Source organism: Acinetobacter sp. YH12144, from assembly GCF_013418345.1.
Classification (GTDB): Bacteria; Pseudomonadota; Gammaproteobacteria; order Pseudomonadales; family Moraxellaceae; genus Acinetobacter; species Acinetobacter amyesii.
In genome coordinates this window covers 1-57,671 of record NZ_VPCD01000004.1, presented here as the reverse complement: position 1 = coordinate 57,671, position 57,671 = coordinate 1, and the positions used below count along the sequence as shown (strand labels likewise).

The following is a 57,671-nucleotide window of genomic DNA, read 5'->3' as shown; positions in this document are numbered from 1 at the left end:
GTCAGGTTTCAATACACTAAATTCAGAACCAGCCGCAGGGGAGATTTGCTCAACTTTGCCGTAAAATTTTTGATGTTTCATGCCATCGACGCTGAACCACGCTTTTTGACCAATATGCATATCTGCAATTTGCGTTTCTTTAAAGTTGGCAGTCACCCAGCGCTGCTGTGGAATCAAATACATCAGTTGAGTGCCTGCCGCAACATATTGACCAATACGCGGGCTGACTTCGCCAAGTTGACCATCCATAGGTGCCACAATCGTGCTGTAGTCTTTGGTGGTCACTGCCTGATCAAATTGTGCTTTAGCACTATTCACTTGCGCTTTAAGCCCTGTCGCTGCAACTTGTGCAGTTTTGAATGATTCTTTGGCAACCAGTAAATTGGCTTCTGCTTGATGAAGTTGGGCCAAACTATTTTTAGCGTCTGCAATCGCTTTATCTTGTTCTGATTTCGATGCAGCGCCAGTATTGCCGAGTTGTTGGTAGCGCGTCATTTGTGCAAGAGCTAATTCATAGGCCGCACGTGATTGGTCCACTTTCGCTTCGGCTGCCGTAATATCTGCTCTGCGTTGTTCAATGGCCTGGCTTTGATTGGCAAGTGAGTTCTGTGCTTGTTCCACCCCAGATTCAGCCTGTGTGACTTTTTGATCATAGGTCGTTGCATCGATATGCATAAGCACTTGACCTTTTTTCACATGATCAAAATCCGTCACCAAAACATCTTTCACATAACCATTAATTTGTGATGAAAGCACCGTGGTTTTGCCTTTGACATAGCTATTTTCAGTCGACTCGATACTGTTATGAAATGGACCAATCCGCCACGCCCATAAGATCAGTGCAATCCCCAACAAGAGGATAATCAACATGAAAACCAGGGTACGCTGCGGCGTAGAAATAAGCTTGCTCGATGGCGCAGGCATAGCGGTTGCTGTTTGTGGTTGCTGCGGTGCTGCTTGCTCAGTGGGTTTATGGTCTTCGGTCATGTTGTTCTCAATATCAATTAGGTCATTGGGCGGTTGCTTATGTTGTTTAAGTCGGGAAAATTTTAACTACTATCCGTGCGTTGCTGTTGGCGTAATTGATATTTATTTTTGCCCATCAGCAATAAACCCCAAAGCAACAATAAAACGGCGAATATGCCATTTAAAAAAATCACATCGTTATAGGCTCGAACTTGGGCTTCTCGAGTGATGGTTTGATTAAGGCTACGTATGGCTTGTTGTTGATCTAAATTAGGGTCTAAAGAATATTGATGCGCACTTTGCGCCAATTGTTGTAGGCGCTGTTCGACTATAGGGGAGGTTTGCGATAAATCATTATAAATCTGTGCCTGATAAGTTTGGGTACGCATTTGCTGATAGGTCGAAAAGAACGATGATCCAACCAGTCCCCCAAAGGTCTGTGTCGCAGAAAACAGCACGATAAACGTCACCATGTGCGATGGGCCTTTTTGCAAAGCACTGACAATGCCTGTAAGCAAAAGTGGGCCAATAAACATGCCACTAGCAAAGCCCACCAAAAACTGACTCCAATAAAAATCATGCGGTCGTACATCACTGGTCAGGTGGTAATCCAGTGCACAGGCAAAGAGCACGAGACCTGCTGCACCGAGCAGATGAAGCACAATTTTTTCTTTGGAAAAGGTCAGGGCACTAAACACTGTGCCTAAGACAATTCCGATCAGCACAACGGTATAAAAAGAAACGAATTGGTCGGGTCCCATGCCCATGGTTTTCAAAAAATTCACTGCCGCATAGCTTTGTTCAGACATGAGAAAGCGAATGGCAAAGGCACCAATAATAAAACTCACGGTAGACGATGTTCCGAGCCAGCGTGTGACAATAAGGGGGTTGACCCGAAAATGTTCATAGGTCAGACCAACAACTAAAAGAATCAAAGCGGCGATGAGTAAATAGGCCAACCATTCAGCTTCAAACCACCAAAGAATCGGGCCTTGAGTCAACACGATACATAGCAACGCAAAGCCGGGTGCCAATAATGCAAAGGTGAATAAATCTTGCTTTTCAAACACTTCGATACGTAGACTGCGTGGCAGTTTTAGAGAGACCACCATCGCCAAACAACATAAGGCTAAACCTAATTCAAAGGTATAGAAAATAGACCAATCATTTACATCGACCAGATAGGGCGACATGATCCATGCCAGCGGTATACCCAACTGCTGAAAGCCCAAAGCCAGATAAAGCCCACGACCAAAATGAGCACGTTTAAAGGCTTGCATGATGTAATACATCCCAAGCGAACTGAGTGGAGCTGCAAGTAAGCCACTGATCACCCGTGCAAAAATTGCCATTTCATAGGTATGGACAAATAAATGCAGCACCATCACCGCGATAAATAATACCAAGCCAATTTCTGAAAATAGCCTAAGTCCATATTGTTGGCGGGCTTTAAATAAGATCAGGTTAGAGCTGACATTGGCCATAACAAATGCCGCAGGGATCCATGCCGCTTCTGAAGGCGTTAATCCATATTCACCTTGTAGAAGGGGTAAATTTGCCGTGATAAATCCATTACTTAAACTCCCCGAGATCGCAACAAATAAACCGATAAAGAAGTATAAAAAACGCTTATAGGTGGGATGTGCAATGGCAGCCGGAGAGCCGGGCAAAGTCGGTTTTTCTTCGGGTGTCCAATCCGGAGCAGGTTCCAATAAACGCGGTGATTTGGACATGACGTGTTACCCGCAAATACCATGTAGTAAAAATTCCACGGCACGTTTGGCGAGTTTTTCCTGATCTGCCTCGGTATGGCCTTGCAAAGCTGCACGTAAAATGGAGGTGACCATGGCATAGTCTGCCGGTTTAAAGTCTGCTCGGCAGCGACCATTTTGAATGGCCTGATCAATCATCGGTTGCAAAATGGCATCACGTCGTTGGTATATTTCAACCATGGCAGGATCATCCCGATCGATCACACGCCAATATTCCATTAAAGCCGTGAGATAGGGAATATTATAAATATGGTCTTGAATGAGGCGAATAAATCCATCATCGAACTGTGCATAATTAAGCGCACGCTGTTCAAGTCGGTTCAAGGCAGCTTGCATTAAGGCGAGTACCAACTCACGACGGTCATTAAAATTACGATAAAACGTCGCACGTCCAACTTGAGCCTGATTGATGATGAGTTGTAAAGGCGCATTGATCCCGTGAATACGGAATACCTCAATCGCAGCTTCTAAAAGTACTTCTCGGTTTTGCGCAGCGAGTTGTTGACGTGTGGACATTATTCTTTGACATCATCATTCTAAATTTATCTAGCTATTAAACGGACAAAAGTGTCCGAAATAAAATCGTATTCGATAGCAGTTTTGTAACTTGTCTTCTATGTGGTTATAAGAAAATGAATAAATTATTTATTTTAAAAAGAAAATATTTTTCTATCAGCATCAATCTGCATCCGCATTGGAAAGACCGCCGAGACATAATTCCTGACAATTGACCCTAAATCGGCAGATAAATAAGGTGAATATCTGCACAAAAATGCTATGCTGAATTTATAAGCAAGATAATTATAAAAATGGAGGGCATCCAATGAGCAAATTAAGTCGGGCTGTGCTGCCTATGCTGTGCCTGTGCAGTTTTTGGATGGTGGGTTGTGATACGACTGACGAATTGCATCGTCCTCAAAACGAACATCGCACCATGATCATTGGTGGTGTCCCTGTAAATGACCATGACTATAAATTACCCCGTGAGGATGTTGCACTCAATGAAGCCGCTGCGGATGACGACTAGCAGATAGATCCGTCAAAAATAGGGTGGACATACTGTCAGTACACGGTAGTGAGACGTGACATGTAAAGAGTCACAGATGCAGTGTGCTACGTCACATGTGTGAACATTTTGAAGTAGACGTCTTACTTCTGCAGTTTAGTTTGTTGGATTAAAGCCTTACAAACATTTAAAAAGGCTCTGTACTCGCCCAGTATGCCCGAACTGGAATGAACCGCGGTTCAATTGATTAAATCAGGTCAATCTATTAGGTCTATTTGCCAATTGGATGCCTGAATTTCTAAGTTATTTTGTCTAAGTTGCTGACTAATGCTATCGGCTTGTTTCTGTAAATCTGCCACTGCAATGGTTTTAATCCAACGGATTTCACTTGAGCTATAACGACCATTTTCACGGCGTGAGCTGTCAATCGCTTGTTGCAAGATACGATGCTGTTGGGTCAATAAATCACGTTCATTGAGGACCGAAAGCATGCAGCGTCCTGAACTGGTTTTAGCCTGTGCGTTGGTGGCGTGAATCTTTTCAATTAAGCCATAAAGTTCTGTATTTACAGCAAATGCTTCTTGAATTAAAGCATTTGGTTCTTCGCTGGGTGCATCACCTTCTTGAATGAGCACGTTGTTATTGATTCGTTGTTGCAGCGAGGCCAATTTAGTTTGTAAGTCACTGCGTAAAAGTAGGGCTTCGGCTAATTTCATTGTCTTGATATTAATTTGTACTTTTAGCGATCATGCGATGGATTAATGCGGTATTCAAGTTATTTATAGTGAAAAATTTGGTCAATTAAAATAAACACTGCAAATTATAGGGAGAAATTCAGAGATTCTATCTGTAAAATTGCCACGAATTTAAGTGAAAACGGTGTGACAGTGGAATCATTTTGGATATTAGGCTCGATTGCGGCAGCACTATTACTTGGTGCAATGAGCCCGGGGCCAACGTCAATTTATGTGGCGAAGAATTCCATTGCGATTTCACGTAAACACGGTTTATTTACCGCGCTTGGTACAGGTTTAGGCGCTGCAATATTTGGGCTATTAGCGGTATTGGGTTTGCAGGCATTTTTATTGGCTGTACCTTCTGCTTATTTGGCTTTAAAAATTTGTGGTGGTTTATATCTGCTTTGGATGGCATTTAAAATTATAAAACATGCCAAAGAACCCATCGAAGCAGGCGATGCGAGCAGTTCGGAAATGTCACTCCGTCGTGCATTTACCACTGGTTTAATTACCCAGTTGTCGAATCCGAAAATTGCAATTGTGTTAGCCAGTATTTTTACGGCACTTTTACCGAAAGAGATTCCAACGTATTTTTACTTTGTACTGCCAGTTTTGTGTTTCTTTATCGATGCAGGGTGGTGCTCATTGGTCGCTGTGGCTTTGTCAGCAGAAAAACCACGTAAAGTCTATTTGAAGTTTAAAGCGGGTTTTGATCGGGCAGCAGGGGCAGTGATGACAGTGCTTGGGTTAAAGCTGATTTTTGGGATGAAGTGATTGAACTTAGCTCCCCAAAAAAAGCCTCTACGAATAGAGGCTTTTTTATGCTGAAATTTTTGAGGTCAAATGTATCTTTGCAGGCTGTCGCGTATTAATTCTGCTATATGTGTTGGTAGAGCTGAGTTAAAAACAAGTTAATTAGATCGATATTGTTGCTATTAAACGGGTAAATTTCTTCATTTATCATGTTATTTACTGTTATTATTTGTATGCTTTTTATATAAATATCAGAGGGATGATATGTCTAATAAAATTTTATTAATAGCTGCATTGGGGTGTATGTCTTTAACAGCTTGTTCAACAACAGAGACTTCTAGAACTATACAAGCGCCGCAAGTCACAGCAGCAACCGCAGCGGTTCAATATACTGGTGTAAAAACACCTGTTTCGATTGGTAAATTTGACAATCGCTCAAGCTATATGCGTGGTATTTTTTCGGATAATGTTGATCGTTTAGGTGGTCAAGCAAAAACAATTTTAGAAACGCATCTTCAGCAGTCTGGATATTTCTCTGTACTTAACCGCGATAATTTATCTGAATTACAGCAGGAATCTGGATTCAGTAAATCTGCGCAGTCGATTAAAGGTGCGCGTTTTGTATTAACTGGTGATGTGTCTGAGTTTGGTCGTAAAGAAGTGGGTGATCACCAGCTTTTTGGTGTACTAGGTCGTGGTAAAACTCAAATTGCTTATGCAAAAGTTAATCTAAACATTGTAGATGTAAAAACGGCTGAGATTGTACACTCTGTACAAGGTGCTGGTGAGTACGCACTCAGCGAACGAGAAGTACTTGGCTTTGGCTCTACTGCATCTTACGATTCAACATTAAATGGTAAAGTTTTAGATTTAGCTGTACGTGAAGCAGTGAATAATCTTGTGCTTGATTTACAGACTGGCAAGTGGTCTAACAAGTAATAGGATGTTGCTGTGAGACATATTTTTTTATTGATGAGCGGTCTTATTTCGCTAAGTTTGGTTGGGTGCGCAACTGCGCCAAAGTCATTGTACAGCTGGGGTGAATTTCCACAGCAAACTTATTTATCTTTAAGTTTGCCTGAGAAAGCGATGCCACAAGATCAAGTATTAAAACTTGAAAAAGACGTTGAAAAAGCTAAGGCGAAAAACTTAGCTGTTCCGCCTGGACTGTATGCACATTTGGGACTGCAATACCTAAATATGAATGATGCACCGCGTGCGATTCAATATTTTGAGCTTGAGCGTCAGGTCTATCCTGAGTCGACTGTATTAATGGATCGTTTATTGAAAAAAATGACGGGTCAAACTTCAGCAGGAGCAAAAAAATGAAGCATTTAAAAACTTTATTTACAGTTACTGCCGTTGTTGGCTTATTAACGGGTTGTGCAACTGCACCTAAAAATACACGTGATTTAAGTACCTATACTGCAAATATGCCAAAATCTATTTTGGTGATGCCACCTGTGAATGAATCACCTGATACTCGTGCAACCAATAGTTACTGGTCGACTGTGACGGTGCCAGTAGCTGAAGCTGGCTATTACGTTTTTCCAATCAGTGTTGTTGACACCATGTTTAAAGAAAATGGTGTTTATAACGGCGCAGATGCACAAACGATTAGCCCTAAAAAGCTTCAAGAAATCTTTGGTGCTGATGCTGCGCTTTATGTCAAAGTGAAGGAATACGGTTCTAAGTATCAAGTTATTCAAACTGTTGCAACGGTTGCTGTTGAAGCGAAGTTAGTTGATCTAAAAACAGGTGAGTTACTTTGGGAAGGAACTGAAAAGCAAGTGCTGTCTAACAGCAACAATAATGCTGGTTTAGTCGGTATGCTAGTGGGTGCTTTAGTTGACCAAATCTCGAATCATTTAAGCGATAAAGCTTATGTGTTGTCTGGGACAGTTAGTCATTTACTTTATTCACCTCGTTTAAGTGAGCAGAAGGGCTTGTTGTATGGGCCTCGTTCGCCAAACTTTGCGCAGAATGGATTAAGTCCGCAGAAATAATAAAAAGCCCCTCTAGTTAGGGGCTTTTTAGTTGTTATGTTTATGTGTTGATGAGAATACGTGCAAAGAATAGGGGTTTTATATTTTTCATGGAATTCTTATAGCTTGTAAGATAGTGGATGTTTTTAGCATACATTAGGTTGTTTTTCCTTTTAATAAAAAAATTGATCGTTTCTCGAATATAAATGTGATTATTTTTGGTTAAATTTTTATTTTTTAAGTAGGAATAATCTTATTATTGGAAGTTGCTTAGGGTAATGTGTATCTGCAAGCATAAAATATATGGAGGTGTAAATGGAAACAAGAATTGCTTGTTTGACTTGTAAAGCACTTATTTTATCTGATACGGCAATAAAGAATCAGGGTTTATGTGTTCCTTGTGCTAAAGGCTATAGAAACCAAATAGAAGCAGCTAAGAAATACTACGATGAGGAGAAAAAATATAGAGCATCTGAAGAATATGTATATTGGTTGAATTTATCACAGCAGGTATCTGATTTAGCGGATTTGAAAAAACTAAGTTTTGAGAATCAAGTCTATTTTGTTGTGAAAATATTAATTGCAGAAGTTTTTAATGGTGGATTTGATCAATATTTTCATAATAGCTCAGGCGATTATTATGCTGAAACGATACAAGCTCTAAAAGCGTTACAGGCTTTTGAAAGTTTAGAATTATTAGAAAGTGCGAAAATACTATTATTTGGTGCTTTAGAGGTTCCAGTTGAGCAAGGATTAAGATTTAATATTTTAAAAAACAGCACCGAAGCTGAAAGTATTCAATTGGATCAGTTGGATAAATTTTTTGGGGAGTTTCCAGATCAACTTGATCAAAAGCTACGTCAATTTGTCGAAATGAATCATTTATTTAAAGTATATGAGTAGCTAAAAGTGATTCTTTGCAATACGACAAGGCAAATGCTGAAGTTCTAAAATTTACAGCTGATTTGCTCGATTTCATAAAAAACAGAACTAGTCACAGAGCATTGTTTTAGATGGTAGGCGACATGGATGTCGCCGTTCACTTGTGATACATGGACGCACCATCAAGTAAACAAAAGATTTTTTGTTACCTTGCGAAGCAGTGCTTCTCATCTCCTAAAAGGAGAGGGAACTTTTAGGCATAAAAAAAGCCCCTACAACGTAGAGGCTTTTTCCAATCTTAATCTTAAAAGTTAAGACACTTTATCACCAGCTTTAGCACCAGATTCAGGTGAAATTACCCAAACACCTTCGCCATTACCCGCAGCTAAAACCATACCGTTAGAAATACCAAAACGCATCTTACGTGGTGCAAGGTTAGCCACCATCACCACTAATTTGCCTTTTAAGTCTTCAGGTTGGTAGAACTCACGAATACCGCTAAACACGTTACGTGGCTCAGCTTCGCCGACATTTAAGGTCAATTGAAGCAGTTTGTCTGAACCTTCAACGTGAGCAGCTTCTAAAACTTCCGCTACACGTAAGTCAACTTTCATAAAGTCTTCGATACCGATAATTTCAGCTTCGCCAACTTTAAGCTCAGGTTTCTTTTCAGCTTTCTTCTCTTTTTTCTTCTCAGCTTTTGGTGCTTCCGCAGGTGCAGCTAAAGAGTCTTTAGACGCATCAACCATAGCAGCAACAGCTTTTGGATCTACACGCTGCATTAATGGTTGGAATTGAGCAATTTCATGATCCACCAAAATCGTTTTACCAGACGCAAAGTCGAAAGATTCTAATTTTAAGAAGCTTTGAACTTCTGCTGCCAAGGTAGGAAGTACTGGTGCAAGGTAAACAGCCAATTGACGGAATAGGTTAATACCTACTGAACACACGTCATGTACTTGTTGTTCTTCGCCTTCAATTTTCGCTAAAGCCCAAGGCTTTTTCTCGTCGATATATTGGTTGGCTTTGTCAGCAAGCGCCATGATTTCACGGATTGCCGCAGAGAATTCACGTGCTTCATATTGAGCAGCGATTGATGCACCTGCATCAATAAAGCTTTGTACCAATTCAGGCTCTGCACACGTTGCAGAAAGTTTGTTATCAAACTTGGTGTTGATGAATTTCGCACAACGGCTAGCGATGTTTACCACTTTACCAACAAGGTCTGAATTCACTTTTTGAACGAAATCATCAAGGTTCAAGTCAGAATCTTCAACTTTGTCAGAAAGTTTAGACGCGAAGTAGTAACGTAAGTATTCAGGGTTCAAATGCTCAAGATACGTTTCTGCTTTAATGAATGTACCACGAGATTTAGACATCTTCTGACCGTTTACAGTCAAGAAACCATTAACGAATAAGCTTGTTGGGGTACGGTAGTTTGCACCTTCAAGCATTGCAGGCCAGAACAACGCGTGGAAGTAAACGATGTCTTTACCAATGAAGTGATAGACTTCATTTTGAGAATCCTTTTTCCAGTAATCGTCAAAGCTTAGGTCAGGACGTTTGGTCTTGATGTAGTTTTCAAAGCTCGACATATAGCCGATCGGTGCATCTACCCAAACGTAGAAGTATTTGTTTGGCGCATCTGGAATTTCAAAACCGAAGTAAGGTGCATCACGTGAGATGTCCCAGTCAGATAAACCTGCTTCAAACCATTCATCCAATTTGTTGGCAATCGACACAGGTAGACGACCTTCATCACGTGTCCATTTTTGTAGGTATTCACCAAAGTTCGGCAGTTTAAAAAAGTAGTGATCTGAAGATTTCTCTACAGGAGTCGCACCACTTAAAGTCGATTTCGGATTCAACAATTCAGTTGCGTTATAGGTTGTACCGCACACTTCACAAGAGTCGCCGTATTGGTCTTCTGCTTTACATTTTGGGCATGTGCCTTTAATGAAACGGTCAGACAAGAACATCGCTTTTTCAGGGTCAAACAATTGCGTAACAGGGCGTACAGCAATGTTGCCTGCTTCACGGTTCTTAATATAAATCTCAGAAGCGCGTGCTTGGTTTTCAGGGCTGTTGGTTGAGTCGTAATGGTCAAAGTCAACTTTAAAGCCAGCAAAGTCACGCTCATGTTCTTTTTGAACATTGGCAATTTGCTGTTCAGGTGTAATACCGTTTGCTTCCGCACGGAGCATGATCGCTGTGCCGTGAGCATCGTCCGCACATACATAAGTCACGTTATGACCCATTGCACGCATCGCACGTACCCAAATATCTGCTTGGATATAACCGAGTAAATGACCCATATGAATTGGGCCATTCGCGTATGGAAGGGCGTTAGTAACTAAAATATTACGCACGGATATGACTCTCTCATTCGTATTTATGCAATGGGCTGTAATTTTACATGAGATAGCCAGTACTTGCACAAGGGAATAGGTGAAATCTTTGCAAAAGTAAAAAATTCTATATTGCTGACACAATTACAGTGATAATAGGGCATAACTGTGATGCCTAAGAGTAACAAGCCCATGTATGAAGATGACTATGAAGACGATCAGCCAATCACTCGTATTCCTCAAAATGAACAGCGTCATAAATTGGGGCATCACATTATTAAAGATGCGCAGCAATATTTAGAACAGATTTCAGCAGATGAACATGCCTTACTGATTCAAACTCTGCGTCATTTGGCACAAGATGAGCCTTATTTCGATATTTTGGCCGATGAATTAGATCAGCCGGTAGAAATGAAAGTAGCGAATGATGCTTTAAATTTATTGTATTTTTGGCAACTGCTTCATCAACATGAAAATGATGCAGACTTTGATTTTCTGAATGTCATCAATAGCGAGTTTTTCCAAACTGAAATGTTGAAAGCCTTTGATGCTTTGAATATTGGTGAACATAAAGCAGCGCGCCGTCAGGTACTTTTAGATGCGTTTAAACTGTATAAATTAGACATTCATGCAGGCTGTATCCCAGTGTTATATGCACAGCTTGAAGGCATCTTGACAGACGTGCTGATTCAAACGGGTTTCTTAAGTCAAAATGGCACTAAATTTGTCGATGTCTATAAAATTGTACCGGGGCTTAAAGGCAGTGAAATTAAAAGCCTTTGGCACAAATCTAAAATTGCCAATGAGTTAAATCCGTATTTTGCCGAATTGGCGGCCTATCAAATGGATAACAGCTCTACCGTAGCGATGACCCGTCATAATATTTTGCATGGTACCGATGTCGCGCATTTTAATCAGGGACGGAGTTTCATCCTGTTTATTTGGCTGTTTTCCGCAGTGAGCTTTATGAGTACGGTCAGCAAATAAGTTTAATTTCAAGAGATCAATGCATAGGAGTGGCATTGATCTCTTTGCATTACATCATCCTTTAAAATTAAAAGCATAGAGTAAAATCGACCATACATATTTGTATCAAGCCATTGTGAAAATAGGCAATCACATGGCGTTTTCCTGTGGTTGATTTGTTTCTAAATGCGTCTATTTCAGGTATCTGCTTCAAATCGCGTTATAACTATTGTTAGACAATAACTGAGAATAGGGTGAGCGAGATGACAACAGAAAGCACATTAAATGATTTAAAAAATAAAGCATCAGAACTCGGTGATGACATACAACTCAAGGCCAAAGAGGCGCAACTAGAAGGCGAAAAAGCACTCGATGGTGCAAAGCATAAAGTTGAAGAGCTCAAGCTTGAGGGTGAAAAAGCCTTAAATGAGGCCAAACATGAACATGCAGAACAGCATGCAGAAACCAAAGACCGTCTAGAGCAGTTAAAAGCAGAAGCGAGTCATAAATTTGATGAAGCCAAAGTCAAAGCAGCCGAACTTAAACATGAGGCTGTCGAAAAATTTGATGAACTAAAAGTGCAGGCGACAGAGAAATTTGACGAGTTAAAAAAGAAAGCCACTGACACACTGCATAAGTTTAAAAAAGATGACCAAGCTTAATTAGGTTTGATGAAAAAAGCCGTTCTATAAAGAGCGGCTTTTTTAGGATTCATTGTTTTAATCCATCTAAATTTTCAGTCTTAATATTTTTGACTTGATCATCGACTATGGTAATCACATAGCGCATATTGGCAATTTCATAGGTGTAATCTACCGCTAGTTTCGCAGGCAGATTTTTCTCTTGCAGCGGATAAGACACCATTTTCATCGGAGAAGCTTGCATACGCGAGCGCATGAGATCGATGCTATCACCAATCGCTACAGTTTGTCGGTCAGGTGTTTGAATGGCTTCAGTCGCAATTTCTGCATAGGCTGCTGAAGTCAGGAGCATCAAGGCACATAAAGTCGTTTTATAAATATTCTTCTTATAGATAGTCTTCGGATACATCGTCATCCCCATTTTAAAAACTAAAAAGCACAAAATGTGCCTTTAGATTGCACATCCATCGCTATGATTATTCTGTTGAAACGACTGAAATATAAACTGAAATTACGCTGTAAAAGTATGGTTGATATGTAATCAATTCAAATTTAATGGCTTTGGTTTAGCCGCATAGATCAACTACACGGGCATTTTAAGTGGCGCACGCTAGAAAAATTGTTTGAAAGCTGACTAAATTACTCAACTTTATAAGCTTATAGGGATAAGTCATTCATCTCCCTCTTACTCTGTGGCAAATGAACAGGTAAACTATCGCTATTATCTTTTGATTTTCCTGTTTGGAGACAACATAATGTCGTGGCTTTCTTCTCTAAAATCTGTGTTTTCACCCTCCCAAGAGGTGAAAGAAGAGGAAATCCAACAGGTTTTACAAAACTATGTACTTCCCAATTCAAATAATGCCTTAAAAGACCGTATTTCACAGGTCAATGTGCAAGGTCAGATCTTACAGATTACGATTAACACCTTTCCTTCAGAAGCTAATGACTTACAAAAAATTCATGATGATTTGGCTGATGCGTTGGAAAAATGCGGTATTAATGAGCTGAATATGCATGTGATTCAACAAAAAACAGGGCATAAATCTGAAGGTGGTTGTGGTCACCATCATGCAGAAGGCGAAAGCTGTTCTAGCCATGAAAAAGCTGAAAGTTCAGCAGCAAAAAGTCAGTTACCTCCAGTTGTGGATGCGTCTGCGAAAACACCTGAAGCACCTGCTGAAGTTGATCCGAATAATCCGCCGATTCAAAAAGCGGCTCCACAACAGCGTGATGTACCGAAACATCAACGCATTAAAAATGTCATTTTGGTGTCATCTGGTAAAGGCGGTGTGGGTAAATCGACCACCACTGTGAACTTGGCGCTCGCATTACAACAGCTGGGTTTAAAGGTTGGGGTATTAGATGCAGACATCTATGGTCCAAGTATTCCAACGATGCTCGGCAATGCAGGCCGTACGCCTATGATTGAAGCTGAACAATTTGTACCAATTGAAGCTTATGGTTTGGCAGTCTTATCGATTGGCCATTTAACAGGTGATAACAATACCCCTGTGGCTTGGCGTGGGCCGAAAGCGACGGGGGCGTTAATGCAGCTCTTTAACCAAACTTTATGGCCTGATCTGGATGTATTGGTCATTGATATGCCACCAGGCACAGGTGATATCCAGTTGACGCTTGCACAGCGTATACCGGTGACAGGTGCTGTGATTGTGACGACACCACAAAATGTTGCATTAATGGATGCGACCAAAGGCATTGAGTTGTTTAATCGTGTACATATTCCCGTGATGGGCGTGGTTGAAAATATGTCGACTCACATCTGTTCGAACTGTGGGCATGAAGAGCAAATCTTTGGTACAGGTGGTGGCGACCAACTTTCAGCCCAATACGACATTCCGCTCTTAGGTCGTTTACCGCTGAATGTACAAATTCGTGAAAATGCCGATGCAGGGAAACCATCTGTGATAGCAGGTGATGATGCTGCTGAAAGCTACATGGCGATTGCACAAAAAGTTGCAGATGCATTACCTCAGGCTGAAAAAGATAAAAACCGTATTTTCTAAGGGTGAACTGAAATTTAAGTTGATCGTATTAAAATCTGGCCTCGTGCCAGATTTTTTATAACGTGGTATTGGGAGTGTTTGAAAATTATGAGTACTGAACTTTAGACATTCAACGATGTCTATGAATTACACATCTAAAAAACGATTTGCACAATTTCTTATTTTTCCTGCGATTATAAGCCGTCTGCTAAGGATAAAATTCTTGAGGCATATCAAAGGATGTCGCGTTTGTACTTAGTTTTTACAAAATAGCTTTCACGATATTTCTATTATTTTGGCTAGGATCAATTCTCTGAACGGCAGTAACTGTACAAACGCATTGTGTCTTAGATTTTTTGCCAAATGTCCTCTGTTACAAGGGGCTTAGCATTGAAAAAATATAGAGGAACAAATAATTTTAAATATTATTTGAAGTCATTAAAACCCACCCATCAAATGAGGGTACGCCTTAGTCTAAGAAATTAAAAAGCCCGGTAATTACCGGGCTTTTTAATTGGTTTTTTAGGAGGAAAGAGACGGGTTTGCTTTACGTTTAGCAGTGATAATATTCACCGTAATTGCGATGATGACCATGATAATGCCTACAATATCTGTAATGGTTTCTGGAATAATCATACACAGCGCACCCACACCTAAAAAAATACGCCAGAACCAGTTGAGATAAGTCTTGAAATAACCTTCAACTGCGGAGCCTAAAGCGAGAATTCCTATCACTGAAGTGACAGTAATACTCACTATAGTTGTCCATGCAGGAAAGGCAAATTCTCGAGCATTGACTGCAACATTGGTGGTATCAATCATCAGCATGGCAGGGTTATAAACGAATAAAAATGGAACAATAAAACCAGCAAGAGATAGTTTTAAGGCCTGAAACCCAGTGCGCATTGGATCACCGCCTGCAATTCCTGCGCCCGCAAAGGCGGCAAGGGCAACTGGTGGGGTGATGTTTGCAAATAAACCAAAATAGAACACAAACATATGCGCGACTAATACAGGAATATCAAAGTTTGCGAGTGCTGGTGCTGCCATGGTGGCAGTAATGATATAGGCCGGAATAGATGGAAGCCCCATGCCTAAAATCATCGATGCAATCATGGTCAAAAATAAAGTGAGAAAGAGACTACCTGCACCTAAACTCATAATTGAAGAAGTCATTACTGAACCAAAACTTGTCAGACTTACTACGCCGATAATAATACCAACGACAGCACAAGCAGCCATCACAGATAATGATTGTTTGGCTCCATCAACGAGCGCATCTAAAATATCTTTTACACCCATTCGTGTTGATTTTCTTATAGCTGCTACAAAGATGGTCAGGACGATGGTGTAGACAGCAGCATAGCTCACAGGAATATTTTGAAATAAGAAAAAGACCAGTGCCAAAATTGGAATAAGTAAATGTCCACGCTCTTTTAGAACTTCTTTTACTTTTGGTAAATCAGCTTTAGGTACGCCTTTCAGATCATCTTTACCCGCACGGAAATGAACTTGAGCCATGACGCCAAGGTAATACAATAAAGCAGGTAATAAGGCGGCTAGTGCAATTGTGCCATAACTCACGCCAGTTGTTTCGGCCATAATGAAGGCACTCGCACCCATGACTGGTGGCAAAATTTGTCCACCAACGGATGCACTGGCTTCAACGGCACCAGCAAAATTCTTGTGATAACCAATCTTTTTCATCAATGGAATAGTAAATGAGCCTGTACCAACAACATTGGCAACAGCAGTGCCATTAATACTGCCCATAAATCCACTTGAAATTACAGCAACTTTGGCAGGCCCACCTTGTTTATGTCCAGCCAGCGCCATGGCAAGATCATTGAATAATTTCCCCATACCTGATTTTGCAAGAAAAGCACCAAAAAGGATAAATAAGAAAATAAAGGTGACGGATGCACCAATTGCCGAAGAATATAAGCCTTCGGTTTTTAAATACATATGTCCGAAAATGTCGCTGATTGTATAAGGGCGAGTAAGTAATCGATCTGGCATCCAATCAAAGTGACTGATAAATGTATAGGTCAGGAAAATTAAACTTAAAATGGGCAACATCCACCCCATGACCCGGCGAGTTGCTTCTATGACTAATACCACACTCATAATTGCAAACGCGATATCTAAGGTATTTGGAATACCACCTCGAGTGGTCATAATAGATTGATATTCTTTCCATAAATATAAAAAACTGAAGATGGAAAGCAAAGCCAAGAACCAATCGAGAAGTGAAATATGCTGTCGGGAGCTTGTTTGACGAGCTGGATAGAGTAAAAAAATGAGTGCTAGGCCAATAGCGACATGGGCTGCACGCTGTATTAACTCAGGTAAAGGATTAAACGTAATAAATAAATGAAATAATGAATAAAAGATCGCTACAAATGCAACAAAGTAGGTAACAGATTTGCTCATATTGATTCGAGTAACAGATTCCCGATCAAATTTTTCTAATATGGCTTGTTGTTGTTTCTCATCGAGTTGTTCTAATACAACTTTATCTTCTTTGGAATTCATAGGCATTCTCCAATCCACCAAGACTTCCATTTGGGTTGATATTGAACCGAGATGTTGACCAAACTATAGTCTGGGTAACTTTGAAAAATAGACCAAATTTTTTGGTCAGCGAGGATCGTGCCTTGCATATTTCTAGAAATCACCCAGTTGATTTCATCTATATTTTGATTGACCCGCATTCTAATCACACCATTTTTTTGAAACTCAATGGGATAATTTGAGGGTGTACCTGCACCAAATGAAATCAAATCGGTGTGGCGCAGTAAAAACGTATTCTTTTGACGCTGATATTGTTCAGACCAAGCCGTCTTTTCTACTGAATGCTTCCACTGTAAATCAAATTGATCAGTTGAAATTTTGCATATATCAGTTTCAACTCTAACCTGCGTATACAGTGTTGGATAGCTAGCATAGATTAAGAAGAACAATATAAAAAATGCAGTATAAACTGCATTTTTTTGAAGCTTATTATTTTTTAGCCACTTCATCATAGTAGCGTTTCGCGCCTGGATGTAGAGGCGCTACAAGGCCTTGTTGAGCACCTTCAAGCGTGATTTCTGTTGCTGCTTGGTGTGAAGTTGCCAATTGAGGCAAACTGTCAAAGAAAGTTTTTGTTAGTTTGTAGACATCATCATCCGATATATCTGTGCGAACAACTAATGCATTTTTAATTGCGGCAGTTTGAATGTCCGCAGTATTGCCATATGTGCCTTTTGGAATAATCATCGGTAAGAAATAACTTTGATCTTTAGCTATTTCTTTGACTTTATCTGCATTGATTGAAACCAACTGTAGATCAAAGCTTTGTTGAAGTTCCATGAGTGATGAATTTGGAATGCCACTAGTCAGGAATGCTGCATCAAGCTTGCCACCTTTTAAAGCATCAGCGGCTTCAGCATAGCCCAAATAATCAACTTTAATATCTTTATAGGTGATTCCAAAACCATTCAACAGTGTACGTGCATTTACTTCTACACCTGAATTTTGTGCACCTACAGCGATACGTTTACCTTTCAAATCTTCGATATTTTTGATCCCTGATTTTTTAGAGGTTACGATTTGTACGTAGTTGGGATAAAGCGCTGCGACTTGGCTGACATTCTCAACTTTACCATTTGCGAAACTTCCTGTTCCGTTCAGTGCTTCTGTTAAGCTGTCACTCATAACAAATGCCATTTCAACTTTATTCTGTTTCAGAAGGTTTAAGTTTTCGACGGATGCACCTGTAGTTTGAGTCTTAGAATTTACACCAAAGGTTTTGTTATAAATTTCTGCAAGACTTGTCCCAATCACATTGTAAGGTCCTGATGCCCCACCAGTTGCAATGGTTACGAACTTGGTTTGAAGTTTGTCAGATGTAGCAGTTTCTGCGCTTTTTCCTTCCGTGGTATTTTTTGAAGTAGATTGATCATTTGAGCAAGCAGTAATACACGCCAAAGTAACCGAGAGTAACGTGAGTTTTGTCCATTGGTTCATAGAAACGTCCTTTTACACATAAATTTTGAATATTGATTTGATGAGTTTTAATTTTAATTTCCACTACTCAATTGAACATAACTTAATCAATTATTTTTGAAAAGTATTTTTTTTTGATTTTTTAGTCTCCAATAAATAATGGTTATGCGTAAGAATGGCATGGAGCTATATCGTTTATTTTAATAATATTTTGTTACGTGTAAAAACTGTAGGGTATACATGGAATCATGTGAAATTTCTTTTATAAATATAAGTTCAAACTATTTCTTTGAATTGTAAGGTGCTCTGAATGACTGTTCAGCTAAGGTTCTGTTTTTTCTATTTAAGTTACTGAATTTATAATTAAATAAGGAGTTTTTTATAAGCATTTCTATTTTTTATTTTGCTAATACGAAACAACTGAATTAATCTTCGCGGATTAAGTTTGAGGTCAAAGTATGATTTCATGGTTTTTTATTGGTCTAGTTATCAGTATTTTGTTAACGCCGGGACCAACCAATACGCTACTCGCATCTTCGGGTATTCAAGTTGGGCTACGTAAATCATTCCGACTCATTCCAGCGGAAGCCTTTGGTTATCTTATTTCGATTAGCCTATGGGGTTTTCTCATTGGTAAAATTTCCGTACATCTGCCTTTACTGCCGACCATTTTAAAACTGTTTAGTGCTGGCTATATTCTATTTTTGGCTATGCGATTATGGCGTACAGCAACTGTTGCTGAAAATTTTAATCAAAAGGGCATTCGTGCACGCGAACTCTTTGTTGCGACGTTATTAAACCCCAAAGCATTATTATTCGCATCTGCGATTTTTCCTGCATTGGCTTGGCAAAATGCGCAGTATTATGTAGCTCACATGCTGATCTTTTTGTTGTTGATCGTTCCTATTGCATTTTTTTGGACCTTCCTTGGTTCAGTTTTGGCATCGAATAAAATTAGTTGGCTCAATCAAGCCAATTTACAACGAACAGCATCGCTAGTCTTGGTTAGTTTTTCGATACCACTGAGTTATTCTGCGATTTTAAAACTTTAAATTGATTTGAAAATGACTAAATCCGCTTAGTTCGGCAAAGCTTATTTTCATTAAGTTGGATTTCAGTTAAAGTACCACGCAATAATTGATTTAAGTTTTTGGATAGAGATAAATGGCTATTAAGTCTGATCGTTGGATTCGCGAAATGAGCGAAAAACACGGCATGATTGAACCGTATGCAGAAAACCAAGTCCGTTATGATGAAAATGGCGAAAAGCTTATTTCGTATGGCGTGTCGAGCTATGGTTATGACGTGCGCTGTGCTCGTGAATTTAAAGTCTTTACCAATGTTCATTCAGCAATTGTTGACCCTAAAAACTTTGACGATAAAAGCTTTATTGATATCGAATCAGACGTTTGTATCATTCCGCCAAACTCGTTTGCACTAGCACGTACAGTCGAATATTTCCGTATTCCACGTAATGTGTTAACCGTTTGTTTGGGTAAATCAACCTATGCTCGCTGCGGTATTATTGTCAATGTGACGCCTCTTGAACCAGAGTGGGAAGGTCACGTGACTTTAGAATTTTCGAATACAACCAACTTGCCTGCACGTATTTACGCGGGTGAAGGTGTCGCACAAATGTTGTTCTTTGAATCAGACGAAGTGTGTGAAACCTCTTATAAAGACCGTGGTGGTAAATACCAAGGTCAAACCGGTGTGACTTTACCGAAAGCTTAATCCTTCGGATTTAGTTTAAAAAAAGCGGGCGAATTAGCCCGCTTTTTTGTTGGGTCATTCATCGGAAAATAGACCATTCGGTGGGGAAGTTTTTGCAATTGAGTAATTATTCAGCATAATAAAAAGTTAAGTGACTGGTCTATCACAAGTCTCCATTTAAGGAATAAATGGACAATAACATCAAAGCCAGTTCTCAGGAATAAATATAAGAGAGATGCAGAGCATCTGATAAAAGGAAGGTCGAGATGACTCAATTCACCCAGGCTAAGTTATTCCGCCAGAGTTGCTTAGCAGCCGCAGTCAGCATGTTTGCTGCACCATCTGTTTATGCGCTTCAAGATTTATCAGATGAAGCACTTTCAGCCACAACAGGTGAAGGTGTTGCACTCACTTTAGAAAATTTCAAAATGGTCTTTCAAGGGCCAAATGACCGTTCTACGGCTTCTAGTTATGCGTCTGGTATGGTTGATCCAGGGAAAAGCGATACAGGTTTTATTCGGATTATTCCTACAGGTGAAAACTATGAACAATTAGGCCAGCGTGCTTACGATAAAATCTATAAAGCTGCATATGTTGATGCCTATCAGCAAGGCCGAGTTACGGGCTATAACGGTGTTTATGACTCCACTTTCTTAAGTTCTAAAAGCACCTATGAGACCAATAATGCTACACGAGTAACCAATGAAACCATCGCAACATATTCAACAGAATATCGTGGCCGATTAGTACAGTCTTATCTTGAATCACCAACGATGAAGGCATATTACGATCAGCGTTATGCAGATTATTATGATGGTTCATCGTCTGGTTTGAAATTAGAAGATGATGGTACAACGAAAGAATCAATTACACCGTGGTTAAAAGAAAAGTCTCAAGCTGCTGCTTTAAAAAATACCTATGAAATGATTGAGTTACTATACGGTAACAATAGTACGGGTAATTTACCTACTGGGTCTACGTTTTATAAAAATTATGTCTCAGGAAAAATTACACGTTCAAATCTTATTGATCCAACAAAAGATGCTCAGTTAAATGCCAAAGCTGCAGAAACCCTCAATCAGTTGGCAACGGACTATGCCAAGCTTGAAGCTCAAAAGGCGAGTGATTCAGCATTAGCAACGGTGAAAAAAAATGCTGAAATTACAGCAAAACAAATTGCCTCGACTGCGACCGTATCGAGCCTCAGATCGAAAGCAGATGTATTTATATATGGCTTAGCCCTGTCCAATAGCAAAGATAAAAATGGCAAAAGTTCATTAGCAACGCGCTATACAGACCAAGGATTTAATTGGGGTACAGCAGAAAACCCATGGCTTTTCCATGCGGGTAATCAAGATGTTGAACAATTTGCGAAAGATAATAAGGGGAATGTTGGTTACTTAGCGATTGAGGCACCATTAAAGAAAATTGCGGCAGATGATGCATCTAACAACATCAAGCTTGGTTTGTGGATGGATGTATTTTCACGGTCTTTAAATTCAAGTAATGTCGTCGATCCGATTACCGGTGCGCCGACTAGCGGCTTAGATAAAGACTATCGTTTACGTACTCAAATTGTTGCGAATGGCCTGAGTTTTAATGGTTCACAAGTTCGAATTTTTCAAACCCTAAAATCTACAAATACAAATTACAACCAAACCTTAGGTTTAGCCAGTTTAATTCGTATTAATACCAATGATCGTGCTGAGTCACTGAGTATCAATGATGGAGATTTGGATGCTCGCGGCATGCGTATCAGTACAGCTGCACGCCCTGAATTGGATGATGGAACAGCAGCGACACCAGCGATGGATCGATCTGCAGCTCCAATCTTTCATGAAACTGAAGGTCTATATTTATATAGCCCAAATATCAATTTAGTTTTAGGAAATATGTATCAGCCCTTTATTGTGGGTTCAGAAGGTCGAAATATTATTTTGGAAGTGACACGTATTCCAAATGTACCTTCTATTTACAGTAAAATTTATACTTACTATACGGATATCGCTGGTAATACCACAGGTACATCGGGTTTAAATGCCTCAGACTTTAAAGGATCAACCTGTAACGTCTATAGTTGTGGCACGGAGTTAAAAGCAAACTCTTCAGATGCGACAGCACTATATCAAGGACGTAATGCAACACACAGTAGCATTGCGATCGGTACAGTAGAGCGCTTGCCTGGTAATCTGTTGAATGCAAAAAGTACGGATACTGCGACAGGTGTGGTGTTTAAAGGTGTCAATGGACAAAGCACGAATTTAGGATCTGTTGCCATAGATGGCGTATTGATTCAGCACTTAAAAATAAGAACAACAGGGCTGTAGGAGAAATCACATGTATAAAATTTTATGCGCTGTTGTTTGTGCTGCACTGACACAAACTCATGCAGGTTTAGTGTCTATGGATAATAGGGAACTTACCGCTGCAACCGGTCAAGGCGGTGCAGATCTCAGTTGGACACTTTCCTTAAATCATCAATATGCCAATGATATGTCAAAAAACAACATATCAATCATGGATGCGAATGGTAAAACAACGCAAGCATTTTATGGATATCAATGTTCATCCAATGAGTTTTGTCGCTTAGCACTTGCGCCCAATAATCATGTGGATGCAAATGGTAATAAGAAATGGTTGGTGTTTAAACAGTTTCAAGGAACGTTACAGATCGATCAATTTTCACTAGATGGTGTGACGATTATCAATCGTGAAGGTAATCCACAAACGGCTATGCAGTTGACATTTTATGATGATAAGCCATTAAAAATTAGGAATTTAGGCTTTGCTACGTTGGCGGTGGAAACAGGTACGACAGGTAAGGAAGGTTATGAGAATACCAGTACTTATACGACCTATACCGAAAAGAAAGCTGATGGAACAACTTCAACTTTAGCTGTGCCTGATTTTGATCGTGGTTCAGAACAAGGATTTATGGGTGTTAATGTGCACGGCAACATGCACATGAGTGGAAAGTTAAACATCTTCAGTTTTAACTGCACTGGAAATGGTGCAGGTCGCTGTTAATCAGCTGTGACTGAATATAAGGATATAGTGATGAAAAAAATAACAACTTTAACGGCACTCGCAACCAGTATTTTACTTGCTCAACATGCATATGCTTTTGAAGCGATGACCGATGAAAGCTTGGGTGCAGTTACTGGCCAAGATGGTATTTCGATTACCTATGAAGTTTCTAGAGTCAAAGTTGATCAGTTAAATTGGGTTGACCCAACTGACCAAAATAAGATGAAAATGGGTTTGCACAATGTACAAATAGATGGTGTTGGGCAAAGCACCATTACATCAAAATTAGATTTTGATGTGGGGACGACGGATGCTGGTGTAGGCATGCGTATAGCTGCAAGTGTCAGTCCATTTACGGCTGTTGCACAAAATATTATGCTGCTGTGTCAAGGTGCAACGTGCCAAACGCCTACGCAAAATTTAGGTTCACTTACGATTGCAACATCTTCACCTTTAAAAGTATTACTTGAAACCAGCAATGGTCTATTTAACCGCAATGATACGGCGTATATGGAATTTCAATTGCAAAATGCCAGTATTAGTCATGGGATGAATGGACATAGCGTAACCTTAAAGGATTTTAACTTTAACTTTGCGGGTTCAGGTTATATGTATGTCGCAGCAGATGAAGGTATTGTCCTCACCACAAAATCAACGGGAAGCAAAGACCATACGATTAACCTTGGACGAGTAAAAGATACATCAGATGTTCATAGTTCACGTAGTGATGCAACAAACCCTGGAGTGAATATTGATCTACGCTATGGTACTGATGGTGGTGCGCAGCGGAATTTAATTCGTATGGGAGCATCGGGTGCTGTCACCAATGCACGAGTTGCCTTAAATGCCAATCAAGACGGAATTAAAGATTTTGGTCTAGCAACGAAGGCTTCTGGATATGAGTCCGTTGGTTTAGGTGGTTTACATTTAGGTGTGCGCGCGGATTTCACTTCAAAGGATGATCCTAGCCTTGTTGCAGGTCAAGCACCGACAACCTTAGAAATTGGCCATACGGGTATTGGTAGTTATGCCATTGAATTTTCTAATTTAACGTCTTTAGTTGCTGATAAAAATGCCTATATTGATTTTGGCGATATTTATATCAATACCATTCAAGCGAAAAGCCTTGATTTTCTAGTGAATGATAAATTAAAAGCGACATTAGGTTTAACCAATAATGTTTTGACCCAAAACCTGTCAAATCAAACGGCAGGTGGAAATTTTGCCTTAGTAGCGATTCGTGGTATGGATTTTCAGTCCATCGCACGTACAGCACGATTTATTTCTGATAACTCAATTGCTGCAATTGCAAGTAATGACAATAGTTGGGGGATTGGTATTCCAATTTACAATATGAATGCCAATGTTGCATTATCAGAGAAAAAATATAGTTATAAAAATACGACTGAAAAATCAGGTATTGGCTATAACCTCGTGATGAGCACGGATGGTTATGGTGTTGATAAAAAAACAGGAACACCAAGTACGACCTCTATTATCTTGATCGATGGTAAAAAAGGCTTAAATGGCCAAGAAGTCAATTATTATGCAGGCTTGCGAAACATCAATGCGCTGATTCAATCTGATGGTGTGATTGGCTATGAAAATGACGGTATCTATGTACGTGCAGATAATTTATTGATTGCAGCCAATGCCGAGTTAGCGATTGGTCAACTTCCGGGTTCAACCTATAACTGTGCGACTACAGCTTCTGTCAAATGTGGGACTACAGTACCTTTAGATAATTTCTCTAAACGTGATGATGTGTTGACGAATATTGCGTTTAAGCTCGATGGTAAGGGGGAGCTATTTATAGTACCGGGTCTAAATGACAGTGCAGAAAATAATTATTTGTCTTTCCGTGGAAGCTTTGAATTTAAAGCCTTAACAGATGCTGAAAAGAAAGATCAAAAAGTTATGGGAAGCTATTTAAGTTTGATGAATGAAGATGTAAATGCTAGCGGTGTCGTTTCAGCTTCAAGTATCAATATTAATAAAATGCAGGGTGAACTCGGATTTGATGCTCGGATTAAAATGAAGCAAGATTCGGTAGAGTTTGATAATCAGGTGAAATTTAATCCAACCAATAATATGTCTAAAGCGTTTCGTGCAGAAGTATCGATGTTAACAAATGGCAATATGCAAAAGATGGCGGATATAGCCCTAACCGGTGGAACAATGCGAAGCACCATGGGGATTACTCCACGCTAATAATATTAAATCAATAACAAATAAATAAAATAACGAACAGGGAATTTGTTATGAAAAAGAAGTTAATCAGAGGTTTGATCTTCTCGACATTTGCGATGAGTAGCTTATCTCATGCAATGATGGCTTTAGATGATGAAAGCTTATCAAAAGTTGATGGTCAAGCATTACTCTCCATGGAATATACGCAGGGGTATAATTCTGTGGATGAGAGTGGACAAGCCGTAGACCAATCCAATGTCGGCTTTTATAAGCTTGGTTTAGAAGCTGAAATGGAGCTCAATGCCAATATTAAAAAGCTGCAATTGGGTTGTGGTGGTGCAAATGGCTCAGGTGCTTGTGATATTGATATCGATCATATTTCATTGAGTGGATTGCCTGTAAATAGCAATTATACGTCTGATGAACGTGCGGCAACTTCTGCTTTGTTGACCAATCCTTTTATCGAAATTGCAATTAAAGATCCCAAATCAGCTGCAACTCGTGAAGTGATGGGCTTTCGTCTGAGCGCTGAAAAAATTTCTGGGTTAATGACATTAGGTACAGAAAATAGTAATACACCCAATGGTATCAACACCTTTAGTGGGTATATGAAAACCAAAGCGTCTGCGGGTGTTGCAACAACTGCCGAGCGTGTGATGGACTATGCTTCTACGCAGCAATACATTGAAGGGGCAGTTAAGGGGACATTATTTGGTGCTGAAGTTGATCTACCGCTTCACTACAAATCAGATAATTATTCTTTTAATTTAAAATCAACCACAGCACCTTTTACAATTCCAGCCACTGTCGTGAGCGGGAATAGAATTAAGGATAATATTGCGGTATTAAAAGGCACAGGTACAGTTGATCGTCTAGATTTTAGTGGTCCATTAGAAGCTCAGATCTCTCTACTTGGGTTAAATATTAATTTGAATAAAGACGTAACAGGCTATCTTACTGGACTACAAACCGATATTACGGTAAATCAAAGTTTAGGTTTGATCCATGCACTTTATCTAAATAACCCTGCTTCGTTATCCTTACAAGCTCAAAAAATACTATGGCCTGGAGCTGCAGTTGCAGCAGAAAGAGGTTGGTGGTTGGCGATGGAAGATGAGGTCGATTTGGGGAGTATTACACCTTCAGACAAAGTGGCGATTACGGATGAAGTATTGAAACAAACGATCGCCGGAATTAACCATGACCTAAGTACCAATGTTCGTAACTGTGGAGATTTACTTTTTGGTTGTGTTGCAGGTTCGGCTTTGGATGTTAAAGAGATTAAAAACCCGTCATTAATTGATTTCCCATTAAACAATTTAAAACTTTCTGGACAGGAGTTTCGTTCTAACTGCTTCGGCGGGCTGAAATTCTGTTAAGGCTTAAAGTATTTAATATAAAAAAATCCCGCACTTAGCGGGATTTTTTTATATTTAGCGCAAATTATTTTGCAATTTTCGCTAAAAGGTCTTCTTTACTGAGGTTGCTTGATTCTTCATCACGGCGACCTTTGTACTCAAATGTACCAGCATCCAAACCTTTCTCGCCAATGACAATACGGTGTGGAATACCTGTTAACTCGATATCAGAGAATTTAACACCTGGACGTTCATTACGATCATCTAGAAGAACATCATAACCAGCAGCAGTTAATTCTGCATACAGTGCTTCAGCTGCTTCTAACGTGCGCGGTGATTTATGCGCATTCATTGGCACAATAGCAACTTCGAAAGGAGCAATTGCAGACGGCCAAATAATCCCTTTGTCATCGAAGTTTTGTTCAATTGCAGAAGCAACAACACGGGTTACACCAATACCATAGCAACCCATAGTCACAACGAGAGGTTTGCCGTCTTCACCTAAGACTTTACAGCCAAGTGCTTCAGAGTATTTTTGACCCAACTGGAAGATATGACCAACTTCGATACCACGTTTAATCAAGATTGTACCTTGACCGTCTGGAGAAGGGTCACCTTCAACAACATTACGAAGGTCATAAACTTCGGTGTATTGTGCATCACGTTCCCAGTTTACACCTACAGCATGTTTATCGACTTGGTTTGCACCAGCAACAAAGTCTGAAAGTACAGACGCTGCACGGTCAACAATAACTGTAATGCCTTTTTCGGTTAAGCCTTGAGGGCCACAGAAACCAGCCGTTAAACCTAAGTCAGCCAATTGTGCTTCAGTTGCAAAGGCCAATGGAGCAGCAATTAATGGGTGTTTTTCAGCTTTAATTTCATTCAGTTCATGGTCGCCACGTAGGAATAAGGCAACCACTGGCGCAGCTTTACCTTCTTCAGCAACACCTTGAACCAACAATGCTTTTACAGATTGAGCAGGTTTTGATTTAAGGAATTCAGAAACATCAGCTATGGTTTTTTGATTTGGTGTATCAATAATTTCAAGTGCTTTAGTCGGAGCAGCACGTTCACCAACTAGTACGGCTTCAGCCATTTCTACGTTAGCAGCATAATCTGACTCTGTAGAGAATGCGATGTCATCTTCACCGCTAGAAGCAAGTACGTGGAATTCATGAGAACCCGAACCACCAATTGAACCTGTATCCGCTTGAACTGGACGGAAATTTAAACCTAAACGCGTGAAAATCTTGCAGTAAGCTGCATACATGTTGTCATAGGTTTCTTGTAAAGAGGCTTGGTCAACATGGAAAGAATAGGCATCTTTCATGATGAATTCACGTGAACGCATCACACCGAAACGAGGGCGGATTTCGTCACGGAATTTGGTTTGTACTTGGTAGAAGTTTGCAGGCAATTGCTTATAGCTTTTCAACTCATTGCGAGCAAGATCTGTAATCACTTCTTCATGTGTAGGGCCAAGTACAAAGTCATTGTTATGACGGTCTTTAAAACGTAAAAGTTCTGGACCATATTGTACGAAACGACCTGATTCTTCCCATAAAGATGCAGGTTGAGTGACAGGCATCAGGACTTGAAGTGAACCAGCACGATCCATCTCTTCGCGGATAATCGCTTCAACTTTATTTAATACGCGAACGCCCATCGGCAGCCAAGTGTATAAACCTGAAGCCAATTTACGAATCATCCCGGCACGAAGCATAAGCTGATGTGAAATAACTTCAGCATCGTTTGGGGTTTCTCTTAACGTTGCAAATAAAAAGCGACTCGCGCGCATGGAAACTGTCCTAAAAAATTAAGCGTTAAAGTTGAGAGTATACAATAAAAAATGAGGTGAACATTTCCCAAAGTCACCTCATTTTAGATTTTGTCATTATGACATGATTTTTTTGGCCTGACGTGCAAGGAAGTTTCGGAAATCATCCAAATAGGTAAAAATCACCGGCACAACCACAAGTGTTAGTAGGGTAGAGGTAATCACCCCGCCAATCACGGCATGTGCCATTGGTGCACTTTGTTCACCGCCTTCACCTAAACCAAGTGCAAGCGGAACCATACCCATCACCATTGCACTGGTGGTCATTAAAATGGGACGTAAACGGGTTTTACCTGCTTCAATAATCGCTTCATAACGATCTACACCATGATCCATGGCTTTTTTAATAAAGTCGATGAGTAGAATTGCGTTCTTTGTCACCAAGCCCATGAGCATAATAATCCCGATAATGGAAAAGAGGTTCATGGTTGAATTAAATAAGAATAGGGCTAAGAAAACTCCAATCAATGATAAGGGTAATGAAGCCATAATGGCTGCAGGGTGAATGAAGCTATTAAATTGTGAACCCAAAACAATATAAATAAATACAATAGAGAGGGTAATCGCTGTCATTGCATAACCTGCAGATTCAGCCATATCTTTATTGGCACCTTGCGTGACAAAACTATAACCCGGTGGCAAGTCGAAATTTTTCTCAATCTCATTGATTTCGGCACCAATATCACCCGCGGGACGACCTGCCGTGTTGGCTTCAACCATCACTTCACGTGCTAGATCACGACGGTTAATTTGTGAAGCACCGAGCGTTTCTTCAAAGCTAGCCACACTTGCCAATGGAACCAAGATAGGTAAGCCTACGGCATCGGTTTTTTGTGATGTGATGTACATGCTTTGAATGTCAGTTGGCAGACGACGCTGATCTTCAGTGAGTCGTAAATTTACATCATAGGTTTCGCCTTTATCATCCTTCCACGTTGTTACATTATCCCCCGCAAGAAGAGGGCGTAACACATTGGCGATCTGATTGACGGATAAACCTAAATCACTGGCTAAAACGCGATTGATATGTACACCTAGCGTCGGTTTAGGTTCTTTAAGCGAGCTTTCTAAGTCGACAATACCTTCGACTTTGGCAACTTCAACCAAGAATCGATCTGAAATGCGTTGTAACTCATCCAAGTCGGGGCCTTTAATCGAGATCATGACCGGCTTTTGACCGCCCGAAACTGTTTCATCAGCTGAGGCAATCGAGGTAATGGTAATACCTGCTATATGTTTTAAGCGGGTACGGAATTCATTGTTGAGATCCGTTAAGGTTTGACTACGCTCCGTACGTGGTGAAACAGTGACACGAATGCTAGCATGGTTTTTACCCCGATCAGTGGCACTATTAATTGCACCATAAGTGGCTTTGACTTCTGGATGTTGGCGAATGATACGATCGACTTGCTTAAGCTTAGCCTGCGAATATTCAAGGGTTGCATCAACGGGTGTTTCAAATTTGATCCGAATTTCACCTTTGTCTGGTACGGGTACAAATTCAGTTCCGATCATTTTGGATAAAGCTAATGCGCCAAATAGAGACGCGACGGCGATTAAAAGGGTGATGAGACGGAACTTTAAAGCAAGCTTGAGTAATTTTTCATAATGATGGCTTAGGTTGTCGAGCTTGCCCGAAATCCAGTTAAAAAAACGTTTGATTTTACCCGGCTTTTTATTTGGATCGTGGCGCTCTGCCCAGTGAGCAGACAACATGGGGTCAAGGGTGAAACTCACAAACATTGAAATCAGTACAGCGGTACTGACGGTTACACCAAATTGATAGAAGAAACGCCCAATAATGCCGCCCATAAATGCCACAGGTAAAAATACCGCGACAATGGTCAATGTTGTGGCCAATACAGCTAAACCAATTTCTTTTGTGCCGTCGAGTGCAGCGGTGACGTGGTCCTTGCCCATATCGGCATGGCGGACAATATTTTCGCGTACTACAATGGCATCATCAATCAGGAGACCGATACTCAGTGAGAGAGCCAGTAGGGTCATCATATTGATGGTAAAACCAAAAATCCAAACAAAGGTGAGGGTACCTAGTAGCGAAATCGGTAGGGTTAAACCTGTAATGGCTGTCGAACGAAATGAGCCGAGAAATAACAATACAATGAGTACCGCAAGTACTGCACCTTCAAAAATCGTACGTGCCACGTCTTTAATGCTGCCACGAATACCTTTTGAAGAATCAACCACAATTTCTGCGGTCGTGCCTTGCGGCAATTGCTGTTGGATTTTACTTAAGGTTTTACGGGTATTATCAACAACCTCAATCACATTAGAGTCCGAACTTCTCAGAATGTCGACAGCGACGGCTGTTTTACCATTCAGATAAGCACTCGACTCCATTTCAGCTTGGCTATCTTCTATTTCGGCAATTTGTTTGAGATAAATCGGCGCGCCATTTTTATTGGCAACCACTAAATCACCGAATGAGTTTGGGTGAATAACCCGAGATTTAATTTCGACCACCAATTCTGAGTTCTTTTGTTTTAAGGTTCCTCCCGGAACTTCAATATTTTCAGATTTTAGGGTGTTTATAACTTGATCGATCCCAATCCCGAAACTTTGTAATTTTTGCGGATTTACTTGTATTCGAATTTGTCGCTGCGCATCGCCCAATAAATTGACCGTACCTACACCGGGAACTGTTCTGAGCTGTGGCACAATCCGTTGATTGAGATAGGAACTCAAATCACGTAAAGACATGTCCTTTGATTCAAAAACAATCGACATAATCGCACTGGCAGTAGGGTCGTAGCGTTCTACAATGGGGTCATCAATTTCATCACGAAATTGTGCGGTTACCGGTGCAATTTTATCTCGAATATCCTGTGCAGCTACAGAGGATGAGACGTCTAGATTAAATTCGACAATGACCGTGGATAAACCTTCACTGGACTGTGAAATGACTTGCTTAAGGCCTGAAATGGTATTGATTTGATCTTCAAGCTTCTTGGTGATCTCAGATTCGACAGACTCAGGAGAAGCACCCGGATAGTTGGTGTAGACCACAACAAAAGGGAAGTCGACATCAGGAAACTCTTCAACGCCCATACGCTGCCAAGAAGCGAGTCCTAGCACCATCAGACAGAACATCATCATGATGGTGAAAACAGGATATTTCACACTAATTCGGGTTAACCACATAACAACTGTCCTGCCTTATTCTTTTAATTTTGGCTGATACTTACATCTTGTTTGATATCTGAATCATTAAATTTAATTCGGCTGATCAGATCACTATTTTGTAAGCCCTGAACAATCGCGGTGTTATTGCTATAACTCTGATTCAAAATTTGTACAGGCACTTTGGCAATTTTATTTTGACGTATGACCCAGACATAAGGTTGGTCTTTTAGACTTTGAATGGAATCGAGTGGAATTTTTTGGCCTGAAATATTATCTGTACCTAAAATGTGACCTTCGACAAAAGCACCAATACTTAATGATGTAATGGTTTCATTTGGGGCTGCAAAAAAATCAATTTGGCGACTTGCTTGATCAGCAATCGGTGAAATCCGACTGATTTGTGCAGTGAGTAAATTGCTATTGCCTTGGATGTTATATTCAATTTTTTGTCCAATTTTCAGTACAGCTTGCTGATCACTTGGTAATTTGGCTTGAATTTCCAATTGGTCTGGATTGACGATTTCAAAAAGGGTTTGTCCCGCAGCAACCGTTTGTCCCGGTTCAACATCACGTTTGGTAATCACGCCTTGGATAGGGCTATAAATGGTGCCGTCTTGATTGGCTTTACGTGCAATATCGACATTGGCTTGTTGGGCGCGAACATTTTCCAGTTGAGCTTGGTAATCGACACGACTTTGTTCAAACTCTACTTTGGAAATAAAGCCTTGATTTAGCAAACGCTGTTTGCGCTCCATCATCAGTTTGGCTTGATTGGCTTGAGCTTGTGTGGATGCGAGGTTCGCTTGTGATTGAGCAAGACGTGCTGCGTTGTCTTGATTATTTAAATGCACCAACACTTGGCCTTTGCTGACACGTTGTCCGACCTCTGCATTAACATTGGTTGCAGTCGCAGTGACTTGGGCTTGAATACTGCTCTGATTGACTGCCCGAATGGTGCCTGTAAAGGCTGTTTTTGAAATGGCGTTGCCTTGTTCGATCGTCACCAGATCTTGTTGAATCAATTCAATCTTATTTTCTGGTTTTACACTTTGCTGCGGATCTTCTTTTTGACATGCAGCCAAAGTCAGGCTTATGCAAAGCAGGCTAAGCTTTAAAAAAGGGGATGATTGCTGTGCAGATTGCATAATGGTCCTTATATCAGCGGTCTACAAAAGCAATTGAATAACAAGTTTATTCCATCGCTTTTAAACGCGTAATAATTCTGTCGTATTCAGCTTCTGTATTTCGATAGCGAGTTTGTAACGATTGAATATATTCTTTTTTCGCTACCATATTTTTTTGATTATTATCCAACATTGTTTTTAATTTTGCCGGAACGGTTTCACCTTTTCGAAAATGTTCACGTTCTTGGCGAACAAATAATACACGATCATTTTGTAATTGTTTTAATTGTTCTTGTTCAAACACGATCTGTTTACGTATACCCGTCAGTGCATCACGCTTTTTAATGGCCGCAGTTCGGCTATTGGTATAGGCTTTTTTAAGTTTGATATCTGATGCTTGCTGACGTGCTTGAGCCGCACGCTGAGGAGCTTGTCTAACATCAGCTTCAGCATTGTAGGGGCGGTTACGTTTAATCACTTGCATATTTTGATCAAGTGCTTCATAACCATAGCGGATGTGATTTGGTGTCACATTGGTACTGATGTTTGCTATGCCTTTACTGTCATAGTAACGATACCAAGTCGCCTTTTGTGGTTGCTGCGTATTGGTTGGTGCAGCAAATAAAAGCGGGGTATAAGCCAGTAAACAAGTCGTCAGAATGACTTTTTTTGAGAAATGTTTAAGGCCAATCAAGTGAATTTTTTTTGTAAACGGACTCAACCTTGTACTCCCCAGTTTAAAGTTGACTAAATTACTTATTTTAAAGTAATAATCTTGCTATAATATGCTTAATTAAGACAATTAAATACTATTCCAAGTTAAAAAAAAATCGTTGGTCATCGGAAAGTGTGAAGCAGTTAATAAAAACAAGAAATCTTGTGTGTTTGCGCAGAAAATGTTCATTGAAAACGCAAGTAAAGATATGTTAAAAATGTTCACAACTTGTAAATAATAATGCTGCTAACTTAATTGTTTGTACATCCTCAATGGGTAGGGTCAATAAATGGACGATAAATTCCAAAATCTAAAAGTCATGGTAATTGATGATTCAAAAACCATTCGTCGTACGGCCGAAACGCTGCTTCAGCGTGAAGGATGTGAAGTCGTCACTGCTGTAGATGGTTTTGAAGCACTTTCAAAAATTGCAGATGCGAATCCAGATATCGTATTTGTCGATATTATGATGCCACGTCTTGATGGCTATCAAACTTGTGCCCTGATTAAAAACTCTCAAAATTATCAAAATATTCCTGTGATTATGCTTTCAAGTAAAGACGGTTTATTTGATCAGGCGAAGGGTCGTGTTGTGGGTTCGGATGAATACTTAACGAAGCCATTCAGTAAAGATGAATTGCTGAATGCAATCCGTAATCACGTTACAGCTTAATTAGATTTTTTATTTTTTGGGGAAAAAGCATGGCACGTATCCTAATCGTTGATGATTCACCAACAGAAACATTCCGTTTTAAAGAAATTTTAGGTAAACACGGATTTGAAGTGATTGAAGCTTCAAATGGGGCAGATGGGGTGACAATGGCTCAAGCTGAGTTACCAGACTTGGTCTTAATGGATGTGGTAATGCCGGGTGTGAATGGTTTCCAAGCAACACGTCAAATTGCACGTGGTGCGACCACCAAGCATATCCCGATTGTCATTGTAAGTACCAAAGATCAGGCAACTGACCGTGTTTGGGGTAAACGCCAAGGTGCTTCTGATTATCTAACTAAACCTGTAGACGAAAAACAATTAATTGATGTGATTAAGCAACACCTCAATGCAGGATAAAGCTCTATGGCAGCAAATGGATTTATCGAATTACTTCGAATCGCAAAACGAGGAAACAAAAACTACGTTTCCACTGAAAATGAAGTAAACCGATGGTCAGGCATTGCTTTTGAGATGATGGGGCAATATTACGTTGCTCCTTTAGGTGAAGTAGCTGAAGTGATCTACCCACCAAAATATACGCCAGTTCCCAACACCCAACCTTGGGTGATGGGACTAGCCAATATTCGGGGACGCTTACTTTCTTTGTCTGACCTAGCACAATATATAACCGGTCATCGAAGTAGTTTTTCACCCACTCAAAAAGTTTTATGTATTAGTCATAATGACCATTATGTCGGTTTGGTAGTCGATCAAGTTTTGGGTATTCAACACTTTAATAAGAAAAGTTATTTTTCTAAACATAATGAGTTGGATCGAAATTTACAGGAATATTGTCAGGGGTATTTCCACCAGCATAACCAGCAGTGGAATGTATTTCTCTTCAGTCGTTTACTGCAAAATCCCAAATACATGAACGCATCTATAAAATTTATAAATTAATTGTCGCGCACGAACGAAAGAAGGCGTAATCGGGGAGAAGCTGAATGGGCTTTAAACTTAAAAAGAAAAATACGGGTGAAAGCACTAGTGGTCGTAAAGGCGGTAATGCTTTTCTGGCAAAACTGCAATCACAGACAGATCAATTATCTCGAGTTTTTGGTGATAGTGAAAAATCCAAACCATTTATTTATGGTGCGATTGGTTCATTAGTACTGGCAACGATCATTTTATTATACCTATTCTATAGCGTTCCTCGCGGTAACCAATTAACGCAAAGTTTGGGTGAACTCCGTCTTCTTTCGCAAACAATTTCGCGTCAAGCAACTGAGGCAACTGCTTCAGGTACTGAAGATGCAATGAAAAAATTAATTGCTTCTCAAGATTCGTTCAAAGAAAACTTAGAAACTGTAAAAGATATTCATGCAAATACCGATGCGCTGAAATCTGTAGATACGCAGTGGGCTGAAGTTTCAAAAAGTATTGACTTGATTACTTCGCAACAAAAAATCATTAACAAGTTATATGACACGAACATCGCGATTGGTGAAACCATTCCGGGGATTCAGGCTGAATATAACTTGATGGTCGACCAAATGGCACGTCAAGACATGCCTTCGAACCAGGTGGTGATTGCGAAAAACCAAGTATTCATTGCAGAACGTATTTTACGTTCGATCAGTTCGGTGCTTTCAGGTTCTGATAGCTCACGTGAGTCTGCAGATGACTTCAGTGCCGATACTGAAACCTTCGGTTTGTACTTAAATGCCCAATTGGATGGTAGTACAGAGCTTGGTGTACAACGTATTGAAAGCCCTGAATTACGTGAGTCACTTGAAGGCATTAAAGCTGAATATGACGATGTATTAAAATCAGCGGCTGCGACAATTTTGAAAAACTCAACGCAAATTGTGAACGTACGTAAAGCATCTTCACAAATTTTTGCTGAGTCAGACAAATTGTTGGACAACTTAAATCAATTGTCTTCTAGCACAGGCTTGAAAACCATTTTACCTGCGGTACTGTTGATTCTTGCTTTAACGGCCTTCTTGATCTGTGTGTTCAAACTTCTTTCTTTACGTGGTCAATCGGATAAATTCCGTGTAACCCGTCTTCAAGAAGAATATGACCGTAACCAGAACGCGATTTTACGTTTACTCGATGAAATTGCCGATCTTGCAGACGGTGACTTACGTTCGTATGCGACGGTATCTGAAGACTTTACTGGTGCGATTGCCGACTCGATTAACTTCGCAATCGACCAATTACGTGACCTTGTATCGCGTATTACAGAAACTTCTCAAGAAGTTGCACAATATACGGCGAATACGCAGGGTATTACCAACCAGCTTGCAGAAGCATCTGAGCATCAGGCGCAAGAGATTGCTGGTGCATCTGCCGCGATTAACGAAATGGCAATGTCGATTGACCAAGTATCTTCGAACGCTGAAGAATCAGCTGTCGTAGCAGAACGTTCAGTACAAATTGCTGCAAACGGCGCAGATGTTGTAAACCGTTCAATTGAAGGTATGGACACGATTCGTGAGCAGATTCAAGAAACTTCAAAACGTATTAAACGTTTGGGTGAGTCTTCTCAAGAGATTGGTAACATTGTCGCACTGATTAACGATATTGCCGACCAAACGAACATCTTGGCATTAAACGCAGCAATTCAGGCGTCGATGGCGGGTGAGGCAGGTCGTGGTTTCGCCGTGGTAGCGGATGAGGTACAGCGTCTTGCGGAACGTTCAGCGTCTGCAACCAAACAGATTGAAGGCTTGGTAAAAACCATTCAAACGGATACTAACGAAGCCGTAATTTCAATGGAACAAACGACTTCGGAAGTTGTACGTGGTGCGAACTTGTCTAAGGATGCCGGCGTAGCACTGGATGAAATTCAGTCTGTATCGGGTAACTTGGCGAAACTGATTGCAAACATTTCGGATGCTGCAAAACTTCAGTCTGCTTCTGCAGGTCATATTGCGACAACGATGAACGTTGTACAAGAAATTACCTCGCAAACCACCAGTGCAACATTTGATACTGCACGTTCGGTATCTGAATTGGCGAACATGGCTGAATCATTACGTGAATCTGTATCTGACTTTAAACTCCCAGAGTAAGTCAGGCGCAAACCTGCAGTACCTTAGCTACGGTTAGGGTACTGCACCGATTACAGATAACACATCGATAAGGTGAACTTAACGTCACAGTTAAGTCTTAGGTGATGGTTACAATTAAGTTTGAGCAACCTTCTTGGTGGCAAAACATAAGAAGCCTTAGCTATGAAAGAAATATTAAAAAATTTAGTTGAAACAACTACGCTTCCTGAAGATAGTTATCTTGATCAAGATGCAGAAATTTTAGAGATTTTTGTTGAAGAAATAGAAGAAATCTTTGAAGAACTAGCGGGTTTATTTACAACTTGGTTGGAAAATCCACAAGATAAAGACACTTTAACGACGATTCGTCGTCATTTCCATACCCTGAAAGGTTCGGGTCGTATGGTCGGGGCAAAATCGGCGGGTGAATCTGCATGGGCAGTTGAAGATACGCTGAACCGTGTTATTGCGGGTTCGGTACAGTTAACGCCGACCGTTCAAAAGTTTGCACAAACAGTTTTAAATGTTTATCAATATAAGCTCTATCCACGGTTTAAAAATGTTGCCGAATTGGATGTTGACTTACGTCCATTGGTTTTAATGGGGCAACAATTACAACAAAATATCAGCCTTGAGCCTGCACTCGAAGAATTATTAAAACTGGCAGATCAATTAAAATCTGAAGATGATGTCACTGGTTTAGAACTGACTGATGTTGAAGCTACGTCACCTGTAGAAGTGCTTGAAAGCACGATTGATGTGGTCGTTGAATCAGAACCTGTTCTTGAGCAATTGGATGCAGATGCGTCACTGGTCGAAGAGACAGTGAGTATTTTTATTGAAGAAGCTGAAGAGCATCTACAAACGATTGATCAGTTCCTCCAATCTGATGATAGTAAATCACAAGACTATAATGGCTTGATTCGCGCGCTACACACCTTACGTGGTAGTTCGTCGATGGCACAAATCGAAGAGATTTTTGAAGCCAGTTCAAAAGTTGAAAATTTATTCAAAACCTTATTGCAAGACGAAATCGTATCGAGCTCGAAAGAAACTGCTTTATTGATTCAATATGCTGAATTTGTTCGTGATTATTTACACGTGCTGCGTTCAGGAGATAAGGCAAATCTTGCATCTATTTATGAAACCTTCAAAGCCGCTTGGGATGATTATGGTTTTGCTAGCCAAGATCAATTGGCGCCTGAAGATAATCCACAAGGTTTGGTTTCTAAACTAATCGAATTAAATATTGATCAGTTATTGGATGCTGAATTTGAGTTTGATAAACGTGCCCTTGCTGAATTCCCAGACTATATTCAACAGCTCAGTCAACAAGCTTTAGAGTTGATTGAACATACGGATAATCGTGCGTCTGTTGGTATCCATGATTTCACAACTCAACTGCGTGCAGCATATCAGTCTTTAGTTGAAAAGCGTGAATTACTCCATGCTGATTATGGATATGAGTTATTTGCGCAAGCACATCAAGAGTTCATTCACTTATTTGACACTTTAGCTGCGGGTCAGCGTGTAGTGTTAAGTGAAGAGGTTCAGCGTTTCTTAAATGAGCTGACTGCATTTGTTCAACAAGACATTGAAGCAGTTGCAGCGACGACTACACCAGAAGCTCATGTAGTTGCTGAACCTGTTGCCACAGTAGAAGATAAAGCCGCTGTTGCAAATACAACAGCAGTAGACTTTGCACAATTAAGTCAGCGTATTCAACTTGATCATCAACAGATGCAAGCGGCTGATGCGAATAATGACTTTGATGAAGATCTTTTAGGGATCTTTATTGAAGAGGCAGAAGAATTATTGGTGGGGATTGACCAAGACCTCAGTACTTGGACACGTGATCAGACCAATACTTCAGCTTTGAATAATTTAATGCGCTATTTGCATACCCTAAAAGGTGGTGCAAATATGATTGCCGCGTCTCATGTGGGTTTAATTTCGCATGAATTAGAGTCGATTTATGAGCGCATTATTCGTCAGCAAATTTCGATTACGCCTGCGTTAATTCAAATTATTCGTTTAGTGCAGGATGATATTTCAGATCGTATTCAAACCATTCGTGACCAAGGGATCGACTACCCAGCGAATAATGTGATCGATATTCTCAAGAATATTCAGTCAATTGTGGCAGGAGAGCGTTCAGAAGCTGTTGCATTGGCTTCGGCCCCTATTTCTGCTGAAACTGAACAAACAGCAGTAGAACCAGATGTATCGGTGTCAGAGCCGATGGATGTTGCTGAAGACACTGCAGAAGCAGTGGTTGAAGCTCAAACGACTGCTCACACTGAGTCTGCTGTTGAACATCTTGAACATGCGGTTGCTGAACATGTTGAGCATCCAGATGACGATCTACGTTCTGTCATGGAAGAAACCTTCCTTGAAGAGTCTGAGGAAATTCTTGAACAAGCCGTTCAATTATTAAATCAATGGACTGAACAACGTAGTGACCGTAACGTATTGCTTCAATTACAACGTGCTGCCCACAGTATTAAGGGTGGTGCGCGTATGGTTGAAAATGAACCTGTTGCCGCAATTGCGTATCAACTTGAGACGACGTTTGAGCATTTCGCGGTTCATCATTTCAACTCAAATGCATATGACGGCTTACTCAAAACGACGTTGGCATGGTTAAAAGAAGCGATCTTCAACCACGACTATAGTAATTTTGATAGCATCAAATTGAGCCTAGAATCCATTCAGTATGTGGATGTTACGGTTCAATTGCCAAACCGTGTTGCAGAATTAGAACAAGGTATTGTCAGTAAAGGCTTTGAATTTATTCAAGGTGATGGTGTTGAACCTCCATCTATGTTGGGTGAATGGTCTGAAGCTAATTCTTCTGATAACAGTAATGAGATGATTCGTATCTCGGCTGATCTCGTCGAGAAGATGATTGACTTATCAGGCGAAAACTCGATTAACCGTTCACGTATTGAGATGGACTTAGGTCAGCTAGGCAATACCTTGAATGAAATGGAGTTAGCAATTAAGCGACTTGCTGACCAGTTACGTCGAATGGATGGTGAGCTTGAGTCACAAATTATTGCCAAACATGGTTCTGAAAATTCACGCTATGCGGATTTCGACCCATTGGAGATGGACCAATATTCATCGATTAACCAATTGTCAAAATCTCTAGCCGAATCTGCGTCGGATTTGGTTGACTTCAAGAGTACTTTGGCAGAAAAAATCCGTGATGCGGAAGGTTTGCTATTACAACAATCACGTATTCAGTCAGAAATTCAAGAAAGTCTGATGCGTACCCGTTTGGTGCCATTTGATCGTTTGTTACCACGTTTACAACGTATTGTGCGTCAAACCTCTTCGACCTTGAACCGTCCTGCAGAATTGATTGTTCAAAATACAGAAGGTGAATTGGACCGTACGATCTTAGAGCGTTTGGTGACACCATTTGAACATATGCTGCGTAATGCGGTCGACCATGGTTTAGAAGATACTGCTGACCGTTTGGCTTTAAAAAAGCCAGAAGTAGGTAGCATCGTCTTGAACATTAGTCGTCAGGGTACTGATGTACTGGTGTCTTTCAGTGATGATGGTAAAGGGATTGATGAAACCAAAATTAAAGACAAAGCCTTAAAACTTGGTTTAATCAAAGCGGATCAGTTCCTCGATAAACAAGAAATCTTGCAATTGATCTTCCATCCAGGTTTCTCAACGGCACAATCGGTAACGCAAATTTCGGGTCGTGGTGTTGGTCTGGATGTGGTGCAAAGTGAAATTAAAGCCTTGGGTGGTCATGTTTCCGTTGAGTCTGAGTTAGGTAAAGGGACGACCTTTACGATTCGTGTACCAACGACGGTAGCGGTCAGCGATGCCTTGATGGTGAAAGCGGGCGATCAGCAATATGCGATTTCATTAGCGCAAATTGAACGTATTGTCCGTATTGCACCTACGGCACTCGAAACTTACTTCAATAGTAAGGATGACGTGTTTAAAATTGACAACACCAATTACAAACTACGTTATCTATCAGAGTTTGTGGGTAATCAGCCAATTCCACGTTTAAATAATGTTGGCCATTCATTGCCTGTATTGCTAATAAAAGGCAACAGTGGTCAAACCATTGCTTTATTGGTAGATCAGCTGGTGGGTTCACGTTCTCAAATCGTGGTGAAACCAATTGGTCAACAATTTACCAGTGTGGCCGCGATTGCAGGTGCCACGATTCTAGGTGATGGTCATGTATGTTTGATTTTGGATGGGCAAAATATTGCACGTCAAATTCAAACTACGCAGCGTGTTAAACATTCAGCTGAACAGCGTGATTTGGGCCGTCAATCCAATGCACGTCGTTTAGTGATGATTGTCGATGACTCGGTGACAGTACGTAAGGTGACTTCACGCTTACTTGAACGTCAAGGTTATGACATCGTGACCGCGAAAGATGGTGTAGATGCAATTGAGCAGCTTGAAAATGTCCGTCCAGACTTGATGCTACTCGATATTGAAATGCCACGTATGGATGGTTTCGAAGTGACAAACTTAGTCCGTCACCATGACATTCACCGTGACTTGCCAATCATTATGATTACATCGCGTACTGGTGAAAAACATCGTGAGCGTGCATTTAGCTTAGGTGTGACTCACTATATGGGTAAACCATTCCAAGAAGCTGAATTGCTTGCCAATATTGAAGCTTTAATTGCAGAAAAGCAGGGGTAATCTATGAGCCAAAATACTGTTTCTCAGGTTGTCAGCGATAAAATTGATCAGCAGGAACTGCAACATCTCATTACGGTTTCTACCGGTTTTATCGATGCTTATATCATTGATTGTCATGGTAAAGAGCCAATGTTGTTACCACAAAATATTGTTCTTTCAGCGCTCGATAGTGCAACCAATGTTCCTTTTGTTGAATGGCATGAATTGAAATTGCCTGTTTTCTCAGTCAATGATCCTGCAAAAAATCAGGGTGTGGCTTTGGTCATTGAAGGGGATGATGTTGGACAGCGTTTTGCACTGATGTGTAATGAGATGCCGAAAACCATTCGTTTGCGTATTTCTGAAGTGGTTGATGAAGAAAAAGCCGTGAAAGACGCCAATATTTTCCAATATGTACGCATGGCCGATCAGGTATTTCATATTCCAAATTTAGCCAATATTCAAAACAGCATTGGGCTTCAAGCGGCTTAATATTTGCAAAAACGAGATATAAAAAAGGAACTCAATGGAGTTCCTTTTTTATATTGCAGAGAATACTTAAGCCAACAGGTTTTCTAAAATCTTTTCGTAAATTTCAGAAAGTGGCTCCAACTCTTCCACATTGACGTGTTCATTGATTTGGTGAATCGTGGCATTCAAAACACCCAATTCAAGCACCTGTGCACCTGTAGGCGCAATGAATCGACCATCAGAAGTACCACCACTGGTCGAAAGTTCAGTTTCTGTCCCAGTAACATCTCGAATGGCATCACGTGCGGCATTCACTAACTCACCGACTGGGGTTAGGAATGGAAGACCAGATAACGTCCAAGAGATGTCATATTCAACACCATGACGATCTAAAATTTCCAAGGTACGTGCTTTGAGTTCATCTGCCGTTACTTCTGTTGAATAACGGAAATTAAACAGTAAATTCATCGTGCCCGGAACAACGTTGGTTGCACCTGTGCCGGCATTAATATTGGAAATTTGGAACGACGTTGCAGGGAAGTATTCGTTACCATTGTCCCACACGGTATCGCAAAGCTCAGCCAATGCTTTTGAAGCTGTATGGATTGGGTTGATTGCTAGATGTGGGTAAGCAACGTGACCTTGTTTACCTTTAACTGTTAAATTGGCATTTAGCGAACCACGACGACCATTTTTAACAATATCGCCAAGTGTGTTGGTGCTTGAAGGTTCACCCACCAAACACCAAGTCATTTTTTCATTACGCGCTTCTAAAGTTTCAACAACTTTGACTGTCCCATTGATCGAAGGACCTTCTTCGTCAGAGGTAATGAGAAATGCAATAGAACCTTTATGGTTTGGATGTTTCGCAACAAAACGTTCGGAAGCAACAACCATAGCTGCCAACGCGGTTTTCATATCTGCGCTGCCACGACCATATAGTTTTCCGTCGCGAATTTCAGGAAGAAATGGGTCAGAACCCCATGCATCCAAGTTACCCGTAGGTACTACATCCGTATGACCTGCAAAGCAAAATACTGGTGCTTCAGTCCCTTTACGTGCCCAAAGATTATCTACATCATCAAAACGCATATTTTCAATGTTAAAGCCAATTTTGGCTAAACGATCCGCCATAATGTTCTGGCAGGTATGGTCAATCGGTGTCACCGACGGTTGGCGAAGTAGTTCTAGGCTGAGATCAAGAGTTGCTGTTGAGGTCATGCTAAATACAGAAGTCAAAAATGTCGCAATATAATAGGCGAATCAACAAGCGAAGGGAAATTTAGACGTAAAAAACCCTATTAAAAAAATAGGGCTCTTTTATAAATTCTTGGGAAAGAAATTAATTGCGGCGAATTTCTTCCGAAGTTTTCTCAGCAGTATTGGTTACAGCATCTCCAGCTTTAGATACGTCTTTACCAACACCTTTTACTGTATTACAACCTGTCAGTACGAAAGCAACCATAAGTGATGCAGCTAAAATTTTTTTCATTGAATGTAATCTCCATTATGAAAGAATAATTTTTAGAAGACTAAATTATTCTGTTGTGAGATTTAGATTAAAAAATAGCCGTATCAAACAGTAGGTGGTTTTTACGGTGGTTGAGTAAATAAATGTAAATTTCTACTAAATGGTGCATTGAGTCTTAAATTGTTTGCGGCAAAACCAAGCGTGGCTGTCTATACATATAATAGCTTTCATCACTGTCTTTTTTATATAAACCATCTGTCCACCAATGTGCGGTTGCACTCGTCGGTTGCTGCTGCACGCAGATCCATTCATGTCGTTGTAGGCGATAATAGCCTTGACTCGTAGATGGAATGACATGTCCCCATTGACCTATTCTACGCGCAGGATTGACCCAGTTTGGCAATGCGTTGGTACGCTGAATAGGTAAATATAATTGGCCCTTTAAAACGCAATAGCGCTGTTGAATCTGCTGCCCAAGTGCTTCATCAAATTGGAATTGTTTTTGGGTAAAATGATTAAGCTTACGAGCCAAAGTATCACTACGATTTAAGCCATACCAATAGGGTAATTGAAAATCGCGCTCGGCTAGATAATATTTTAAAGCCACTTCCCAATGTTCAACTTTACCACTTTCGGTATTTTTTAAAACAAAATCCAGTTCACCAACTGTACGAGGGCCGTCAATTTTTTGAATGCTATGTCCGAGTAACTGGTATGGATGGTATGGGTGATCGAGCAGCCAAAACCATATAAACATTTCGAAACGTAAACCAAGGCGAGTACTTTTTAATTTTTGTAAAAATTCTACTAATTCACTTGGGTGTTGTTCGAGTTGTTTTAAACGGGGAAGATAGGCTTCAAAATATTTATGCCAAAGCTCGTTTGGATGAAAATGAAAGGGATAGCGGATTTCGAGTTCATTGGGAATTTGCTGCAGAATATTTGGGCTAGCAATACAGAAAGCCAATTGGCGAACTAAGGGCTGTTTAAATTGCAACCATGGCTCAAAATAAGACGACATTGTCGGGGCTACAGCCATATTGAAACCTTTTGAATAATGCAGAATAACAACGGATATTTGTTAAAAACATCTTATACTACCTGAATTGAAAGTTCAGGGTAGCGGTATGAAGACGTTGTTTTGGCGAAGCTTAGTGGTTGTCTTTGTCATTTTAGGCTTTATAGGGGCTTTATTGCCGGGAATGCCCACGACAGTCTTCTTAATATTAGCGGCATGGGCGGCTTCAAAAGGTTGGCCTCAAATGGATGCGTGGTTGTTGAATCATCCTAAATATGGGCCAACCTTGCGTGCTTGGCGCGAAAATGGCACCGTCCCCCGCAAAGCAAAATGGTTCGCATCAATCATGATGTTGGTGAGTGGTCTGATTATGCTTTTTACTTCTGCACCGATTGCCGTCAAGATATTCACTGACTTAACCATGTTGATCGTTGGCATTTGGTTATGGACACGACCTGAGCCAAATCAGATACGGACTATTGAAACATCGCCGCAGACACAACCAGTAGATAAAGATAAGCAGAAAGAGCAAGAGCATGTCTGAATATACCCAAGATCAAGCCGATATCCTGATTAACTTGAAAGATCAAACTTTAACTTTGCCGAAGCTCAATAAGTTTTATCTAATTTCATCGGGTAAAAATGGCATTGGTGAACAAGAAAATAGTGGTAAGACTCCACGTGGTTGGCATCAAATTGCGGAAAAGTTTGGTGGACAACAACCTCAAAATGCAGTTTTTAAAGCACGTCAGTGGACAGGTGAGGTTTACGACGAGCAACTTGCCGCATTACATCCTGAGCGGGATTGGATTTTATCTCGAATATTGTGGCTCAGTGGTTTGGAACCCGGCTTTAATGTGGGTGAGGGCTGTGATACTTATCAGCGTTATATTTATATTCATGGCACACCAGATACTGAACCAATGGGTATACCTATGTCACATGGTTGTATTCGCATGCGAAACAGCGATGTTGTAGAACTTTATCAATTGATTCCATTAAATGCGCTGGTTTACATCACTGAACATTGAACACGTCGTTAAAAGCACAAGCCATGAAAACCGAAGTTCATGGCATCAAAACAAAGATTTGAAAAATTAAAGTGAGTTTGAAAGGCGTTTTTTTGTCAGGACTTTTGTCAGGACTAATGCTCGCAAACTAACAGAAAATCGTGTTTGAATGTATTTTGTGCACTGCGGTGTTTTAGAATGCAGTGTGTGTGGTGAATTAATCGTCGGTTCGCTGAATGATTAGTTATGAGTCCACGCGAAAAACTGTTTTTTATGTGAATGATGCAGAATATAAGTCCTATTTTTAGTAATAAATTTACAGGTTTATAGCTAAAAAATGTTCAAAAATACTGATTTTTCCGCAATATAACTTATTTTTTAATCACTCAAACAGAAAAAGTGGAAAAGAGTTAGAAAAGCGTTTGACAGACCGTGAGGATTCTCTATAATGCACCTCATCAAACGATGAACATGTTTTGAAAAGGGCGCTTAGCTCAGTTGGTAGAGCGTCTGCCTTACAAGCAGAATGTCGGCGGTTCGATCCCGTCAGCGCCCACCAAACCTTTTCAGCGTTAAGATATTTAGAGTGCAGCGGTAGTTCAGTTGGTTAGAATACCGGCCTGTCACGCCGGGGGTCGCGGGTTCGAGTCCCGTCCGCTGCGCCACTTTAAATCTTAATTCGTTTGAACCACAATAGCGACATTGTGTAAGTGCAGCGGTAGTTCAGTTGGTTAGAATACCGGCCTGTCACGCCGGGGGTCGCGGGTTCGAGTCCCGTCCGCTGCGCCATTTACATGATAGATCTTTTGAGGGCGCTTAGCTCAGTTGGTAGAGCGTCTGCCTTACAAGCAGAATGTCGGCGGTTCGATCCCGTCAGCGCCCACCATATTTTTTGCGATGCAGCGGTAGTTCAGTTGGTTAGAATACCGGCCTGTCACGCCGGGGGTCGCGGGTTCGAGTCCCGTCCGCTGCGCCATTTCAAAGAATATAATTTTTGTACCCTTTAAGGGCGCTTAGCTCAGTTGGTAGAGCGTCTGCCTTACAAGCAGAATGTCGGCGGTTCGATCCCGTCAGCGCCCACCATATCTTTTAAGATATAGGTTGTGTTTCGAAAGAAACTACGTGATGCAGCGGTAGTTCAGTTGGTTAGAATACCGGCCTGTCACGCCGGGGGTCGCGGGTTCGAGTCCCGTCCGCTGCGCCATTTATCTTAAAAATCTCTGTTCAAGAGAATGCCTTTAGAAAAATCTTCGATTTTTCTCTTGCGCTCAGACAAAGCTTCGCTTTGTTACTCTTCGCTCAGGGCGCTTAGCTCAGTTGGTAGAGCGTCTGCCTTACAAGCAGAATGTCGGCGGTTCGATCCCGTCAGCGCCCACCATATTCTTCTATAGAAACTTCTTTATCCAAAAGCTTGCCTAAATTTTCTGATTTACATAGAATCCGCTCTATAATAATTTTAATATTGTATGTGATCTATGAGAAATCCATATCAGCGCAAGGCAGCGTCTAAAACTCAAACCACAAATTACAATCCTCAAGAAACCTATAAACAATTTATTGAAAATATGGTCGCTCAAGGTGGCGTGATTGCGTTATATCAAGATGGTTGGGCACTTTGTGCGACACCTACAGGTCAACGTTCCTTCGCTATTTGGCAAAACCGTGGTTTGGCACGTTTATTAATTAAAGACAATTGGTCCAATTATGAAATTCAGGAAATTTCATTAAAAGACTTTATCGAAAAAGTCATTCCGTTTTTACGCAGCGAGAGCACTACGGTATCTTTAGATTTGACCCCAGAAGGGCAAAATATTTTGGTTGCGCCTGAAAAGATGCTGTTAGATATTAAAAATTATTTATATCAAGTTTATCAACAGCGGCCAGAAGTCTTTGAAAACCTTAAAATTCCTTTGCCACGTAGTATTCGTTTAAATTAATGGTTTATTTACAGTATAAAAAAGCCCTTGTTCATTGGTCGAACAAGAGCTTTTTTAATATTCATTGAGTACAAAACCACTCAAAAAGGCAAAATATTCACGTAACCAAGAGTTGTAGCGGATGTACAGCGGTGTAGGTGCTGCAATGGTATACACTTGTGTATAGCCTAACTTTCGTGCAATTGCTTTTGCACGTGGGAGATGAAAGTCACTACTGGCAATGGCTATAGGTGCATCAGGCGAAATTTGATGTTGTTTTAAAATCAATTTACTGTTGATCAGGTTGAGTTCTGTACTGGTACTTTTACTTTCTTCATATAGACGTGCGGCTGAAATGTCATAGTATTGAAGTAAATAGCGCTTCATGACAGAAGATTCGGTCATTTTTTCATTAAAGCCTAACCCACCCGTCATGATCAAAATAGTATTGGGCTGTTGCAATGCATACGGCGCTGCGGCATCGAGACGTGCCTTTAAGGTCGGAGAGGGTTGACCATTTTCAATACCACTACCCAAAACGATGATGGCTTGGACGGAAGTAAATGGCTTGGATTGCTGGCTATTGAAGTGTAAATACGCAAAAAACAGTAAAAGGCTCAATAGCCAAAGCCAAAACAACCACCATGTAGCACGCCAGAGCCTTTTGAGTTTAGGGTATTGATCTAAAATATTGTGAATTTGAGTTGCAAATAGTCCAAATAAAAGAAAAATACACCCAATGACTAAGGGCAAAAGGATGCCTAAATGAATTTTATCTAATGTAAGTAACCAAATGGCATCTACGCAGAGCAGCAAGCCTACACAAAGCAGTAGTATTCTTTTCATGCAAAAAATTAAAGCAGTATTCGTATTTGGCCTAAGTATAGCGTGAAAAAAACCAGACACGAGGTCTGGTTTTTAGTTGGGACTATTTATGAGTAAACATCTTATTAATAAACATCACGGCGGTAGCGCCCAGCTTGACGCAGTTCAGCAACAACGTCTTCACCTAATATATCAATCAGTGCGTGGTCAACGTCCGTTGCCATACCGTTGATACTACCGCAAACGTAGATCACGGCACCTTGTTCTACCCATGATTTTAATAAGGTCGCATGGTCACGTAGCTCATGATGCACATAGCGTTTCTCCGCTTGATCACGAGAGAAGGTGAGGTCTATGCGTTGAACTAAGCCCGTGTTTTGCCATGCTTCAATGACGTCTTGATAAAAGAAATCATGTGCGTGTTGGCGCTCACCAAAAATCAGCCAGTTTTGCGTATAGTCTTGACGAACTCGTGTATGTAACAGGCTGAGTAAACCAGCAATACCTGTACCGTTACCAATACAAATCACAGGACGATTATCTGCAATCAGATGGAATGATTCATTGGTGCGAATACGCAGTTGTAGTGTGCTGTTGATCGCTGCATGTTGTGTTAACCAACCAGAGCCTAAACCAAGCTCACCATCCGCATTGGACTGCTGACGTACCACTAAGCGTAATACTTGCTGACTTGGAATACTGGCAATGGAGTATTCGCGAGTTGGAAGCGGTGGAAGCTGTTCGAGCAAATAATCAAGATTGGCAAATGGTTCAACATCCGTATTTAGGTTGCGATCCAATAATGCATCTTCAATGCGTTGCTGAGTAGAATCAACCACTTGCTGACTTTGAATTTGGTACTTTTGCATGAAGTTTGCAATACGTTCAGCACTATTACCCGGCTGAATCTCTGCAATATCACCCGCTTGCCAATTGGCTTCATGTTGCGGTTTTAACTCAATATTAAATGCAGGGGCACCTAAACTGTTCGGGTTGAGTAGATCACGTTTGGTCAATGTCCATGCATCAAAAGTTTTTTCAATTTGCATGTGCTGAAGTTCAAGTTTAGTCGCTTTGGCTAAAGCGCTATTCCATGCTTGAATGGCTTGGGTGTCGCCATTATTGACTTCAATTGTGTCAAACAGGGGCTTCGCAGCATTACTTTGCATCCAGCGATGAATCGCATGACCAAAGCTACAGAACGTATCCGGATATTCTTCAGAGCCTAAAGCTAAAACGGCAAACTGAACATGACTCAAATCGAGGCGTTGTGTCATCAGTTTACGTTCAAAGCTTGAAGCGAGATCAGGCGCTTCTCCAGTGCCATAGGTACTTGCAACAAATAAAATCTGAGCGGCTTGCGTTAAGTCATCAGCAGAAAGTTGCTGAACAGCTTTCACTGTGACGGGCTGACGAGCCTCTTGTAAGCTTGTTGCTGTACGCCATGCCAATTGTTCAGACTGACCTGTTTGTGATGCATAGCAAATTAACCAAGGCTGTGCATTTGGGTCGATGGTAACTGGTGCTAAGCTTTGACGGGCTTGCTGTGTCAGTTTTTTCTGTTTACGACGTTTGAGATAGAGCATCCATCCTGTGACAAAGAACAGCGGCATCATGAGGGATGCAATAACCACAAAGAACTGATAAATCGGTCCGAAGAAACTACCGCGATGTACAGGCAACATGCTGGTCATGATTTTTTCATTTAGCTTTTTATCTTCGTATAACTCGATATCGGTAAGAGCATCCGTTTTGTAGTTATAAGTCGCTTTGTTGCGCGCACGCTCATGTTGAGGGACGGCATCCACAAAGTTAATTTCTAATTCACCATTGGCTTTTTTCGGAATATTAAAAGTGACACTTGAGTATTCACGACCAATATTTTGATTAAAGCCATTCCAACTTTGCGTAAGGGCAATATTCACTTGTTCTGGTTTTAGACCACGTTTTTCTCCGCGACCTTCAGCACCATGTTTATTTTCTTGAGCGCCGTGTTCAGAGGGACTCGACGTTGCAGGATTTCTTTCAGAACGTGCTTGGTGTTCGCCATGAGTTTGTTTTGCCTCAGTGGCTTGTTTTTCACCACCTTGCTTTGCACCCGCTTGTTCAGCAGGTTGTCCATTCGGTTTTGGACCTTCTTGTAACTGGGGCTGTGGACGTTCAACGCCCATGACTTTAAACATGCCATTACGCCACCAATCATAAGACCAGTACAGACCTGTACATGCCAAAATGAGATAAAAAACAATCACCCATGTGCCGACGACTGCATGTAAATCCCATAGGAAATTACGTCCTTTGAGTTTCGGTTTTACTGCAAGCCATTGTTTTACAGAATGTCTTTTTGGCCAACGCAGATACAAACCACTCAATACAAAATAAATCAGCATCAGTGTACATGCGCCGGTAATTTGTTTACCTACAGGGCCAACAGTTAAATTACGGTGTAGTTGCTGTACAAACTGGAAGAATTTTTGACCTTTGATTTCAGGTAAAACTTCGGCTGTATAGGGGTTAACCATCATGTTATAGCCACGACGAGCACCTTCCTTGACAATATTCACGGTACTTGAGGCGGTAGCATCTGAGGCAATAGAGATGCTGTTAATTTTCATGTCAGGATCAGACTGACTAAAGTGCTCATAAAGCTCAGCAGGGGTTAGTTTAGGCTGCTGTTGAACCTGAACTACATAACTGTCCTGATTGATTGCTTTAAGTATTTGCTGTTCATAGGAATAAATGGCACCTGTAACCCCCATGAGCGAGAGTATTAAGCCGGCACTAATCCCCAAGAACCAGTGAATCTGGAAAAGGGTTTTCTTAAACATGATGGATTTAATATTGATAAAAGGTTGCTGAATTGCGACGAATTATAAACGATGATGTAGTAGAGAATGTGGAAAAAGTAAGTAATATTCATTCTCATTATTGTAATTATCAATGATCATTCGAAAATTAAACAGATAAAAAAACCTCCAAAAAGTGGAGGTTTTTTTATACATAAATGTCTGTTTGGCTTAAATTGCTTTAGCTGGGCCTACAGTTTCATTTAAGTGCTTACGAATGGTCGAAAATGGAAACTTCTTGCTATCCATACGTTTAGGCAAGATGTATGCACCGTCTTGACCCTTCACTTTAAAGTTTAAAAGGATGAAGTCTTTAGTGTCATACCATTCATGAATGTCTTTCCAACCGACAGTCATCGTCCCCATGTTTGCGCCCATACGTTGCTGCATAGAGATCCCGTGCGGCTGAACACCCATACGAATGCCTTTAATTTCTTGTACAGGGACTTCGTTCAGTTTGCGTTTCGCATACCACTCGATACCGAATTTACGCACAAGGAAGTAAATCACAACACAGACAATAGCTACCCAGCAAAATACTGTTGAATAGTTCTTAATAAAGATGAGGCCCAAGAGTGCCAGTGCAAGAATTGCACCCATAATTAGCCATGCTTTTTTGCCAATTTTGAAGTTACTGCGAGACAGAACAAGTTGAGCATAACGTTGTTCTTCTTCAGAAATTTCATAAGCCACTGGCTCTAGCGTGTAGGCATATAAATTTTTTGCGGTCATAGTGAAAGTAACAGATTTAAAACTGTAAAAAGTTTAGCATTATTTATACCAATTCAGTGAGTATATTGTTCCAAAATCATCCAAATTATAGCGAAGCCAGTTCAGTCGATGCCTGATCATGCTCATGACTTAGATTTTGTTTCAATTGGCTAAATTGGTTCAACACGTTAAACATCAAAGAAAGCTGCTGTAGCACGATCAAGGATTTTTGATCTTCCTCACTGTTTTGTGACAAACGCTGACGGATTTCTTGCAACATATTTTGCGCCGTTAAGTCCGGTACTTCGTCACGTAGTAATGCACCTTGAATGTCATCCGTAGCTTTATCCAATAAGGTTAAGACTTGTTGATCTTGAATTTTTTCACGATGCGCACCTAAGGCTGCGATATAACTAATAAAGGTATGATTGAGACACAAAAACTCAAAGGCCAAAGCTTTTTGAGTCGGATCGGTATCGGGTTCGGTGGCTAAAGTGGAAATCAGTGAAGCCACTTCTGCATCGGTATTATGGGCTGCACGACGGACCACACGATAATTCAACCCGTTATTACGACCAGATTTATATTGTTCAACCACTTCGGCCAAATAATCACACTGCGCTTGAATCGAACGGCTGATGGTCCGAGGTAGGCGACGGAACTTCCAGTCTGGGAAAATGAAACTCACACCAAACCATGCCAAGGCACAACCAATCAGTGTATCAATCATACGCGGCATAGCTGCGGCAAAACCCATGCCATCTAAGTTAAAGTTGATCAGCGCCAAAATGGTAATAAATGCAGTGGCTTGTGCATATTGCTTACTGCGTAATTCAAAAAACAGCACGCCACTTAAAATGAGTAGCAGTAACTGACCTTCGACAGAAGGAACAAAATATAAAATCGCATAACCTAAAATAATTCCGACCAAGGTGCCAATGATACGTAAATAGAGGCGGCGCTTGGTGGCGTTAAAGTTTGGCTGGCTGACAAACAGGGCAGTCAATAAAATCCAATAGCCATAACTGATATTGGTCACTTGGACAAAAATATAACCAATAAATAAGACAGTCGATAAACGCACAGCATGACGGAACAGCACCGATTCAGGGCTCAAATGTTGTTTGAATCGAATGACGATGTCGTCCCAACCTTTTAAATCATCATCTTTTAAACGATTTTCAATCAGGGCTTGTCGGTCAATATAACGCTCGGTTTCGACATTACGTAATTGCGCATCGATGCCTTTTAGGTTTTGGTATAAAGCAAATAAAGAGTTGATCCAGACTTCATCGTATTTTTGTTCTTCACGCAGCTTTTCGAGTGACAATTTTAGATTGTGGAATGCATGTTTAAAACGTTGATTATGATGATAAGGTTTTCGCTGTAAGATACTGATACTCAAATCTTTACAAGCTTTACCTTGAATCGAAAGCACGCGTTGAAAGCGAAATAAAATATCACTATGTTCAAAAATACGGGTCAATTTTTGATAATCAATATGCGCGGAATCGGCACGTTCATGAATGTCTTGCGCGACAAAATAATATTGCAGGCTACGACGCGTATCTTTTTGTCCACGGTCACCTTTTAAACGCGTTAATAAGGCCGTTTTCATATCGTTGAAAATGCCAATCAATTTGCCATTTTCTAGCGATAGCTCAATCAAACTTTGCTGATAACTTTCCGGTGTCATATCGACATCAAACAAGTTAGATTTTGCAAATAAGAAGTCACCCAGAGACGAATAGCTTTGCGCCAATTTGTCCTGAACTTGGCGTACAGGAAACAGTAGAAAGCTCAAGGTAGAGAGCAGTCCATACCAGATCGCACCGATGACCAATAAACCTGCTTGTGTATACCAATTTTCAAAAAGTTCGACCCCAAGCATGGAATACACGGAGATCACCAAACAGCCATAAGAAATGGTGGCATAGCGACGACCCAATGAACCCAAAAGAATCCAACCGATACAAGAAACGATCAGCCCCAATGCAAATAAAATCGGATGCGGGAACAACAGATAAATGGATACCGCAGTAACAAAGAACCCAATATAGGTATAAATTTGATTGAGCACGCGGACTGAAAAGCGGTCATCGATATCACTTAGACCTGCGGCAACCACACCCAAAGTGAGGGGAATGGTCATCAATTGCTGATCTAAAAAATATGGGACAAAGGCTGTTCCTGCGAAGGCAATGACCATGCGCAAGTTATACATAAAGGTCGTGTTATAGGTTGCTTGTTTCAGTCGTGCGAGCCAGGCGTTCAAAATTTTTCCTTTGCTAAAGCGATGGGACAGTAAGCAATGTGTATCGTGTGAATTTTCACATTGAAGCCAAGAAATAATACTATGTGCAGTGTAAACTTGTCTGCAAAACTTGCTTGCGATAAATGAATTATTCTTATGAAAAGCGTCGAATCACAAAAGGAATTTTCTCAACGCTGGATCGTCTTGTTGGCGTTGCTGACTGCTTTAGGTCCACTTTCAATCGACATGTATTTGCCGGCTTTACCTCAAATGGCCGACGATTTTGGTGTGACAACGCAACAAGTGGCCAATAGTCTTCCAGCGTATTTCTTGGGTTTGGCGATTGGACAGTTAATTTACGGGCCGGTCAGCGACCGCATTGGGCGTAAAACACCGCTATATTTCGGTTTGGTTTTATATATTTGTGCCAGTTTTCTGTGTGTCTTTGCCAAAAGTGAATGGAGCTTGATCGCGGCTCGCGTTTTGCAAGCCTTGGGTGGCTGTGTTGGTGTGGTGATTGCCCGTGCAGCAATTCGTGATCGCTTAAGTATGCAAGCTTCTGCTCAAGCCTTTGCCAGTATGATGATCGTGACAACAATTGCACCGATCATTGCACCTACTTTAGGCGCATGGGTATTGCAGGTGTTTGAATGGCAATACATATTTGCGGTATTGGTACTTGTCGGTATTTTTTGTCTTTTCTGCGTACATTTTTTCTTTCAAGAAACCCTGCCTGTTGAGCGACGCTTAAAATTAAGTTTGAAACAAGTCTTAGGTTTATATGGTGCGATTTTACAGGACGAAACTTTCCGTAAACCGATGCTCACAGGCTGTTTTTCTGGCGCAATTTTATTTTGTTATATCAGTGGCTCATCTGCCATTTTGATGGATGGTTATGGTCTGAGCCAACAGCAATTTGCTTATGTATTTGGGGCGAATGCTTTAGGGATTATGGTGTTTTCAACCCTCAATAAGAAACTTGCAAATCGACTGGATGTTCGCCATAGTTTGCAATTGGGTAATGCACTCCAATTGTGTGGTGTGCTGATCTTATTGGCGGCAGGATTATTTAATCTTTCCTCTATCATTGTTGTAATGTTGGGCATGTTCTTATGTGTTGCTTCAATCGGCTTCACTGGTCCAAATGCGATGGCATTGGCGATGTCTGAACAAGGCTCACGAGCTGGCACAGCCAGTGCAATCATGGGAAGTATGCAATTTGCCTGTGGTCTATTGGCCGGAGTGTTTTTGAACTTTTTAGTATGGTCAGCGCTCATCAATATGGCTCTGATTATGCTGCTATTTGTGGTTGTTGCAATGTTCACCATGCGTAGTTTAAAAGCTTCAGCCATGGGTTGAACTAAATGCAGGTGATGACGTTTAGCAGGTCTGACTTAAACGTCGGTCATCAACGTACGTGTATTATTGATCAAATATCCGCGTCACTCATTATAAATGTTCATCATTCATAACTTTCAATGAGGGCGCTATTTATCGCACCTTGAGCTCAATTGCTGTTTGCTCGAAACATATATCTAAGTAATCATGCATTTGAAAATAAAAAGAGAAACTGTAGATCGCTGTTGTCCTACCTTTATGAAATAGAGCAACTGATAAATAAGTATTATTTGCATTAAACACAGTGCTTTATGCTGGATCAATACATTGTGAATGTCTCTATCGGTAATATGTCGGATTTTATCATTTTTATGACATACCTATAGGGTATGGATATTTACCTTTAAGGTATGGGTGTTGAGCTTTTTTGCCATCTGAATCGGCTAAGTCTGAATTTTAACTAAATATTTCAGTCTATTTTCAGTGATGGATTCAGCGTTTTTGCTTTTTGCTTTCAAGTATTTCGTTCTTGGGAGCTGCAAGTTGGGGCTTTAATGCGACTAAAGCACAGATAGGCAGCTTGAAATTTGTCCGCTCAAATAGGCGAATAACAAAGCGCCCAGAGTTAGGGCATACAACAATGACAGGACAATAGAGAGCTTAGGATGAAAACTCAAACTGTATTCCACCCAATGAAAACCCTTGTTGTTGCCATGAGTTTGGCAACGGTCTCAATGACTCATGCAGGCAGCAATACTTCTGAAATTGAACAATTACGTGCAGAAGTTGCAGAACTGAAAAGTTTAATTAAAGCGCAGCAGCAAGTTCAACAACAGCAACAAACAGAGATTCAGCAAGTTAAAGCGCGTCCTGTTGCACCACCACCGCCACCAGCTACTCCAGCTGCAAGCTTAAAATCTAAAACAGGTGCAGATGTAAGCCTTTACGGTTTTGTTCGTGGTGATGCGAACTACATCATCGAAGGTGCGGATAACGACTTCAACAACGTACATACGTCTAAAGAAGAAGCACGAGATAAACTTCGCGCAACTGCAAAAACCACACGTTTTGGTTTAGATTTTACAGCACCTGTCGGTGGTGATAATAAAGTGGGCGGTAAAATTGAAGTCGACTTTGCAGATGCAAGTGGTTCAAATGATGGACTTCGCTTACGTCACGGTTACTTAACCTTTAACAACTGGTTATTTGGTCAAACGACATCTAACTTCTTATCTAGCCATGCACCAGAAATGATTGATTTCAATACAAACTTGGGTGGTGGTACTACACGTATTCCTCAAGTTCGTTATAACTACAAATTAGCTCCAGATACTCAACTATTTGTTTCTGCGGAAGAAGGGGATAGTAAAGGGACTGTTGCTGCAGATCCGACTTATCGTCTTCCAAACTTAACTGCCAAAGTGACTCAAGGTTTTGCCGCAGGTAAAGGTACCGCTTCAGCTCGTGCATTGGTTGAAAACTACAAATCTAAAGCTGCAGATGATACTGAAACAGCTTGGGGCGTAGCAGCGGGTGCATCTTATGCAGTGACTGATCAATTGAAATTGAATGGTGATGTTTCGTATACAGAAGGCAACAGCAACTATTTATATGGTTCTAACTCGGCTTACTCTGTTGTAGATGGCAACATCGAGCAAAACAAATTCACTGCTGTACAAGTGGGTGCAACCTATAAGTTTAATGAAAAACTACGTTCGACTTTAGCTTACGGCGCGCTATTTGCGGATGATGGCAGCGCGTATGCGAAAGATGCATTGAATTCAAATGCGAACGAAGAAGCACAGCAAGCTTGGATTAACTTTATTTACGCACCTGTAAAACCAGTTGAACTTGGCTTGGAATATGTAAATGGTAAACGCAAAAACTTTGCGGGTGAATCTTATAACGATGACCGCGTTGGTTTAATGGCTAAATATAGCTTCTAAGCTCAACGACCGATTCTAATCGATCAAAAAAGCCTGACTCAGTTCAGGCTTTTTTTGTTTAAACAGGGAGTGTAACAAAGCAGATGAACAAATATGTCTGAGCAATTAAAGTCACTGAATAGCCTAGTCATGATGTCGTTGAACCACGTACAGTATATGGATTACGCTTAAATCTTTAATATTTTATCTCTGTACACGACAAATTTCACAGAACCCTTATCCTATCAGGATTCTGCTTTCTTAAAATTGCCAAAATTTCCTTAAACTCTTCTTTTTTCCCAAAACCAATTAAACGCTGAATCGCCATTTGAA

General features: G+C 40.7%; 46 protein-coding genes and 8 tRNA genes (1 of these 54 running past the window's edge). 34 read left to right on the top strand and 20 right to left on the bottom strand.

All coding sequences use genetic code 11. From position 1 onward, the window contains the following. The 3 genes from FTU79_RS03980 to FTU79_RS03970 all read right to left on the bottom strand — a co-directional run. Positions 1-987, bottom strand: the 5' portion of a protein-coding gene (locus FTU79_RS03980; RefSeq protein ID WP_180007511.1) for an HlyD family secretion protein. 132 nt of this gene lie to the left of the window's left edge; 987 of the gene's 1,119 nt are visible here — the first part of the coding sequence; the start codon lies at positions 985-987; its stop codon lies beyond the left edge, outside the window. Between the two features lie 62 nt (positions 988-1,049). Next, positions 1,050-2,699 carry an MFS transporter gene (locus FTU79_RS03975; RefSeq protein WP_078192276.1) on the bottom strand — a complete coding sequence of 550 codons (1,650 nt, stop codon included), beginning with the start codon at positions 2,697-2,699 and terminating at the stop codon, positions 1,050-1,052. A 6-nt stretch (positions 2,700-2,705) separates the two neighbouring features. Next, on the bottom strand, positions 2,706-3,254 hold the full coding sequence (locus FTU79_RS03970) for a TetR/AcrR family transcriptional regulator (protein ID WP_180007512.1): 549 nt from the start codon (positions 3,252-3,254) through the stop codon (positions 2,706-2,708). Between the two features lie 307 nt (positions 3,255-3,561). Between FTU79_RS03970 and FTU79_RS03965 the strand changes: the two genes are divergently transcribed. Continuing rightward, on the top strand, positions 3,562-3,765 hold the full coding sequence (locus tag FTU79_RS03965; RefSeq protein ID WP_078191077.1) for an NF038215 family lipoprotein: 204 nt from the start codon (positions 3,562-3,564) through the stop codon (positions 3,763-3,765). A 236-nt stretch (positions 3,766-4,001) separates the two neighbouring features. Here the strand turns inward: FTU79_RS03965 and FTU79_RS03960 are convergent, their stop codons facing one another. Beyond that, positions 4,002-4,460 carry a DIP1984 family protein gene (locus tag FTU79_RS03960; protein WP_168378581.1) on the bottom strand — a complete coding sequence of 153 codons (459 nt, stop codon included), beginning with the start codon at positions 4,458-4,460 and terminating at the stop codon, positions 4,002-4,004. Positions 4,461-4,631: 171 nt separating this feature from the next. Between FTU79_RS03960 and FTU79_RS03955 the strand changes: the two genes are divergently transcribed. From FTU79_RS03955 to FTU79_RS03935, 5 genes are all read left to right on the top strand, one after another. Further along, positions 4,632-5,255, top strand: a complete 624-nt coding sequence (locus tag FTU79_RS03955; RefSeq protein ID WP_180007513.1) for a LysE family translocator — start codon at positions 4,632-4,634, stop codon at positions 5,253-5,255. A 243-nt stretch (positions 5,256-5,498) separates the two neighbouring features. After that, complete coding sequence (locus FTU79_RS03950) at positions 5,499-6,173, top strand: CsgG/HfaB family protein (RefSeq protein WP_180007514.1); 675 nt, start codon at positions 5,499-5,501, stop codon at positions 6,171-6,173. A gap of 33 nt (positions 6,174-6,206) precedes the next feature. Then, a complete protein-coding gene (locus FTU79_RS03945; protein WP_180007598.1) occupies positions 6,207-6,563 on the top strand; it encodes a DUF4810 domain-containing protein in 357 nt (118 codons plus the stop codon). Continuing rightward, the gene (locus FTU79_RS03940) at positions 6,560-7,240 is read left to right on the top strand and encodes a GNA1162 family protein (protein WP_180007515.1); all 681 of its coding nucleotides are present in this window, start codon (positions 6,560-6,562) and stop codon (positions 7,238-7,240) included. Before FTU79_RS03945 ends, FTU79_RS03940 begins: the two co-directional genes overlap by 4 nt. Positions 7,241-7,534: 294 nt before the next feature. Beyond that, positions 7,535-8,122 (top strand): DUF4375 domain-containing protein, encoded by a 588-nt coding sequence (locus FTU79_RS03935; protein WP_180007516.1) that lies wholly within the window; start codon positions 7,535-7,537, stop codon positions 8,120-8,122. A 290-nt stretch (positions 8,123-8,412) separates the two neighbouring features. On the opposite strand, the gene metG is transcribed toward FTU79_RS03935, so the two are convergent. Then, positions 8,413-10,470: a methionine--tRNA ligase gene (gene metG, locus FTU79_RS03930; protein WP_180007517.1), complete on the bottom strand. Its 2,058-nt coding sequence runs from the start codon at positions 10,468-10,470 to the stop codon at positions 8,413-8,415. Positions 10,471-10,641: 171 nt separating this feature from the next. Between metG and FTU79_RS03925 the strand changes: the two genes are divergently transcribed. Together FTU79_RS03925 and FTU79_RS03920 are read left to right on the top strand one after the other, a co-directional pair. Then, positions 10,642-11,436, top strand: coding sequence for a hypothetical protein (locus FTU79_RS03925; protein WP_180007599.1), 795 nt, complete (start codon positions 10,642-10,644; stop codon positions 11,434-11,436). A 242-nt stretch (positions 11,437-11,678) separates the two neighbouring features. Then, positions 11,679-12,077, top strand: coding sequence for a hypothetical protein (locus tag FTU79_RS03920; protein ID WP_180025845.1), 399 nt, complete (start codon positions 11,679-11,681; stop codon positions 12,075-12,077). A gap of 49 nt (positions 12,078-12,126) precedes the next feature. Here the strand turns inward: FTU79_RS03920 and FTU79_RS03915 are convergent, their stop codons facing one another. After that, a complete protein-coding gene (locus tag FTU79_RS03915) occupies positions 12,127-12,465 on the bottom strand; it encodes a hypothetical protein (protein WP_180025844.1) in 339 nt (112 codons plus the stop codon). 346 nt (positions 12,466-12,811) lie between these two features. Between FTU79_RS03915 and apbC the strand changes: the two genes are divergently transcribed. Further along, positions 12,812-14,083: an iron-sulfur cluster carrier protein ApbC gene (gene apbC / locus FTU79_RS03910; protein WP_180025843.1), complete on the top strand. Its 1,272-nt coding sequence runs from the start codon at positions 12,812-12,814 to the stop codon at positions 14,081-14,083. Between the two features lie 501 nt (positions 14,084-14,584). Here apbC and FTU79_RS03905 read toward each other — a convergent pair. Genes FTU79_RS03905 through FTU79_RS03895 form a run of 3 tightly spaced genes read right to left on the bottom strand, consistent with a single transcriptional unit; the run spans position 14,585 to position 18,073 of the window. Then, positions 14,585-16,597, bottom strand: coding sequence for a TRAP transporter permease (locus FTU79_RS03905; protein ID WP_180048964.1), 2,013 nt, complete (start codon positions 16,595-16,597; stop codon positions 14,585-14,587). After that, on the bottom strand, positions 16,594-17,088 hold the full coding sequence (locus tag FTU79_RS03900; protein WP_257222191.1) for a DUF1850 domain-containing protein: 495 nt from the start codon (positions 17,086-17,088) through the stop codon (positions 16,594-16,596). Before FTU79_RS03900 ends, FTU79_RS03905 begins: the two co-directional genes overlap by 4 nt. Beyond that, a complete protein-coding gene (locus tag FTU79_RS03895) occupies positions 17,066-18,073 on the bottom strand; it encodes a TAXI family TRAP transporter solute-binding subunit (protein WP_168379308.1) in 1,008 nt (335 codons plus the stop codon). The genes FTU79_RS03900 and FTU79_RS03895 overlap by 23 nt, the downstream gene beginning before the upstream one ends. Before the next feature lie 437 nt (positions 18,074-18,510). Here FTU79_RS03895 and FTU79_RS03890 point away from each other — a divergent pair, with 437 nt between their 5' ends. The 6 genes from FTU79_RS03890 (at position 18,511) to FTU79_RS03865 (ending at position 26,361) form a co-directional block, all read left to right on the top strand. After that, positions 18,511-19,104 carry a LysE family translocator gene (locus tag FTU79_RS03890; protein WP_078192265.1) on the top strand — a complete coding sequence of 198 codons (594 nt, stop codon included), beginning with the start codon at positions 18,511-18,513 and terminating at the stop codon, positions 19,102-19,104. A gap of 112 nt (positions 19,105-19,216) precedes the next feature. Continuing rightward, entirely contained in the window at positions 19,217-19,786 is a 570-nt protein-coding gene (gene dcd / locus FTU79_RS03885; RefSeq protein WP_005008040.1) for a dCTP deaminase, read from the top strand. A gap of 245 nt (positions 19,787-20,031) precedes the next feature. Further along, positions 20,032-22,092 carry a hypothetical protein gene (locus FTU79_RS03880; protein ID WP_180048963.1) on the top strand — a complete coding sequence of 687 codons (2,061 nt, stop codon included), beginning with the start codon at positions 20,032-20,034 and terminating at the stop codon, positions 22,090-22,092. Positions 22,093-22,102: 10 nt separating this feature from the next. Then, complete coding sequence (locus FTU79_RS03875; RefSeq protein WP_168379306.1) at positions 22,103-22,792, top strand: hypothetical protein; 690 nt, start codon at positions 22,103-22,105, stop codon at positions 22,790-22,792. 30 nt (positions 22,793-22,822) lie between these two features. Further along, entirely contained in the window at positions 22,823-25,003 is a 2,181-nt protein-coding gene (locus FTU79_RS03870) for a DUF6160 family protein (protein WP_180048962.1), read from the top strand. 50 nt (positions 25,004-25,053) lie between these two features. Further along, positions 25,054-26,361 (top strand): hypothetical protein, encoded by a 1,308-nt coding sequence (locus FTU79_RS03865; protein ID WP_180007524.1) that lies wholly within the window; start codon positions 25,054-25,056, stop codon positions 26,359-26,361. A 64-nt stretch (positions 26,362-26,425) separates the two neighbouring features. On the opposite strand, the gene FTU79_RS03860 is transcribed toward FTU79_RS03865, so the two are convergent. The 4 genes from FTU79_RS03860 to FTU79_RS03845 all read right to left on the bottom strand — a co-directional run bounded on the left by FTU79_RS03860 (position 26,426) and on the right by FTU79_RS03845 (position 33,109). Continuing rightward, the gene (locus FTU79_RS03860) at positions 26,426-28,141 is read right to left on the bottom strand and encodes a proline--tRNA ligase (protein ID WP_180048961.1); all 1,716 of its coding nucleotides are present in this window, start codon (positions 28,139-28,141) and stop codon (positions 26,426-26,428) included. A 96-nt stretch (positions 28,142-28,237) separates the two neighbouring features. Beyond that, entirely contained in the window at positions 28,238-31,342 is a 3,105-nt protein-coding gene (locus FTU79_RS03855) for an efflux RND transporter permease subunit (RefSeq protein WP_180048960.1), read from the bottom strand. 23 nt (positions 31,343-31,365) lie between these two features. Further along, positions 31,366-32,469 carry an efflux RND transporter periplasmic adaptor subunit gene (locus tag FTU79_RS03850; RefSeq protein WP_180048959.1) on the bottom strand — a complete coding sequence of 368 codons (1,104 nt, stop codon included), beginning with the start codon at positions 32,467-32,469 and terminating at the stop codon, positions 31,366-31,368. A 46-nt stretch (positions 32,470-32,515) separates the two neighbouring features. Next, positions 32,516-33,109 (bottom strand): hypothetical protein, encoded by a 594-nt coding sequence (locus FTU79_RS03845; protein ID WP_373683064.1) that lies wholly within the window; start codon positions 33,107-33,109, stop codon positions 32,516-32,518. A gap of 343 nt (positions 33,110-33,452) precedes the next feature. Between FTU79_RS03845 and pilG the strand changes: the two genes are divergently transcribed. From pilG to FTU79_RS03815, 6 genes are all read left to right on the top strand, one after another. Beyond that, the gene (gene pilG, locus FTU79_RS03840; RefSeq protein WP_078191060.1) at positions 33,453-33,836 is read left to right on the top strand and encodes a twitching motility response regulator PilG; all 384 of its coding nucleotides are present in this window, start codon (positions 33,453-33,455) and stop codon (positions 33,834-33,836) included. A gap of 29 nt (positions 33,837-33,865) precedes the next feature. Beyond that, positions 33,866-34,234, top strand: coding sequence for a response regulator (locus FTU79_RS03835; protein WP_078191059.1), 369 nt, complete (start codon positions 33,866-33,868; stop codon positions 34,232-34,234). A 6-nt stretch (positions 34,235-34,240) separates the two neighbouring features. Beyond that, positions 34,241-34,777: a chemotaxis protein CheW gene (locus tag FTU79_RS03830; protein WP_078191058.1), complete on the top strand. Its 537-nt coding sequence runs from the start codon at positions 34,241-34,243 to the stop codon at positions 34,775-34,777. 44 nt (positions 34,778-34,821) lie between these two features. Beyond that, positions 34,822-36,897 carry a methyl-accepting chemotaxis protein gene (locus tag FTU79_RS03825; RefSeq protein WP_078192256.1) on the top strand — a complete coding sequence of 692 codons (2,076 nt, stop codon included), beginning with the start codon at positions 34,822-34,824 and terminating at the stop codon, positions 36,895-36,897. Between the two features lie 162 nt (positions 36,898-37,059). Then, complete coding sequence (locus tag FTU79_RS03820; RefSeq protein ID WP_180048958.1) at positions 37,060-41,574, top strand: Hpt domain-containing protein; 4,515 nt, start codon at positions 37,060-37,062, stop codon at positions 41,572-41,574. 3 nt (positions 41,575-41,577) lie between these two features. Then, the gene (locus tag FTU79_RS03815; RefSeq protein WP_180004987.1) at positions 41,578-42,045 is read left to right on the top strand and encodes a hypothetical protein; all 468 of its coding nucleotides are present in this window, start codon (positions 41,578-41,580) and stop codon (positions 42,043-42,045) included. A 66-nt stretch (positions 42,046-42,111) separates the two neighbouring features. Here the strand turns inward: FTU79_RS03815 and dapE are convergent, their stop codons facing one another. The 3 genes from dapE to FTU79_RS03800 form a co-directional block, all read right to left on the bottom strand. Then, entirely contained in the window at positions 42,112-43,245 is a 1,134-nt protein-coding gene (dapE, locus tag FTU79_RS03810) for a succinyl-diaminopimelate desuccinylase (protein ID WP_180007531.1), read from the bottom strand. Positions 43,246-43,366: 121 nt separating this feature from the next. After that, entirely contained in the window at positions 43,367-43,516 is a 150-nt protein-coding gene (locus tag FTU79_RS03805) for an entericidin A/B family lipoprotein (RefSeq protein ID WP_078191053.1), read from the bottom strand. A 154-nt stretch (positions 43,517-43,670) separates the two neighbouring features. Next, on the bottom strand, positions 43,671-44,534 hold the full coding sequence (locus FTU79_RS03800; protein ID WP_180048957.1) for a DUF1853 family protein: 864 nt from the start codon (positions 44,532-44,534) through the stop codon (positions 43,671-43,673). Between the two features lie 88 nt (positions 44,535-44,622). Here FTU79_RS03800 and FTU79_RS03795 point away from each other — a divergent pair, with 88 nt between their 5' ends. The 11 genes from FTU79_RS03795 to FTU79_RS03745 all read left to right on the top strand — a co-directional run bounded on the left by FTU79_RS03795 (position 44,623) and on the right by FTU79_RS03745 (position 47,460). Then, positions 44,623-45,057, top strand: coding sequence for a YbaN family protein (locus FTU79_RS03795; protein ID WP_180048956.1), 435 nt, complete (start codon positions 44,623-44,625; stop codon positions 45,055-45,057). Further along, positions 45,050-45,544, top strand: a complete 495-nt coding sequence (elsL, locus tag FTU79_RS03790; protein ID WP_180007533.1) for a cell wall-recycling L,D-carboxypeptidase ElsL — start codon at positions 45,050-45,052, stop codon at positions 45,542-45,544. The genes FTU79_RS03795 and elsL overlap by 8 nt, the downstream gene beginning before the upstream one ends. A 462-nt stretch (positions 45,545-46,006) precedes the next feature. Then, positions 46,007-46,082 (top strand) — tRNA-Val (locus tag FTU79_RS03785). 29 nt (positions 46,083-46,111) lie between these two features. Next, positions 46,112-46,188: transfer RNA gene (locus tag FTU79_RS03780), tRNA-Asp, on the top strand. Between the two features lie 47 nt (positions 46,189-46,235). Continuing rightward, positions 46,236-46,312, top strand: a tRNA-Asp gene (locus FTU79_RS03775). Between the two features lie 21 nt (positions 46,313-46,333). Further along, positions 46,334-46,409: transfer RNA gene (locus FTU79_RS03770), tRNA-Val, on the top strand. A gap of 13 nt (positions 46,410-46,422) precedes the next feature. Continuing rightward, positions 46,423-46,499 (top strand) — tRNA-Asp (locus FTU79_RS03765). 31 nt (positions 46,500-46,530) lie between these two features. Then, positions 46,531-46,606, top strand: a tRNA-Val gene (locus FTU79_RS03760). Between the two features lie 44 nt (positions 46,607-46,650). After that, positions 46,651-46,727: transfer RNA gene (locus tag FTU79_RS03755), tRNA-Asp, on the top strand. 98 nt (positions 46,728-46,825) lie between these two features. Beyond that, a tRNA-Val gene (locus FTU79_RS03750) sits at positions 46,826-46,901 on the top strand. 97 nt (positions 46,902-46,998) lie between these two features. After that, on the top strand, positions 46,999-47,460 hold the full coding sequence (locus FTU79_RS03745) for a DUF2750 domain-containing protein (protein ID WP_180007534.1): 462 nt from the start codon (positions 46,999-47,001) through the stop codon (positions 47,458-47,460). 54 nt (positions 47,461-47,514) lie between these two features. Here FTU79_RS03745 and FTU79_RS03740 read toward each other — a convergent pair whose 3' ends face one another. From FTU79_RS03740 to yccS, 4 genes are all read right to left on the bottom strand, one after another. Beyond that, complete coding sequence (locus FTU79_RS03740; protein WP_180007535.1) at positions 47,515-48,285, bottom strand: YdcF family protein; 771 nt, start codon at positions 48,283-48,285, stop codon at positions 47,515-47,517. A gap of 104 nt (positions 48,286-48,389) precedes the next feature. Continuing rightward, the gene (locus FTU79_RS03735) at positions 48,390-51,092 is read right to left on the bottom strand and encodes a sulfite reductase flavoprotein subunit alpha (protein ID WP_180048955.1); all 2,703 of its coding nucleotides are present in this window, start codon (positions 51,090-51,092) and stop codon (positions 48,390-48,392) included. 189 nt (positions 51,093-51,281) lie between these two features. Next, on the bottom strand, positions 51,282-51,842 hold the full coding sequence (locus FTU79_RS03730; RefSeq protein WP_078191438.1) for a YcxB family protein: 561 nt from the start codon (positions 51,840-51,842) through the stop codon (positions 51,282-51,284). A gap of 85 nt (positions 51,843-51,927) precedes the next feature. Next, entirely contained in the window at positions 51,928-54,096 is a 2,169-nt protein-coding gene (gene yccS, locus FTU79_RS03725; protein ID WP_180009827.1) for a YccS family putative transporter, read from the bottom strand. A 135-nt stretch (positions 54,097-54,231) separates the two neighbouring features. Between yccS and FTU79_RS03720 the strand changes: the two genes are divergently transcribed. Beyond that, entirely contained in the window at positions 54,232-55,434 is a 1,203-nt protein-coding gene (locus FTU79_RS03720; protein WP_180048954.1) for a multidrug effflux MFS transporter, read from the top strand. A 644-nt stretch (positions 55,435-56,078) separates the two neighbouring features. Next, positions 56,079-57,359, top strand: a complete 1,281-nt coding sequence (locus FTU79_RS03715; RefSeq protein WP_180048953.1) for a DcaP family trimeric outer membrane transporter — start codon at positions 56,079-56,081, stop codon at positions 57,357-57,359. Positions 57,360-57,671 lie beyond the last annotated feature (312 nt).

Excerpts from the sequence above, each read along its gene's own strand:
- FTU79_RS03975 (WP_078192276.1), bottom strand. The coding sequence starts at position 2,699 with ATGTCCAAATCACCGCGTTTATTGGAACCTGCTCCGGATTGGACACCC.
- FTU79_RS03970 (WP_180007512.1), bottom strand. The coding sequence starts at position 3,254 with ATGTCCACACGTCAACAACTCGCTGCGCAAAACCGAGAAGTACTTTTA.
- FTU79_RS03965 (WP_078191077.1), top strand. The coding sequence starts at position 3,562 with ATGAGCAAATTAAGTCGGGCTGTGCTGCCTATGCTGTGCCTGTGCAGT.
- FTU79_RS03960 (WP_168378581.1), bottom strand. The coding sequence starts at position 4,460 with ATGAAATTAGCCGAAGCCCTACTTTTACGCAGTGACTTACAAACTAAA.
- FTU79_RS03950 (WP_180007514.1), top strand. The coding sequence starts at position 5,499 with ATGTCTAATAAAATTTTATTAATAGCTGCATTGGGGTGTATGTCTTTA.
- FTU79_RS03945 (WP_180007598.1), top strand. The coding sequence starts at position 6,207 with ATGAGCGGTCTTATTTCGCTAAGTTTGGTTGGGTGCGCAACTGCGCCA.
- FTU79_RS03940 (WP_180007515.1), top strand. The coding sequence starts at position 6,560 with ATGAAGCATTTAAAAACTTTATTTACAGTTACTGCCGTTGTTGGCTTA.
- FTU79_RS03935 (WP_180007516.1), top strand. The coding sequence starts at position 7,535 with ATGGAAACAAGAATTGCTTGTTTGACTTGTAAAGCACTTATTTTATCT.
- FTU79_RS03925 (WP_180007599.1), top strand. The coding sequence starts at position 10,642 with ATGTATGAAGATGACTATGAAGACGATCAGCCAATCACTCGTATTCCT.
- FTU79_RS03920 (WP_180025845.1), top strand. The coding sequence starts at position 11,679 with ATGACAACAGAAAGCACATTAAATGATTTAAAAAATAAAGCATCAGAA.
- FTU79_RS03915 (WP_180025844.1), bottom strand. The coding sequence starts at position 12,465 with ATGTATCCGAAGACTATCTATAAGAAGAATATTTATAAAACGACTTTA.
- apbC (WP_180025843.1), top strand. The coding sequence starts at position 12,812 with ATGTCGTGGCTTTCTTCTCTAAAATCTGTGTTTTCACCCTCCCAAGAG.
- FTU79_RS03905 (WP_180048964.1), bottom strand. The coding sequence starts at position 16,597 with ATGAATTCCAAAGAAGATAAAGTTGTATTAGAACAACTCGATGAGAAA.
- FTU79_RS03900 (WP_257222191.1), bottom strand. The coding sequence starts at position 17,088 with ATGATGAAGTGGCTAAAAAATAATAAGCTTCAAAAAAATGCAGTTTAT.
- FTU79_RS03895 (WP_168379308.1), bottom strand. The coding sequence starts at position 18,073 with ATGAACCAATGGACAAAACTCACGTTACTCTCGGTTACTTTGGCGTGT.
- FTU79_RS03890 (WP_078192265.1), top strand. The coding sequence starts at position 18,511 with ATGATTTCATGGTTTTTTATTGGTCTAGTTATCAGTATTTTGTTAACG.
- dcd (WP_005008040.1), top strand. The coding sequence starts at position 19,217 with ATGGCTATTAAGTCTGATCGTTGGATTCGCGAAATGAGCGAAAAACAC.
- FTU79_RS03880 (WP_180048963.1), top strand. The coding sequence starts at position 20,032 with ATGACTCAATTCACCCAGGCTAAGTTATTCCGCCAGAGTTGCTTAGCA.
- FTU79_RS03875 (WP_168379306.1), top strand. The coding sequence starts at position 22,103 with ATGTATAAAATTTTATGCGCTGTTGTTTGTGCTGCACTGACACAAACT.
- FTU79_RS03870 (WP_180048962.1), top strand. The coding sequence starts at position 22,823 with ATGAAAAAAATAACAACTTTAACGGCACTCGCAACCAGTATTTTACTT.
- FTU79_RS03865 (WP_180007524.1), top strand. The coding sequence starts at position 25,054 with ATGAAAAAGAAGTTAATCAGAGGTTTGATCTTCTCGACATTTGCGATG.
- FTU79_RS03860 (WP_180048961.1), bottom strand. The coding sequence starts at position 28,141 with ATGCGCGCGAGTCGCTTTTTATTTGCAACGTTAAGAGAAACCCCAAAC.
- FTU79_RS03855 (WP_180048960.1), bottom strand. The coding sequence starts at position 31,342 with ATGTGGTTAACCCGAATTAGTGTGAAATATCCTGTTTTCACCATCATG.
- FTU79_RS03850 (WP_180048959.1), bottom strand. The coding sequence starts at position 32,469 with ATGCAATCTGCACAGCAATCATCCCCTTTTTTAAAGCTTAGCCTGCTT.
- pilG (WP_078191060.1), top strand. The coding sequence starts at position 33,453 with ATGGACGATAAATTCCAAAATCTAAAAGTCATGGTAATTGATGATTCA.
- FTU79_RS03835 (WP_078191059.1), top strand. The coding sequence starts at position 33,866 with ATGGCACGTATCCTAATCGTTGATGATTCACCAACAGAAACATTCCGT.
- FTU79_RS03830 (WP_078191058.1), top strand. The coding sequence starts at position 34,241 with ATGGCAGCAAATGGATTTATCGAATTACTTCGAATCGCAAAACGAGGA.
- FTU79_RS03825 (WP_078192256.1), top strand. The coding sequence starts at position 34,822 with ATGGGCTTTAAACTTAAAAAGAAAAATACGGGTGAAAGCACTAGTGGT.
- FTU79_RS03820 (WP_180048958.1), top strand. The coding sequence starts at position 37,060 with ATGAAAGAAATATTAAAAAATTTAGTTGAAACAACTACGCTTCCTGAA.
- FTU79_RS03815 (WP_180004987.1), top strand. The coding sequence starts at position 41,578 with ATGAGCCAAAATACTGTTTCTCAGGTTGTCAGCGATAAAATTGATCAG.
- dapE (WP_180007531.1), bottom strand. The coding sequence starts at position 43,245 with ATGACCTCAACAGCAACTCTTGATCTCAGCCTAGAACTACTTCGCCAA.
- FTU79_RS03805 (WP_078191053.1), bottom strand. The coding sequence starts at position 43,516 with ATGAAAAAAATTTTAGCTGCATCACTTATGGTTGCTTTCGTACTGACA.
- FTU79_RS03800 (WP_180048957.1), bottom strand. The coding sequence starts at position 44,534 with ATGGCTGTAGCCCCGACAATGTCGTCTTATTTTGAGCCATGGTTGCAA.
- FTU79_RS03795 (WP_180048956.1), top strand. The coding sequence starts at position 44,623 with ATGAAGACGTTGTTTTGGCGAAGCTTAGTGGTTGTCTTTGTCATTTTA.
- elsL (WP_180007533.1), top strand. The coding sequence starts at position 45,050 with ATGTCTGAATATACCCAAGATCAAGCCGATATCCTGATTAACTTGAAA.
- FTU79_RS03745 (WP_180007534.1), top strand. The coding sequence starts at position 46,999 with ATGAGAAATCCATATCAGCGCAAGGCAGCGTCTAAAACTCAAACCACA.
- FTU79_RS03740 (WP_180007535.1), bottom strand. The coding sequence starts at position 48,285 with ATGAAAAGAATACTACTGCTTTGTGTAGGCTTGCTGCTCTGCGTAGAT.
- FTU79_RS03735 (WP_180048955.1), bottom strand. The coding sequence starts at position 51,092 with ATGTTTAAGAAAACCCTTTTCCAGATTCACTGGTTCTTGGGGATTAGT.
- FTU79_RS03730 (WP_078191438.1), bottom strand. The coding sequence starts at position 51,842 with ATGACCGCAAAAAATTTATATGCCTACACGCTAGAGCCAGTGGCTTAT.
- FTU79_RS03720 (WP_180048954.1), top strand. The coding sequence starts at position 54,232 with ATGAAAAGCGTCGAATCACAAAAGGAATTTTCTCAACGCTGGATCGTC.
- FTU79_RS03715 (WP_180048953.1), top strand. The coding sequence starts at position 56,079 with ATGAAAACTCAAACTGTATTCCACCCAATGAAAACCCTTGTTGTTGCC.